This is a genomic window from Moraxella bovis, from assembly GCF_002014975.1.
Classification (GTDB): domain Bacteria; phylum Pseudomonadota; class Gammaproteobacteria; order Pseudomonadales; family Moraxellaceae; genus Moraxella; species Moraxella bovis.
This window is the reverse complement of the sequence record NZ_MUXV01000015.1, coordinates 1-56,631: the sequence shown is the minus strand read 5'-3', so window position 1 is coordinate 56,631 and position 56,631 is coordinate 1. Positions and strand designations below refer to the sequence as shown.

The following is a 56,631-nucleotide window of genomic DNA, read 5'->3' as shown; positions in this document are numbered from 1 at the left end:
AAGAATTTTAGGGGGGTCATAGACATAATCCAAGTAAGAATTTATCCCACTAAATATTAAACAAGTCTCTTATTGCGTTAGCAATAACGACTAGTGTTAATACTTGTAGGATAAATTCAGAGTTTATCATGATGAACCTATTTTGTAGCTACAGATGAATTAAAACGCAGTCTTAACCCATTTGAATACCTTGGCAGTGGCATAAACGGTAAGTACCGCCATGCCGATAGAGCCTACAACCGCCGATAAACCTGTAATCATTGTCACGATTGGGGTCATGTCGGGTGCTGTTGGTGTATTGGCATTCGCAACACCAGCAGTCATAGCAACCCCAGTAACAAGAGCATAGCGACCAAATTTGTCTTTGTAGACATCTAATTTACTTTCTGGCTGAGTAATAACAGCTTTTTTATCGTCTGACATAATTCCTCCTGTACAGACTAAAAAAACGAACGCTTGACGGCTTTCACGGCAAATACAGTAGCGTAAATTAAAGCGACCGCAAAAATAAATTGCCCCATTTGTTCGTAACTAAGTTTAAAGCTACTGTAATCTACTGTTTGAACATAATTTAAGCATTCAAAACCTGATGAGGTTTCCCTAATTTTTGTGCATACGTAAATTATGTTCATAATATTAAACCTTAGGCGTGGTTACTGCTTTTGAGTAATCCTATTTAAAACAATTTTCGGTGACTTCTTGACGAATTTTTAAAATATCGGGGTAGGTTAAATTTTCCGTCTCATGAAGAAGTAAAAAACAATTAACTTCTGCGGTTAAATCATCTTTTTTAAAATGAAAAACAAAAAAAGGGAAAACAAGTAAAAAAGCTAAGATAAATGATTTTAATGTATGATAATCCATAAAAATGCCCCGATATTTTTAAAATTAAACCTTAGGCGTGGTTACTGCTTTTGGGGTGCGTTGGCGTGGCACAATTTCCATTTCTTTAGCATTGTCAAGGTCGGCAAAGATGACAACTTGAATTTGGTTGCCTTTTCTGTCTGTTGCAGTAACCATTTTTGTTCTAAGATAATATGGGTATTGGTGTTCGTGGAACTTCTTTAATTCGTCCAGATTGTTGTAGCGGTATTGGGCTTGTGCTTGTCCGCCTGCGTCAGGTTTTCTGTTGGTGTGCATGGCGATAATGTTTACATAGCGATAATCTTCGTAATCAGTGGGCTCAACGCCAAAGACAAGCAAATTACGCTCGTAAACTTCATCGGGGTGGTATTCGACGCCATCAACAACAATGGGCTTATTTTCAAAGTCAGTCATGGTTAATTCCTGTTTGGGTTTTGGGTTTTGGGGTGTTTAAGTCTTTGGGTATGGTAAGCACATCTAACTTTTCGGGGCGTGACTTGTTTGGTATGTCTGTTAAGATATCCAGTAGAATCTTATCATCACCAAAACACTGCCTAAAAAAGTGTATGTACCTGCCATATTGTCTTTGGACTAGCTTAATTGCTTGAGCAAAAGTGATTAACTCATTTTTGTCTCTTACTTCGTATTTGTCTAACGGTGTATCTTCTTCAATCAAATAAAAGCAGGGGTAAGCAGCGACCATATAATCAGTTGGATGTAAAAGCACGGATAAGGGAATATAAATATCACGGCTCTTAAACTCTACTTCGATTCTAAGCCAAATTGAATCTTGGTCGCCCAACTGTTTACCCTTTTCGTAAATTCGGCAGAATTTGGACGATTGGCGGGAGCCTATGTATAACGTCCTACCCTTGCCATTGGGCTTTTTCCAGTTGCCACGGTATTCAATTTCGGGGTTTCTACCGCCCTTGTTAAATCCGCCTTTTGAATGTATCTGGTCGAACAAATCGACGGTTAGGAACGTCTTTTCTAAGCTGTCATAAGCCAAATCAATGCGGGTAATGTTTGCTACTTTGAGAGAGTCTAGCCAGTCGAACAAATCAAATTCAAAATCAATGTTGGCATAATTGCACCCAGTGCCATTTATCATGATGAGTACAGTGTTTTTTTGTCCACCAATACAAACAAAACCTGCATTGTGTTCAAGAGTAAAACTTCGTCTATAAAAATTCCTGCCAGTTTGGTTTTCGGTATCAATAGCAAAGCCTATGATTTTTAACAATTTTCGGCTTATCTGATTGATAACATAATCTTCTAGGGCGGTATCTGACAACTCATGCTTACCTTGCGGTATAAAGTCATCCATTGAGATGACCACGTTTAACCAATCAATAGTACATTTTTGCCCCTGCAGGGGTTTGCGGACTAAGACGGTTTTTACTTCGCCGTTAAATATGACGGCATCGGTGTCATCGAGTGGCGTTTTGGCGTACAGTCTGCGAGTCGCCCTATCAGTTGCTATCTTGTCTCTTATCGCTTGCAGATAATCAGAGTCTTGCCCCCTTGCGCCTTTGGGCGGGCTAAGCTTGCCCCCTGCAACATGGTTCACGATTGGTCGGGGTAGCGTCATGGTTTCCTTCCTTGTCTTGCGCCTTTGGGCGGGCTAAGCTTGCCCCCTGCGGTGTTGGTTTGCACCCTTTACCCCCGTATTACTTTGGGGGGAAGTTTGCCCCTTTGGGGTTTTTGGGGCGTCTGTCCTAGGATTGGGCTTTTGGGATTGAACGGATGCGGGTTTATCCACAATCGAGCTGATCACTTACCCACAATTATTGCCCACAGGGTGTATCCACAATCGCCCGCCGTTGGTGTGTCCGCTGAACTATCATTTGGGGCTAGGCGGGCTCATGTGGATAACCCTGCAAGCCCCTGACGGGGTGGACAAAATTGGTGGATAAGTGGCTCTCATGTGGATAATTCCCTATCCGTTCAATCCGTTGTTATTGGTTTTTTAAATTTTTTTACTGGGCGGAGCCAGTAGCACGCATTGGGATTGATTGGGGTTTTGGGTATGCGACCCCTGCCGAGTCTTATCGGTGTTTCGCTGTTGTCAATCATTAATCATTAATCATTTTTTCACTTCGTTACAAAATGATTAATGATTAATAATTGCAACGCTCACACCTCCAACGGAGAGCCAGAGCCCGATTCGGGCAAGTTATCCCCCAAAGGTCAAGAGCAGTTAAACTCTATCGCTTTGGATTCTCCCGAGCTTCCAACGGTGTCGCCGTCGCCTGTCATCGGGCATGGGGCATTGGCATAAACCCCCACACGCGTGAATTACGGGTATACGCCCGCCTTTGCACCGTTCACGCCATCACGCCCCAACGCATTGTAAAGCCACTTAACGGCAAGGGTTGCCCCAATATACCGAACCGACATACAACAACGCATCGTAAAGCGTAATAATCCCTACGGTTGCCCACTCCGCAAAGTTCCCCCAGTCGTGGGCTTTATAATCCGCTCCCCTGTCGTCACTTATCCTACCACCAAGAGCGGATGCAAACTAGCTAAGCGACGCTATAACGCTCATTGTTAGCGTCATAGCACAGCTTTTTACACAGCTTTAAATGCCTTTTAATGCCGATTGGATAGCCGTAAAAAGCCCTACAATCGTCATCAATCTTTTTAATCTTATAATAGACGTCTATGGGTAAATGATAGGTGTACTTGTCCCCATATAGCTCAATAACAGCAGTTACCGAGCCACGAGCCTTTAAATATTTTATGGAATTATTTTTTATTTTTACGGAGTGTAATAGGTTGCCCCCTGCGGTGGTAGGATTGGACAACACATGGGGCGGGGGAGGGTTGCCCCCATCTTGCACAAGACAAGAAACGGAATGGGGGCAAAAGGGTTTGAAATGGGTTTTGGATTGTTTCATAGTTTGCTCCGTTTAAGCGTTAATGATAAAATTAAGCCCTTATGGGCGTTTAGGCGGTATAGCACTACCCCTAAACTTGTTTATATCCCTAGCAGAGATACAAAACATGAATGATACTGTTACCACTGACAAAGAATTTATAGAACTGTCAAATAGCACTATTGTTAGTGAAAATAACCCAGAACACATACTTAATGAAATGGGTAAATCATTTGAACAACAAGCGGCACAAGCCAAAATCCAAAATGAGCAAGCCATATAGCAAGTATCACAACAAATTAATAATGATGTTAATAACAGTATCTTGCCTATGTTTTACAGTCTGTCAGGATTCTTTGTAGTGCTTATCTTGGTTGCGGTCTTTGTCAAGGTATTTTCTTCTGATGAAAATAAAAAATAAATCAATAACCTTATCAAGCTGTATTGCCAAATAAATAGTTACCATGCCACCAAGAAAAGAAACCATCATAATTAGCGTAAAATAATTAGCTAAGTCTGTAATTTGATACATGATTGCCTTTTTGGTTGGTTGTGGTATAATCTTGGATTGACACCATAAAATGATGTAAATACACCATTTTATGGTGTAAAGCAGGTTAAAAAAATAACCTATCTACGTGAACATAATATTACACCATATTATGGTGTAAATCAAGAGGAATTTTTCATGATTAAGCAAATTTTTGAAAAAGCCATAGAAAAAGCAGGTAACCAAGAAAAGTTAGCCCAAAGACTGGGTATTACCCAACAAAGAGTAAGTACATTCAAAAATTACAAAGGAAAAGGCATAAAGCCCAGTGATACCATGATTGCTGAACTGGCAATTTATGTGGGCATGAACCCATTAGAGGCGATTTTGTTGTGCAAAGCAGAAACGGAGGGTAAAGAAAAAGCCATGCTTTGGGAAACATGGCTTTCTGAATATTGGCACTCCATAGGGGATTCGAACCCCTGTTACCGCCGTGAAAGGGCGGTGTCCTAGGCCTCTAGACGAATGGAGCACAAGAACGTAAAACTGATTACTTGCTAATTTAGCGATAATCGCTTTACCAACTTTTGAACGCTTTCACCGTGTCTCTCAAAAGTGAGGCTATTATAGCAGATTATTTTTGTCCGTCAAGCAAGATTTTTAAAAATTTTAATAAAGTTTATAACTTAATGAATTTTAATAAATTTTTAAAATTATCAATCTTTAAAATTGTTAAATTGCAGTGGCACGCCAAACGATTTTTCTTTTAAAAATGCCATACACGCTTGCAAATTATCCTTTTTCTTGTCGGACACACGGATTTTATCGCCTTGAATGCTTGCCGAGACTTTCAAATCGCTCTCTTTGATTGCCTTGCTGATTTTTTTGGCAGTGTCGCTGTCTAATCCGTCTTTTAGGTTGATGACTTGCTTGGTGTGTTTGCCTGATTGGGCTTTGCCCTGTGGGTCTAGGCTTTGCAAATCCACGCCACGCTTGATGAGCTGTTTTTCAAAAATGGCATAGACGTTGTCGGCTTGCAGTTCGTTGTCGCAGGTGATGGTTACGGTTTTGGCTTTGTCGTTTAGCTCTACCGTGATGTCGCTACCTTTAAAGTCAAAACGTGTGGCAATTTCTTTGTCGGTGTTGCCGATGGCGTTACGCACTTCTTGGACGTTTAATTCTGAAACGATGTCAAATGACGGCATGGTTTTTCCTTATTAAAGTTAAAAATATTAAATTGGTAAGGTTTTGATTTTAAATAAATTTCACTCGCCCTTAATGTCAAGCATGCCCATTTCATTAAAAATCTGACAAAACAGTTCGGCGGTTTTTTGGGTGTCATAAAGTGCCGAATGGGCGTGGCTATTATCAAACTCAATCCCCGCCATCAGGCAAGTTTTGGCAAGCACCGTATGCCCGTAGGCTAGGGCGGACAGGCTTGCCGTGTCTAGCACGCTAAACGCATGAAAAGGCGACTGATTTTTTGAATTGGTGCGGGCGATGACGGCATTTAAAAAACCCAAATCAAAATGAGCATTATGCCCCACCAAAATACATTGGCGACAGCCGTGAGCGTTTTTGGTGTCTTTTAGGGATTTAAAAATCTGGCGGATTGCCTTTTTTTCGTCTTGGGCGATGGCCTTGCGAAAGGGGCTGTCGGGGTTGATGCCTGTAAATTCTAGGGCGGATGGTTCCAAATTTGCCCCGACAAACGGCTCAATGTGGGCGTTTAACGCCTCGCCTTGATAGAGTTTGCCGTCATCATTCATCAAAATGGGAATACAGGCGATTTCAAGCAAAGCGTCCGTTTGGGCGTTAAATCCTGCCGTCTCCACGTCCACAACGACAGGCATAAAGCCCCGAAAGCGTTTGGCAAGGGGGGATTTTTCTTTGTCGCTCATTGTACTGACCACGCTAAGGGTTGCCTCGCCAAAAGTGGGGTTAGGCTTTTGTCGTCAAGGTAGGGGTAATTGTCGGGAATGACTTGCTCTTTTTTGACCAAAGTAATGGTGCTTTGATTGACAGGCAAGCCGTAGAATCTTGCCCCAAAGCGACTTGCAAAATTTTCTAATTTATCCAACGCTCCCACGCTCTCAAAAGCGGTGGCATACAGGGGCAAGGCGTGGGGGGCGGAGTAGCACCCTGCACAACCGCAAGCGGACTCTTTGGTGTGGGTGGCGTGGGGGGCGGAGTCCGTGCCTAAGAAAAATTTGGGATTGCCAGAGGTGGCGACTTCTAGCAGGCGTTGTTGGTGGTTGGCACGTTTTAGGATTGGTAGGCAATAAAAGTGCGGTTTGACTCCGCCCACCAGCATATGATTGCGGTTGAATAATAGGTGCTGTGGCGTGATGGTTGCCCCCACGTTGTCCTTTTGGGCAAGGCAAAAATCGGCAGCGTCTCTTGTAGTGATATGCTCCATGACGATGCGAAGTTCGGGGAAATTTTGGATAATCACAGACAAAATCTCATCCAAAAACCGCTTTTCACGGTCAAAAATATCCACGTCATGATGCGTAACTTCACCGTGAACAAGCAGGGGAATGCCGTGTTTTTGCATACTTTCAAACACGTCCGACCGCCCCAAAATGTCGGTAACGCCGTCTGACGAATTGGTGGTCGCCCCCGCAGGATAGAGCTTGACGGCTTGTACGATGCCTGAGGCTTTGGCACGGGCAATCTCATCGGCGGTGGTGTGGTCGGTCAAGTATAAGACCATGCGTGGGTCAAACGCATTTTTACGCTGGCTTGGAATATCGGCTTTGTCAAGGGCGGTCAAAATCCGCTCACGGTAGAGGGTCGCTTGTTCGGTCGTTTTGACGGGCGGGACTAGGTTTGGCATACAGATGACACGGTTAAAACTCTTGGCTGCGTGCGGTACAGTCGTGGCAAGAGCGTCATTATCACGCAGATGAATGTGCCAGTCGTCTGGCTGGATAAGGGTGAGAGTTTGGGGGGTGTTGGTCATGGCGGTTGGCTGGTTGTGGTAAAACTACTATTTTAAGGGTTGGGGGGATTTTGTCAAGTTTTATGGGAAAAAGCTGAAAAATAAACCCAAAAAAGCGATAATGGGAAAGGGTGTTTTAAAGGGGTTGTAGAAAATTTGGATGAATAAGCATTTTTAAAAATGGCAAAAAATAAGGGCAAACCTGAATTTACCCTTATTGATAAATATTTTGATATAGTTTAATCAATTGAACCCAACTGTACCACAAGCAAATCAGCGTCCACATCGGGCAAAATGCTGTCGGCGGTTGCTCCTGCCAACCATGCTGATAGCCCTGTACGCTTGTGGCGACCGATGACGACTAAGTCAATGGCGTGGGTGTTGCAGTAATCCACGATGCCTTTACGTCCTGAGATGGCGGTTTTGATTTTAGCGTTGTGGGCGTGTAGGTTGTTGCGTGCCAACACCTCGGCAAGACGAGTGCGAGCCACTTGGCAACGCTCATCATCTATCTCTTCGTGCAGAGCGGAGGCAGGGATTAGCTCATAACCGAAGCCGAGCATGGTCTCTTCGACCACATGTAACACAGACAGCTGAGCAGATGGCGATGAATCCAGAATCCATTTGGCTTTACTGGCGACAATGTCGGTGTCGTCATTTAAGTCGGTAACAAGTAACACGTGCTGATACATGGCAAACTCCTTAATAAAGGTGTGAAAAGGATACCGCTTAGTTGATAAATAACAGTATAGCAAAATCCCCCATGAATGCAAGGGATATTTTGGGTAGATTTTGGGATAATTTTGCTAAAATGATGAAAAAATTTGATAAAATAGAAATAAGCCCTTTTTGATGTTCCTGCTATGAAAAACCCAACCAGTCGCACTGCCAACAGAGTGATAGATGTGATTTTTGTTCACCCTAAACACCGCAGTTATGTCATTTGGCATGATGGCGTGTTTTATCAGCTCACACGCATGAACCTGACCCAAAAAGCGTGGGATAGGCGAACGGTGTATGATGGCTTGTTAGATGAGATTTTTGTGGCCAAGGAATCGTGCGAGCAGGGTGAGACGGATGAGCGCGCTTGGCAAGAGCTGGGCTTGAACGTAGTAAAACTGCCCGATGAGCTACACAGCATTACCGCCAGTAAGTTTTTGGCTTGGTGGACGGTCAATCGTTACAGCTTTTGGCATGTCAAAGATGCCAGAGATGTTAGTGACAAGGACGTGCAAAATCAGCCTGAGCCAATAGCAGGGCAAACGCCACAGCAAAAAATACAGCAAGAGGTGGGGGCGAAGCCACAGGTAAGCACTAACACCGTCCAACAATCTGCTATGGATAGCAAGGCTAGTAAAAATGGCGACGTGATGGATATGCCGTGCAGACCAACCAAGCCAATCAAGCATTGACAGAACAGACACAAATGCAGGTACCGCCAAAATCCACTCATAAGCCCCATAAACCATTAGAACAGCTGTCAGGCGATGATATTTTTGATGCCCTGCTTGATGATTTGGTGAATGAAGTCAGTCATTTAAGATAAGTGGTAAAAGACAGGTGCGACCAAAGAGCTTTTAAAGTTGTCATAAATTTAATAATATGTAGATGTAGGAACGTGCTGAGCACGTCCTTTTTAGTAATGAACTTCGCACATTGATTATAAACTATTGATTTTAAATAATTTATTTTTTAATTAAGTTTTCAATACCAACAATAATACCAACAAAATCAAAAGTAACCCCCATTTTGTATATTTTTCAATCAATTTTTTGGGGTGGTGGGGCGGTGTTTTAGGTGGTGGATTGTAACTTTATGTAACTTTGTTACTATGGAGAAAAACGGACATTTTTTCAGAAAAAGAAATTTTTTTATACATGAGATGGGGCGTGGTGTCCGTTGGCTGTCCCTGCCTAAACTTTTGACCCGCCCCCGATGGGGTGGGGTCTGATTGGTTGGGGTGGGTGGTGGCTGGGTTAATAATGAATGGTTATTGAATAAATGGCGGACGGTATGGCTCTTTTAATGGGCGTTGCGTACTTATTTTATCTTGGTGGGCTTGTTGTTTTTAAAATCACCACCCCAAAACCTTACCAAATTATCTAAGTTATTCAAAAATCACCCTGTAAGCCTTACACCACAAGGGTTTAAAATTTGGTAGGGTGTTTCTAAGTTATTCTAAGTTATTACCAAATTAACGCCATTACCACCATATATCCACCGCATACCAATCCACAAAAATAATAAAAACAATATAAATCAATCACTTATGTTTATATCAAGGGGGCTAGGTGTCTGCCAATAACTTAGAAAGACTTAGAATAACTTAGATGACGGGGCAATAACTTAGAAAGTAGATGGGATAACAATATGACAAAGGGACAACCGTTTGATGATTGCCCCTTGTGGCGTGACTATTGGCTGGGAAGTAGTGCAGGGTTTAGCTCTATGGTTCGCTTGGGTCTGCGGTTGGTGGTCTCGGTGTCCAAATAAATGTAGTTGCCATCACTCAACAGCTCTAAGGCGTTATTAAGTGTCTCTTTGTCTGTCAAATGTTTGGGGGCATTGGTTTGCAAGTAAGAGTAATAAAACTTGTCTTTGCCTGTGGCGTGGGCTTTTTTAATCAGCCATTGTAATAGCTTTTCGGCATCGGTGATGTCGGTGGTAATGTCGTCATAGCGTCTACGCTCGTTGGCGGAGTAATTGACGATTTTGATAGCTCCTTCAATGTCGCTCGTATCAATGCCGTGCTTGTCATTGAACCATGCAAATAAAGCCCCTAAGCGTGTGGCATTCTCCACCATACGGCTGGCATAGGCTTTGGCGTTGTGGTTTGTACCACCTTTTTGCTGGCTTTTTTCTACATCACACCAATAGTCTTGCGTGATTTTTAGGGCTGGTGCTGTCCATGCTAGGCGTTTTCGTTTGCCGTCTTTGGGCGGTGTTTCCAAAAATTTTAGACATCTTTTCCAGTACCGTTGTAATGTCTCATCCATCATAAAATTATCCGTGATAAGCTGGCGATTACCACGATTATCAGGCGGAAAAGCAAATAAACAGCGTGGTAGTAGCCCTTGTTGGGTCAAACGTGGGTTGTTTAGTGCTGGCTTGATTGCCACATCTTGCCCACTTAAAAACAGCGTCAAACGCACATTATAAGCCACTTGATTGCCTGTGTTGTTTATCGTTACTCGTTCGGCGATGCCCTTGCTATAAATATCACAAATCGCCCCAATGCTTGACCCTGCGGTTTCGGCTTTTAGGCTTGCACCTTCTAGCAGGTTTGCCCCTTCGTCTGCGGTGTAGCTGGCGTTTTGGTAGTTGCCATCGGTAAAGCCTTGCATGACTTTTTGAATGCTCCCACTACCAAACATACTGCGTGGGTCGGTGGGTTTGTTGTTTCGTTCATGAAATGATTTGATTTCTTTTTTGGTCTTGCTGGATAATTCGTTATCATACGAACGCTTTTCATCTTTGTAAAGCTCATATTCTGCCTTTTCGTGGTCTATGATGGCTTTATGGGTGATTTTAATGGTTTGGGTTTTACCGCTCCCACTTTCGCCCTGCACCACCAAAAATAAGCTCGCTGGGTTATAATCGCTGTTGATGTAGGGTGCATCAATAAATCCCTGTCCAATGTGGCTAATCGCTCCCAATACGCCAAATCCTGCCATAGACAACGGCACTTGCTGATAGTAGGCTACTTTTTGCACCACTTTGGCAAGCAGAGGCGGAAAAGCGTCCACAGGGAAGGGGGTTTCTATGTTTTTGACTTCATCAAATGGCACAATCTCGCCCCATTTGTCGCCTTCGTTGCCACCATTGCTATTTTGGGTGGTCGGTGGTATCATGGTGGCGTTTTGTGTTTGTTTGCTTTTAAAATCCTGCTGGCTCATGGTCGGCAGGGTTTTTATTTGGGCTTGGGCATTGCTGGCGTTCACGCCTGCCATGTACCATCTTTGTAATACATCAAAAGCGTCATCAGACCGGTCTAATGGTTCAGCCTGTGCCATCTTATCCACATCTACCACATCATAAGCGATATTAAGCCCGTCTAGGGCGACTTCTGCCCTGCCGTATCATAATCACGCCACAAACGCACCTGATAGCCCTGTAAGGGGGTCAAATCGGTGTTGTTTGTACTGCTAGACGCACCAGCAGTAACGGCAAAAATACCAATGCTCATGAGTGCGTTGGCACATTTTTCCCCTTCCACAAAATACACCATTTCGCCCTGTGGTAGGGTGGCAAGTTGTGGCAGGTTGTAAAGCGGTTTGGCTTTGGGGTTGTATCGGGCGTTTGCCCCTGTCGGTTCGCCCAAATAAAAGCGATTGCCGTCATACCAGCAAGGTTTTATCCATTTCTTGCCGTCCTTGTCAAATCTCGGCTTAAAGTACAGTAAACTGCCGTCTTTATCACAATAGGGATAAATGGCGGTTAAATGGCTCATGGTAAAGCCTTGTTTGTGCAGGTCTTTATCCGTACTCAATAGCTGATTAACCAATGATTGTAGCAATTGGCTATTGGTACAATCAAAATGGGGGTATCGGGCGGTTGGTGTATGTGGGTTCATGGTGTTTTCCTTATTTTTGTGTGATGTTTAGGTCTTGGCAGGCGGTAACAAAATCGCACCTATGATAACGCTGGTAAAAGTCGATGACATCGCCACCGCTCACCCCACACCCGAAACAGTAAAAAGCCCCTGTATCTTTATTAATGCTTAGGCTGGGCGTTTTGTCGCCATGAAAACAGCATTTCACATTGGTTTGCTTGCCTTTTAGGGTAATGCCATAACGGGCGTAAAAGCTCACGGGGTCGGGCTTGTGATTGGTGTTAAATTGGGCGTATGGCTCAAAGGGTGCTTGGTTGGCTTTGCCTTGCCCCTGTGTGCTTGTGTTGCCCTGTGCGGTGGTGGGCTGGGTGTTCACGCCTGCGGTGTGTGAATGATTGCCAAAGGCTTTTTGGCTAAAAAACGCATTAGGGGCGAACAATGGGCGGTTAAATGGTAAATGGGTCTTGGTCATGATAATGCCTTGTTGTATCCTGTGAATGATGACGATGTGCCACCAAACAAAAAACCATTTACCCCAAATGTGGTGTAAATGGTCTTTGGGGGCGTTGCCTTGTAGGGGGCTACGGGCGGTGTTCGGTGGTGGCTAGTAGGGTGTTACTGCTGTCTTTGGTGTTATTTGCCATGTTGTAGCATGCTTGCTGGATTAGCTGGCATAGCGTGGCAAACCCCGTAACATCGTCCTTATGCTGTTTTAGTAGCTCTACTGCCTCTGAGAGTAGATAAAAGTTTTGCTCTGCCATCACAAATTCATCGGCATGGCATTCCATATCATGCTTGGATACGCCGATACGGTCGTTTGGGTGGGTGGTGTGCTTAGCCATGACTTGCCCCCTGTAAGTGGTTGGGTAGGTATTGGCTGGCTTTATCCAGCAGGCATTCGGCAAGATATTCCAAATCAGTAGCACTATATAGGGCGTTACCTGCAATGCTTTTAATGTGCCATTCGCTTAGGTTGGCATAGTGCAGGGCGGAAAAAGCACCAGCAAGATTGTGTAGCGTAACTTTAATGGTCTCTATCTCGTCCAAAATGTCCGTATGATAGACATCTATGGGAATGTTAACGCTGGTGGCAGGCGTGGCGGTGGTGCGTGGGTTGTAGCCCTGTGTGATGTTTGCCATAGCGGTGCTTTGGCGGTTGCAGGGTGGACAGGTAGGCACGGCAGGGGCGGTGATGTCGGTGGTGTTTGGGGTGGCATGGTATGTACTATGTGGGGCATGTGTATTCATGGGGAATACTCCTGTTAGTTTAGTGGATTTCGCTACCCCACATAAAGGGTGGCAGGTCTCAACTACCGCTAACATACGGCTGGGGTTATTTCCTGTAACAGGTGTTGTATTTGCCCCTATCAACCCGCCATAAACTTGTGATAATTCTTGATTATCCAGTAATGACGATTGCTCTACGCCTGTGGTGCTGTCATGGCAAACAGCAGGCGTAAAAATAGCCAATGTATGACGGCTTGGCTTTGCCGATGTTAGTTTAGTAGTGGCGGTATTGTCGCCCACGCTTGGGGTTTTTTCAAGTGAAATATTTTCACTATTTAAGTTAATAAGATTAAAAATATTCATGTATTACCTGTTTTTGTGTGGATTATATGGGTTTGAGGGCAGGCGTGGCGGTTTGGCTCACGCCTGCGGTGTGGGGCGATTAAAAAGGGTGGTCGCCATTCTCTGGTAAATCACAATAAGGCTCTAAGGTGTTCATTACTTCATGGATATGCCTATTAAAAAATATTGCATTGTTAAACGCCCATTCTTGAAGTCTGGGCAAAAGTTTTGCACTAGGTTCATCAAGTTTAAAAATGGTTTTCATTTCATCAAATCTAAATCGTGCGTCTGTATCCAATTTTTCCAATAATCTGTAACACTTGGTCGCCTGCTCTGTTGTCATGGCTGAGGTCTGGTCTGTCATGGGTTCATTTTCCTATGGGTTTGCCATTATTTTGGCGTTTGAGTTTGGGTTTGGTGGTTTTATTGGTCGCTTTGCCTGTGATTGCCTTGTCTTTTGGGGTTTTGGCAGGCGTGGCGGTCTTTTGGGGGCTGTTGCCCGTGATGATGTCGTGATATAGGGTTTTTGCTTTCTCCTTGTCTTTGATGAAATATATCTTATAGCGTGAATTGGGGGTAATCTCCCACCGCCAATCAATGATAAAGCCCATTTTTCTAAGCTCAGCAATGCGAGAAGTTAGACTAATGATGTTTAGGGTGTTCACGGCATATTTAACATGGACATCTATACCGTCCAATAAACAGGCTAAAACTCGCCAATTTTGGCGGTTTTTGTGGGCGTGGGTAATGGGTAGCATACGATAGCTCCGATTGGTTTAATGCTTGGTGGTGCTGTGGTAGGGCGTTTTGGTTAGGTCGTCCGCCTGTTCTAGGCTGTCTATCCAGTCTAGGACATCGCTGTTACGCCATGCGGTTACGCTCGGGGATAGCTTGACGGGTGGGGGAAATTTACCCACTTTGACCCATGCGTAAATCGTGGTTTTGGATAGTCCTGTCATCATGCACACCGTTTTAAGTCGGCTAATGCCTTGACGGGGGAAAATGTCGCCCTTTGCGTTGGTGTGTGGGGTGGTAGGTGGTTTGGTTTTTGGGGTCATGATATACGCCTTTTTTCCGTGATTGAACCATAACGGTTGTTTGAGTTTGTGGGCGTATTGTAGGCGTTGTGATTGGTAGGGGCAACAAAACACCCCCATACGACATCAGTAAGGGGGTGATTAGGGGTGATAGGGGGGTCCTACATTTTCTGTGTTCACTCAATTTGGGTGGTTAGGCGTTCTTTACGGTCTTTTTCTGCTTGTTTTAATGCACTTTCTATCCATTCATAGGTTTTATTTTCTCGGTTGTCATGCTTAAAAATATGCCTAACGGTTTGGGCGTAAGTTTTAAATCCATGTTCTTGCATGATGTGTAAATACTTTTCGCCTAATGCTTTTCGCTCCTGTCTTTGGGGATCGGTGGCTTTTAGGGCGTGTTGTTTGCCTTGCTCTTGCTGGATTTGCTTGTGAATGCTGGCTTTGTCATTATCGGATAATAAGCCAAATTTTAATATCCTATTTTGTGATAAACCATACAAATGCTTTGCACCGCCTAGCACTTCCAGCGATTTATTGGCAAGGCATAGGGCATAAAAGGGCTGTTTTTGCTCATAAAATCTACTGGAAAAATATTTCATGGCAAGGTGTAATGATAGAAGTTCAAGCGTTCTTTGGCGTACGGCAGGCGTGGGCAAGGGCTGGGGGTTGGCTTGGGCGATGTTGGCAAATAAATCATCAAGGGCAGGGCTAAATAGCGTGGTATGCGATAAATAGCCAAACAGCTCAACCATGTTTAAATCATCGCTATCAGGGTTTAGCTGGTGGGCGATGTCTGCACAAATGGCAGTAATGTCGGATATACAATAGTTGATTTGTACTTGGTAATCCTTTGGTAGGGATACATTGATAAAAAAGTCCAGTATCATGCCAACAATGTAAACGACATTCATGCCATCACAATGATAATCCATGAGCGTTTTATCATCATACGGGTTAAATTCTTGGGCGATGTTTTCCCATTCGGTGTGGTTCATGTCATGCCTTACCATGCCTTAGCGGATAAATGAGTGGTGGGCGGTGCGTTTTAAGGCATGAAAAATAAACGCTTTTCGGTAGCTACTCCTAGCCCACTTTTGCCATATTAGCCATAATATGCCCGTTTGTCAATATCGGACGGTATGGGAATGATTGGCGGTGGTGGGTAGGGCGGTTAATGGTGTGGGTGGCAGGCGTGGCGGTGTGCTGTGATGTAACGAATGGTTACACCACATCAAATGGCGTGGGTGGCAGGTATGGCGGTGGGCTTTGGCAATTTTCTAAGTTATTGGCGGTTTTCTAAGTTATTCCACATGAATAAAAGCCATGTAAAACACCTGATAAAATCTGCTCATCGCTTGATGTGGCAAGGGTTTGGGTGGTGGTGGCGTGGCTGGTAGGTGGGGGCTGGTTTGAGTGGGTTGGGCGGTGATTTGCAAAAACTTAGAATAACTTAGAAAGTGCCTACCAAATTTTAAACCCTTATGGTATAAGGCTTACAGGGTGATTTTTGAATAACTTAGATAATTTGGTAAGGTTTTGGGGGTGCATTTTAAAAAATACTGGTGGGCTGGTGCGTTGATTTTCTCCGTCTTGTTCGTGTAAATCCGTGTCATGCTGGGTGATTTTCTCCAAAAGTGTGCTTAAAATGGCGATTTTCTCCATAAAAAAAGTAAGTACGCAAGGCTGGCTTAAATATGGGCGGTGGGCAGTTGATTGGGAAAGGGGGTCGGCTGTGAGTGAGTGGGGCGGTTAAATGGTGTGTCGGTCGCTCTGTGGGGCAGGCGTGGCGGTGGGTGGGTAAAAACCTTTAAATATAAAAATAAATAAAAAATATTCTTTCTTTCTTTTTATAGGTTCTCTGGTGTTTTTTTGGGCTTTTCCCCATGCCTTTAATTAGTTTTGCACGGGGGCAATTTTTTTTAACTATGTTATATTATAACATTACATATGCTTTATCAATAAATATATATTGTTTGATTTGTATTTTTAATCATTTATACCGCTCATCGTATTTTTAATGCCATTAGGGTTATCTGCCACCCTTGATGTGGTGTGGGTGGCAGGCGTGTTGCTCATTGCATGGCTCTGATTTCTAGCAATTCGGCTTGGTGGGTGGCAATCTCGGCATGAATGTCCGCTCCTTTTTTGCTCAGCCGTTCTAGGAATATGGCAAATTGGTCGGTAGTGCCATCAGCCGTTAAGCGGTTTTGGTAGGTTTTGAAATTACCTTGTTTGACTTCGTCAATGATGTTTGCCCATTCTCTCATCATCTGTATGCGTTTGGGTAGCATTTCAGCATCATTATAAGCCCGTTCGGTTTTGTCTTTACTGACGTGGGCGAGTTGTAGCTCAATGGCTTTGGGGTTGTATTGCATTTCATAAAGCGATGTACTGGCAAGCCCACGAAAGCCATGCCCTGTCATTCGTCCAGCGTATCCCATGCGTTTTAGGGGCGTGGTTAGGGCGTTGGGTGATAGGGTGTTACGCTGTTTACTGCGGTTACTAAAAAACACATATTCATCAGACAATCCCCATTCTTTGATGGTTTGTAGTATCTCTATCACTTGTGGGGCAAGCGGTACGATGTGGGGGTTACGGCATTTCATGCGTTCGGCTGGTATCCGCCAAAGGCAGGTATAAAAATCCAGCTCCGCCCATCTCATGCCAAACAGCTCATTAGTACGAACAAAAGTATAAGCCATGACATAGAAGGCGTAACGGGTCATCGGTTCTAAATTGGCGGTATCAATGTCGTGCAGTAATTGGGGTAATTCTGTGATTTTGATGCGTGGGTAATTGGTTTGTTTGTGTTCAATGAGTGATTTATGAATGCCACGAGGAATGGGGTTTAATAGGTTGGGGGCTAACCCTTTGATGATGGTGTATTCAAAGATGGCACTTATCCAGCTCACCGCCTTATGTGCCATGTTTGCCTTACCTGCGATGGCTAAACGGTCATGCACCGCCAAAATGTCGGATAATTTGATTTGGTAAATGTCCATATTGCCCAAAATGGGCTTGATGTGGTTGTGATAGGCGTTAGCGTCCCTTTTGTAGGTTTGGGGCGTTATTCGTGCTTGCTGGTAGTCTAGCCATAAACTAGCAAAGTGATGGAAGTCTAATTTTTGTTGTTGTTTGGATTTTTGGCGTTCGTCTTTGGGGTTGATGCCTTGTGATAGGTCGGTTTTGATTTTGGCAAGCTCACTTCTTGCATCTGCTAGGCTTACAAATGGGTACAGCCCAATACTGATATTTTGCTGTTTGCCATGATAGCGATAAGCCACCACCCATGATTTTACGCCCGTATGTCTTACCCATAATTGCAAACCGCCCATGTCGCTGTATTTGTCTGGGCGTGTGGGAGTGCATTTGTCACTAGGTTTTAATTTTTTTAATAGCGGTATCGGTTAAAACCATAATCTACAAGCCTTTGGAGTGAAATTGTTGGTATTATAGGAAAATGAACTGTAATACCAACAAAATAAGCGGATTGCAATGGATTTTAACGAACTGATACGAACGATAAAATTGTTTAAAGCTAGAAAAATAATAGGGTTCTATGACTTCATAGAACCCTATCGGACAATAATATGGGGTGAGTAATGGGACTTGAACCCACGACAACCGGAATCACAATCCGGGGCTCTACCAACTGAGCTATACCCACCATAATGAGATGTGCCATTCATAATCAGGCAAATGGCGCGCCTGGCAGGATTCGAACCTGCGACCACCCGCTTAGAAGGCGGATGCTCTATCCAACTGAGCTACAGGCGCTCAACTTACGATACTAACAAAAAAAGCCCAAACAGGCTTTAAATGGTCGGGGCGGAGGGATTTGAACCCCCGACCCTCTGCTCCCAAAGCAGATGCGCTACCAAGCTGCGCTACGCCCCGATTTACCAATTTGCGATGTGTCATCGCTGTTAGTGGTGCGTATTATAGCGTAATTTTGGGCGGTGTCAATCATTTATTTTAAAAAATTTTAAAAATTTTTGTAAGATATTGATTTTGAATATTTTTTAATAAATCAATTTTCAATGAGTGTCCAGCCTAATGCTTTCGCCCCACGAGTGCCACCTGTCAGATGGATATAGGTACGGCTCGGGTCAAGGCTCTCTAATAGCTCACACGCACGCCCTGCCTTGGTGCCACCGCCACACAACACATAAATGTCGCCTGTGGTCTGGGCGAGTGTCTCGGCATTGATATGCTCAATCGGTATATTGATGGCATGGGCGATATGCCCTGTCTGATAACTGTCAGTATCTCGTACGTCCCAAATGGTCAATTTTTCATCAGGGGTGAAATCAGCGATGGCTTGGGTTTTTATCATGATAATTTTCCAAATAAAATAAATGCAAGTTTAGCAAATTTGGGGTATGATAGCAACATCTCGTTTTTATTATCATCTCAATAACACCGCTTAATTTTACTATTTGCCACAGCCATTTTATAAAAAATGTTAAGGACAAACCATGACCAAACTTTTTATGTTATATGCTTTTATGATTATTTTGTTGGCGATATGGACGTGTTTGGCATTGTGGGTGCATATGCCTTTGGGCAAATTAACGTATATTATCATTGGCTTTATTTTATTATTATCCATCATTGCAATTTTACCTGATGGTTATATTGAAAAATTTGCCAATCAGTTTATTGTTGATAAATTAAGTTATTATTCTATACGCATTTTTGGATTGGTTGTTGGTATTGTGTTTGCTTGGTTTTTTAGCATGAAGCCTAGCAATCACAGAGTGTGGCAAGATGAATTTCGTCATCAATTTACTTATACTCAAAATAATAACATCATTACCATAAATAACGTGCGTGATTTTGATTGGCATGGCGACACTTATACCGAGCTTTGGGATACTCGCACTTATGACCTAAATCACCTATCAAGCCTTGATATGATTAGCACGACATGGGGTAATGACAATATTGCCCATATTATGGTGTCGTTTGGCTTTGATGATGGGGCAGGTAATACCGACAGGCTTGTTTTTTCGGTGGAGACAAGAAAAGAGATTGGCGAGGAATTTTCAACGATTGGCGGATTTTTTAGAATGTATGATTTGTCCATCATTGCAGGCGATGAGCGGGATTTGATTTATACCCGCACCAATATCAGAAATGAGCAGGTTTCTCTTTATCCTATTTTATATGATAAAGAGAAAATAAAAAATCTGTTTTTGACTTATTTGGATTATGGTCATCGTTTAAATGACACGCCTAAATTTTATCACTCGTTATTTAGTAACTGTACCACGGTTATTTATAAAATGGCAAGTCAGATTGATGATGTGCCGATGGATTATCGCATTATCGTTTCGGGCAGATTGGCGGATTATTTGTATGATAAAGGAGTGATTGATAATAAGCATGAGTTGACTGTTTGGAAAAAGAGTGCCTTTGCCAATCCCAAAGTGGCTCATCTGGGTAATCATGGTAATATTTCATCGCAAGAATATTCGGCGTTGATTAGAAAAGAGTTGCCACATTAATTACAAAAAACGATTTGTCAAATCAAAAAGAAAATGGGCAAGTGTTTATCTTACCCATTTTTACAAAAACAGTCTTATAATTCAGGCTCGACTCGTTCGCCTTTTTTATTGATAAAATAAATCTCATCATCGGCAATGACCATCGCAGAGCCTTCGGTAAAACTGCTGGCATAATCGTATTTGATGGGTAGGGCGATTTTGCCTTTGGTGTCGATGTAGCCATATTGCCAAATGGGGTCGCCATCACTGTCAGTTTTGCCCGTGTCTTTGGCAACCAGAGCTAATTGCTCGCTAAAATCTTCGACATAGTCATAGGTGGGGGCGATTTTGGTTTGACCGTTTTTGTCCATAAAGCCCCATTTGTCATTGATTTTGACTGACACTAAGCCCTGTTCAAACCAGTTGCCTGTCTCATCAAAGCTGGGTTTGATGACGATGTTGCCTTTTTTGTCAATAAAGCCATATTTGCCGTTTTGGGTGATTTTGGCACGTCCTTCCCAAAAACTCCATGCGTCTTCAAAGGTAGGGCGAATGACGATGTTGCCTTTGGGATTGATGTAGCCGTATTTGCCTTGCTGTTTGACCAAGGCAAGCCCTTCATCAAAGTCGTGAGCGTCTTCAAAGGTGGGGCGGATGATGACCTTGCCATCTTTGTTGGCAAAGCCATACACCGTACCATCGGTGATGACGGTCATGTTTTCGTTATACTGACAGTCGCTGGTGTACTCTTTGTAGCTAAAACCTGTCGGCAGTTTGGTGTCATCTTCGCAGGCGTCGATGTCTTCTGATAAGTCGAAGAGAGCGTAATCGTCCGAATCGACGTTGTCTTCTGCGTTGACGGCTGTCGTGGCAAAAACGGATAGGGCAAGGCATAGAGCAAGCTTTGGGCGAGAGATGGACGGGGTAAAAAAAGAAGTGTTCATGAATGATTCCAAATGAGAAAAAGCAATGAATGGAAAAACGGATTTATTGTACTTGACTTATTGTAAAATTTCAATCAAAGCCACTTTGAGTGACTCAATTTTATCATCATCAAGCAAACTGCCGTCTTTGTCAGACAGATAAAAGATGTCCTCGGCACGCTCGCCTAGGGTGGTGATTCTCGCCCCATGTACCGCCACGCCGAGCTTTGAGAAAACTTGCCCGATTTTGGCAAGTAGGGCAGGACGGTCTTTGGTGATGAGTGATAGGGCGTGATGATCTTGATGGGCAAAGGGGGTGGCACGCTCGATGTGTACCTGCGTGGGGACGTTAAAGTGTTTTAAAGTCAAGTTAAAACCAAAACTGGCACCGGCTATCTGACACTTAGGAGCATCTCCTGTGAGTGCTTGGCTAAGCTCGCTCACAAGCTCGTCCCGTCTGTCACTGGCGGTCAGAAAATCACTCATGAGCGTGCCATGCTCATCTCGTTTGGCAAAGCGGTCAATGAGTACATAGCTGTCTAGGGCAGACGGCACGCCATCGATGGTGGCACTGACGATAGTCGCATCCAGCACTGACAAGCCAAAGCGGTCAAGCACGCACACGCTGATGGCGAACAAATCATCACGGTCGGGGGTGCAGATAAATAGCTGAATGGCGTCCAGTGCCAAATCGGTGTGGGAGCGAATGGCGATGATGGGGCGAGCGTCTTGGATGGCGGATTTTTGTTCTAAGATGACACGGCTTTGCCATGCGATGTCGAGTTTTTTGTGTTTTAAAAAATACTCATCACCCAGCTCGTCCCATAGGGCGTGCAAGGTGGTAGGGTCGATGTCGGTCAGTAGGGCTTGGGCTTTGCTCTTGCGACCGGTGATATAGACGTCTTTGTCCACGACGCCCATGCCAAGGTTTAGCACTCGTCTGGTGCTGATGTAAAGCTGTTTTAACAGACTGGCTCGCCATGAGTTCCACAGCTCGCTGTTGGTGGCGTTCATGTCGGCAACGGTCAGTGCATACAGGTGGTTTAGCCTGCTGACACTGCCGACAAAATGGGCAAAGCGAGCAATGACATCAGGGTCGGAGATATCCTGCTTTTGGGCGGTGAGCGACATGGTCAGATGTTCACGCACCAGCCATGACGCAAACTGACTGTCGCTCTCGGTCATGCCGTGCGATGTACAAAATTCATACACATTAATCGCCCCGAGTTCGCTGTGGTCGCCCCCACGTCCTTTGGCGATGTCATGAAATAAGGCGACGATGACCAGTATGTCTTTGCGGTGGATTTGTTTATAAATCTGACTGACTAGGTCAAATTTTTGCTGATAAATCTCATTATCCACATCCGTCAAGCGGTGCAAAATGCGAATGAGTAGCAGGGTATGAGCGTCCACGGTGTAGCGGTGAAACAAATCATACTGCATAAGCCCCATGATTTGACCGAAGGCAGGCAGGTATGAGCCTAGCACGCCAAAGCGTTTCATCAGGCGTAGGCGATGAAATAGGTAGTTGGGTTCTTGTAGGTTTGCCAAAAATAGGGCTTGATGGGCAGGGTGCTGGCGGTAGTCATCATCAATGAGTGGCGTGGCAAGGTGGATGGCACGCAGGGTGTTGGCACTGATTTTTTTAATGCCTTGTTGTCCCATGACCAAAAAGATACGAAGTAGTAGGGCGGGATTCTTGTCAAAGGCGTGTAGGTCATGCACGGCAATCTTGGGGTCGTGGCTTGGTAGTTTGCCTTGCTTGATGAATACGTCCTTTGCCAGTCCGTCTTGGTGTAGGGATGAGTCAATGGGGGTTGCCTGTTCGGTGATGGCATAAAAATACTCATCAATGGGCGTGGTGATAAACTCAGGGTTTAGATAGTTTTCATTAAAATACGCGCACAAAAGCTCGGAGAGGCTGGCGGTGGTCATCGCATGGCGATAGTAGGTTCGCATGAGTCGCTCTAAGGCGTGCGTGATTTGGCGGTTGTCATCATCGGCATGTGCTAATCCCATGCTAACAGCGATGACACGCTGACGGTCAAAGAGCAGGCGGTCGTCATGGCGTGCGACATGGGTGTGTAGATGATGACGTAGGCACCATAAAAAGCGTTTGGCAGACTCTAAGGTGGCGTATTTCTCAGGGCTTAAAAATCCCACTTCAACCAAATCATGAAAATCCCGCACCCCGTCAAAATAAAACTTACCAAGCCACAAAATAATGTGCAAATCTCTTAGTGTACCAGGGGCGGTCTTGATGTTCGGCTCTAAGTTGTATTCGGTGGCGTTATGGGCAAGATAGCGGGCTTTGGATTCGCTCATCTTGGCACTAAAAAAGGCTTTGGTAGTCCACGCCTCTTTGACGGCAAGGGTTGGTACGTCGGTCAGTGTGTCATTACCGACCAAAAAACGGGCTTCTAAGAGGGCGGTTGCCACGGTATGCTCGGTGACGGCAGTCATCGTGTCGCTCACTGTCCGCACCGAGATGGCAGGCTCTATGCCGATGTCCCACAGGTTTGCCACGAACGTTTCTATCTGGGTTTGATGGCTGTCCGTGTCATCGCCTAGTATCAAAATATCCACATCTGATGCTGGGAACAGCTCACCCCGCCCATACCCACCAATGGCAAATAACCCAAGCTTGCTGTCCGTCTCAAATAATGCTTCAAATATGCTTACAAGCATGTCATCCACCGCCTGCGTTCGCCTAGCGATATGGCTGTCTATCGTCTGTGTGGCGTGTATGCCCTGCTTGCAAATCTGCCTATCAATATCGGCATTTAGTTCATTTAGATAAGCCTTATAAGCGGTGGGAGTGTAGGGGGGTAAGTTGGTTTGGGTCATGGCAATCAGTGGCTAAATATTTGTCAAATTTGTCGTAAATTTATCTTTATTTTTGTAAGCAATTTTGTCAAAACAAGCAAAAACCCCTTGAAATATAGGCATTTCAAGGGGTCTGGATATGGTAGGCGTAAACGGACTCGAACCATCGACCCCCACCATGTCAAGGTGGTGCTCTAACCAACTGAGCTATACGCCTAAAAGTGGTACTATTATAACAGATAAATTTTAAATGGCAAGCACTTTTTACACTTTGTACATATTTAAATACCAACTCATGATGTCGTTGCCCCATAATAGGGCGATGATACCTGCAATGGCGATATAAGGACCAAAGGCAAAGGCACGGCTTTCGCCACGCAGTCTCATCAACACCACGCCCACGATAGAGCCCAACACAGCAGATACAAGAATCAAAAAGGGTAACATGCTCACGCCAAGCCACGCTCCAATCGCCCCTAAGAGTTTAAAATCACCTGCCCCCATGCCGTCTTTTTTGGTGATGAGTGCATAGAGTTTGGCAACCGACCAAAAGGATAAAAAACCAAGCAGCCCGCCCCATACCGCAGAGCCAAGCGAAGTAAAGATATTTTGGGTGTTTGCCATAAGACCTATCATGCCTAGCGGAAACACCAAACGGTCGGGCAGTAGCTGAGTATCAAAATCAATGCCAGTTAAAGTAATAAGTATCCACAAGTAGATAAGTCCCAATGCACCTGCGATATTTGCCCCAAGTGTATAAATCACCAAAACGGACAGTAAGGCGGTAATGAGTTCCACCGATGGATAACGCATGCTAATGGGATTACCACAGCCAGAGCATTTACCACGCAATAGAATGAGCCAGCTTAATACAGGAATGTTTTCATAAGCACGGATTTGGTGGTTGCATTTGGGACAACGAGAGGGCGGAAAGGATAGGCTAATGGGTATGTCATTGGCGATAACATCTTGAATGGGGTTGACATGCTTGGGGTTAAGGTCGGATTGAGTGCCTAAAAACCATGCCGTATCTTTACGCCATTCACGATTCATAATAAGTGGCGTACGGTGAATCACCACATTTAAGAATGAACCAACACAAAGCCCCAGCAGTCCAGCTAGGGCAAGTGCTATATATAAATTTTCTGATAAAAAAGTAAAGCAATTCATCATCCGATAACATCGCCCATCATGAAGATTGGTAGATACATGGCGATAACTAAACCACCAATAACCACGCCTAAAAATGCCATAATCATGGGTTCCATCAAACTGGTTAAGCCATCAACAGCATTGTCCACCTCATTCTCATAGAAAGTGGCAGCCTTATCAAGCATTTCTTCCAAACTACCTGCCTCTTCGCCAATGCCGACCATTTGAAGTACCATGCTGGGAAATAGGTTAGTGTTACGCATGGCAAACTGCATTTGCTGACCGGTGGCGACATCTTCTTTGACACGCTGTGTGGCTTCATAAAATACAATATTATTGGTTGCCCCTGCGGTAGAATCTAGGGCGTCAATCAAAGGTACGCCAGCAGCAAAAGTGGTGGAGAGGGTGCGACAAAAACGGGCGATGATGGCTTGATAAACAATATTACCAAATATGGGTAGTTTAAGAGCCAATCTATCTAAGAAATTTCTAAATTTTTGGCTACGCAACTTAGCTTGGGTAAAAGACACAACAAGGATTGCTAGTGCAATAAAAAATACCAAATAATATTTAACCATCCAGTTAGACATATTAACGACCATCTGGGTAAAGGCAGGTAATTCAGCACCAAAACCAGCAAACATATCAGCAAAGACTGGAACTACCTTAACCAATAGAATGGCAGTAACAATAATAGCAACAATGATAACCGCAATCGGATATTTCATTGCTTTTTTAATTTTGGCTTTGAGCATTTCGCTTTTTTCTTTATAGGTAGCGACACGTTCAAGCATGGTCTCTAACGCACCTGACTGCTCACCAGACTCGACTAATGAACAAAACAGGTCATCAAAGTATTTGGGGTGCTTACGCAGAGCAGTGGCAAAGTTACTTCCCGCTTCGATGTCAGCCTTAACTTTTAATACAATCTCTTTCATGCTGGGATTGTCAAGCGAATCAGCCACAATCTCAAAGGCTTGGGTCAGTGGCACACCGGCTTTCATCATCGTGGCAAGCTGACGCACAAAAATAGCAATATCAATCGCTTTGATGGATTTTTTGATTTGAAAAAGGGGCTTGGATTTTTGTCTAACGTCTTGGACAACAATGCCCTGCTTTCTAAGCTGAGCACGAGCTAGTTCAAGACTTTTGGCGGTTAGCTCGCCTTTGACGTTCTGCCCACGTCTATTGGTGCCAGAGTATTTAAAATCAATTAACTGTTCAGTTGCTACTTTTGCCATGTGTCTCTCTTCATGCTTTGCCAATGCTGGCGATGTTGCAAGTTATGTGCCGTATTGTATTTTTAAATGAACCCCAAATAGGGTAATGCTAATGACATTTTACACCAAAAGTCATCAAATTGTAAATAATGTATCACAAAACTTGCACAACATTCGTGGTTTTTGGTAGGGTATAAACTGCCGTTTATGCCATAAAAAAATAAACGGTTTATTTTTTTGGTTAAATGGCGTAAAAATGTGATTAGGTGAGTAATTGTTTTACTAAAATTTATCATTTCAAAAGATAAATTCTTGTCAATTTATGCCATAAGCCTTAAAATGACAAAAAATATTTGATCAAATGCCCATGACAACCCTTGCCCCCACCCAATATCCCATTACCGCCCTTGCAGGCGTGGGTCAGCCATTGGCAAAAAAACTTGCCGAGCTTGACATTCATCGTATTTTTGATTTGCTCATGCACCTGCCCCGCAATTATGAAGACCGTAGCCGTACCGTGCCGATGAATACGGTAGAAAATGGGCAAGTGTGCATGATTGCAGGGGTTATCACGGACGTGGCGAGCAATAAAGGACGGCTGTCGGTGTGCCTAGAAGACAGCACTGGCATGGTTGTGTTGCAGTTTTTTAAAACCTATCCGACTCTGTTGCAAACCATGACCGTGGGGGCGAACATCACCGCATTTGGCGAGATAAAGGTCAGTCGCTATGGCGTGCAAATGGCTCACCCAGAGTACCACATCACAGGGACAAAGACCTTTGAAAGTGGGCTTTTGCCCATTTATCCGACCGTCAAAGGACTTCACCAAAACAAACTGCGTCAGCTTGTCCGCATGGCGATTAACGCTGTTCGTGAGACGCCTTTAACTTGCCTGTCTGATGATGATTTTAACAGCGTGGGCGTAAGCGTGCAGGGCGATTTGTTGTCCGCCTTGACCGCCATACACCTGCCTGACCCACAGGCGGATATTTTTAGCCAAACGGCACTTTTGACAGGATTAAAAGACCGTACCCACCCTGCTTGTCAAAGACTCATCATTGAAGAGCTTACCGCTCATCAGCTTGTGTTTTTGTACCGCAAGCAAAACCTACACGCCCACAAAGCCCCTTTTTGCCAGCGTGTCAGTCCGCTTGCCGATAGGCTTGTGGCGAGCCTGCCCTTTCACCCAACCAACGCCCAACAGCGTGTTGTTAGCGAGATAGTTGCCGACCTTGCCACCAGCACGCCCATGCTCCGCCTTGTGCAAGGGGACGTGGGGGCGGGCAAAACGCTTGTGGCAGGTCTGTCAGCGTGCCATGCCATTGACAGCGGTTGGCAAGTGGCAATCATGGCACCGACCGAGATTTTGGCAGAACAGCACCTGATTAATTTTAAAAAATGGTTTGAACCTATGGGCGTTGGCGTGGGCTGGCTTGCCGGCAAACAGACTGCCAAAGAACGTAATACCAGTTTAGGTGCCATTATCAATAATGATGTGCAAATCGTGGTTGGTACGCACGCCCTGTTCCAAGACGGTGTGGCATTTGCCAAATTGGGGCTTGTTATCATTGACGAACAGCACCGTTTTGGCGTGGAGCAACGATTGAAGCTCGTCAGTAAAGGCGTGGCAAACAGCACCCCACATCAGCTTGCCATGACCGCCACCCCCATTCCACGCACGCTGGCGATGAGTATGTATGGCGACATGGACGTGTCGGTGATAGATGAGCTACCGCCCAACCGCACGCCCATTACCACTGTTACCATTAACCGAGACCGCCGTGATGAAGTGATTGAGCGGATACGCATCAACTGCAAAAACGGCAAACAAGCCTACTGGGTGTGCCCGCTCGTGGAAGAGTCCACTGCCCTAGACGCACAGTCGGCAGAGCTGTTATATGAAGATTTGTGCGAGCGGTTGGACATACGGATAGGACTGGTACATGGCAAAATGAAAGCGGGTGATAAGCAAGCGGTGATGAATGATTTTAAACAAGGCGACATTGACCTACTGGTCGCCACCACCGTGATAGAAGTGGGCGTGGACGTGCCAAATGCGTCTCTTATGGTGATAGAAAATGCCGAACGGCTCGGCTTATCTCAGCTCCACCAACTGCGTGGGCGTGTGGGGCGTGGCTTAGAAAAGTCCTTTTGTGTGCTACTCTACCAAATGCCCCTATCGCCCACAGGCATCGAGAGGCTCAATATCCTAAGGGATAGCACGGACGGCTTTGTCATCGCCCAAAAGGACTTAGAACTGCGTGGGGCAGGCGAGCTACTGGGCAAACGCCAAACGGGTGACATGGGCTACTATCTGGCGGACATCGTGCGAGATGAGAGCCTGCTCCACATCGCCCAAAACCTTGCCAATCATCTCATCAATCAACCCAACAAAACCGCCCTAACCCAAGCGATGATAGGGCTATGGCTAAAAGAGAGTGGGGAGTTTGTGGGGGCGTAAGTATTATGCTAAAATCACCCTTTTAAAAAGGAAAAATCATGTCAAACCTAATTCCAAGCCAAACAGGACTGACCCTACGCCGTACCGATACGCTGATAAGTCTTACCAATAAACTCCTTGCCAAAACAGGGGTAAAGGGCATTAGTGAGATGAGTGATGATGAGCTGTGGGAATGGTGGCTTGGGATTGATGATGAATGGAGGTTTTTATTGATAAGGCGCGGATTGAAATTGAAGTTATGGCACAATAAGGATTGGAAATTTAACAGAGCGTATCATTATCAAACAGAGTTTGATTGGTTTAATCGTGAATTGGTGTTTGATTATTTAAAAAAATTGCAACAATTAACTAAGCTTAATTTTAGTAGAAACCAACTCCAAGATATTACACCCCCTTGCCAGTTTGACGCAATTAAAAGGCTTTATTTGCAATATAATCCAATTAACCGCCAAGCCATTGACTGGCTACGACAAAAGCACCCAAATTGACTTTTAAAAAATAACCCCCACAAAACCACAAACTTCAAAACAAGGTAAACGCAATGCACGCACAAACACCCACAACAGCCCCAAACACACCAAGCCCAGAATGCACAAATGCCCCATACGATGTCATAATTGTTGGCGGTAGTTATGCAGGACTTTCGGCAGGTCTGCCATTGGCACGAGCCTATCGGCGTGTACTAGTCATTGACGACAACCAAAGACGCAATCGCTTTGGCACGCATTCGCACGGTTTTTTGACCCAAGACGGCACGCTTGCCAGTGACATTGCCAAAATTGGTAAAGAACAGCTTTTAAAATACCGCACGGTGGATTGGGTTGATGGGCGTGCTCTCAATGCCAAAAAAAGCGACGATGGCTTTGTGGTAACGCTTGAAAATGGCGAGTGCAAAACCGCACGCCGTCTGATTTTGGCGACAGGGGTCAAGGATATTTTGCCTGCCATTCACGGCATTAGTGAGCGGTGGGGGCAGTCGGTCTTTGCCTGCCCCTATTGCCACGGCTATGAACTCAATCAAGGCAACATCGGCGTGATTGCCACAGGCGAGCTGTCGGTGCATAGTGCGTTGATGTTGCCCGACTGGGGACACACCACGCTTTTGACCAACGGGCTTACCCTAAGCGACAACGACATCGCCCGCCTAACGGCACGCAAGGTATCGCTTGAACATCGTGCCATTGCTTGCATTGAAAACCACGCCGATATCCGCCTAGCGGACGGCACGCTGTTGTCTTTTGCAGGGATTGTGGTCGCCCCCAATTTTGAGCAAGCAAGCACTCTTGGCGAAAGCTTAGGCTGTCAAATGGACGACACACCGCTTGGCAAAATCCTACAAGTGTCGCCTTTGCGTGCCACCAGCATAGACGGCGTGTTTGCCTGTGGCGATAGCACACGGCTTGGCGGTTCGGTAACGCTTGCGGTCGCTGACGGCACGCTGGCAGGCACATCGGCACATCAATCGCTGATTGGTCTGACCAATAAACCGCTTATATAGTACAAAAATTCAGGGCATTAGCCAGATGAACGATGATGAATTGTGGGCGTGGTGGCTATCGCTTGATGATGAGTGGAAGTTTTTATTGTTAAGGAAAGGATTGGATTTGGATTTTTGGCAAGATAATAATCGGCAATTTAATAAAGCGTATGATTACCAAGCGGATTTTGATTGGTTAAATAGAAACCTAAGTTTGCACTATGTAAAACAGTTGCAAGGATTAACAGAGCTTGATTTGAGCCGCAACCAAATCCAAAACATCTCAGCTCTTGCTAATTTAACGCAATTAACATATCTTTGGCTGGACGAAAACCAAATCCAAGACATTGCACCGCTTGCTAACTTGAAACAATTGGAACATCTTGTTTTATCAAAGAACCAAATCCAAGATATCACACCGCTTACTAATTTAACGCAATTAACATATCTTTGGCTGAGCGACAACCAAGTCCAAAACATTACATCACTTGCTAATTTAAAAAATCTAACAACTTACTTTGAAACATAACCCAATCCACCCCCAAAATATTAAATGGCTACAACAGCAACTCCCAAATTGCGAAATCATATTTTAAGGACAAAAATGCACACCTAAGCCCTATTTGACAATATCCCACAGCATATTATCGCAGAATGAAATAAAGCCAAGCACAGCATTGTGATTGCGGTGGCGTGGTTTACTCGTGCCGATATTTTTGCCGTATTATTACAAAAAGCCCGTGCAGGCATTAGCATTCAGCTTGCCTTATCCAATGACCGTATCAATAAAAATGATAAAATCGCTATTAACCAAGATGAATTAAATCATTTTGCAAATTGTCAAACTTATTGGATTGGCGATGGCAATCAAGCTCTAATGCACCATAAATTTTGTATAAATTTTGTGTGATTGATAAAATGACTGTGATTACAGGGTTATTTAATTGGAGTAAAAAAGCCGAAAAGAATAATTTTGAAAACATTACCATTAGCCAAGATACAATGTTGGCAAAGGCATTTTATGGGCAGTTTTATAAAATTATTGGTAAGCCCATTCCCAATGATAACCTTGTTTTGCCCATCGCTCAAATCATCAAACGCTTAGAAATTTTAAAAAACTATGTGATATTAGAAGATTTGGACGACATTACCAAAGAAAATCAAAAACTCAAACAATTTGACAGTGAACAAGATATTGCAAGTATTTATGGGGCGATTAAGTCTTTGCAATTTAGTCAAGCGATTGGCTTAATTGATGACTTTATCAAAAAATATCACAGCGTTGTCATTTATCAAGATGTGGATATAATGGCATTAAAATTAGAAATTCGCCTATTGGAACATGAAATCAATTTATACGACAGCGAAAAGGCGGAATTAGAAAAATTGCTTGCCGATTTTAATCATCAGCACAGCATGAATTTGGGTGATTTAATCAGTGAAATTTTATCTTTACGAAAACAACTTGCCAAACAGCAAGGCGACCAAAATGCCTACGATGAAGCCAAACAAGACGAGTAAACATTTAATGAGCAGTTGGACAAAGAAAAAGCCAAAACGCATTATGAACTAAATACCGATGAACAAAAACGCCTAAAACAAGCCTACCGCAAAGCCAGTCAAATATGCCACCCCGACCGTGTCAATGACGAGCAAAAGGATGTGGCAATGGCGGTGTTTAATGAGTTGCGACAAGCCTATGAACAAAATGACCTAAAAACGGTGGAGCGAATACTTGATGATTTGCAAAAAGGGATATTTAAGGCTCGCTCAGAGACCGTCAGCCAAAGCGACAAATTAAAACTCATCAAAAGTCAATTATCCTAAAAGCTGGATAATCTTAAACTTATCATTGATGAGATTAAGGCAAGTCAAAGTTATCAAGTGGTCAGTAGCATTGATGATTGGCAAGAGTATTTTGATAATCAAAAAATGGAGCTGATAGGGCAGAAAGATAGGCTAAGGGAGCTGATAAAAACACGGACGTGAAGTAGCACAAATACCCTTGACAATCCCCCCGACCTTGCTACAATGCTGTTTTTATCACTCATAAAATCACCATGAACAAGCCGACTTTTAATCCCAAAAATGCCTTATTGTGGGCGATGTGTGCCATTGCCCTTGTGGTGTTTGGTGTGCTAATAGGGCGACTGACCGCCAAGCCGTCAGAGACCGAACGTGCCACGTCCATTGACGCACCCGATAACACCAAAATAGCCATGACCGTACAGGCGACCACACCAAGCCCCATGCTTGTATCAGATAGCTTGTCCGCCAGTGGCGTGATGAGTGCCAAAGAGACTGCCGAAGTCAGTGCCAAAATCACAGGGGCGACCATTGAGCAGGTACTCGTTGAAGTGGGTGATTATGTCAAGGCAGGGCAGGTGCTTGCCGTGCTAGATAAAGACACCATGAGTGAGAATGCGGTGCAGGCACAGGCGGATTATGAGCAGGCAAGGGCGAGCCGTGAGCAGGCACAGGCGGATTTGGCACGCGTGGAGCCACTACTTGCCATTGATGCGGTCAGCCGTCAGCAAGTGGATAGCTATCGCACCGCCCTAAAACAAGCCCAAGCGACCGAAAAGGCGAGTTTGGCACGCCTTAGCACCGCCAAAAGCAACCTAAATAACACCCAAATCATTGCCCCTGTGGCAGGGATTATCAGTGCCAAAAACGCACAGGTGGGCGTACTGGTCAGTGGCACGCCATTATTTAGTATCATCAAAGGCGGACGGCTCGAATGGCAAGCGACACTCTCGCCTGCCGATGCCGAGCGTATCCATGTCGGACAGCAGGCACAGGTTATGGTGGGCGATGAGAGCGTGGCAGGGACGGTTACTCATCTGTCGCCAACCGCCAATGCAGGGCGTGAGATAGTCGTGCATGTCGCCATGCCCGCCCACTTCGCCCTAAGAGCAGGGACATATCAGCGTGGACAGTTCGTGCTAGGCAGTCAAAGTCATCACGCCATACCCAGCTCGGCAGTCATGAGTACGGACGGCTATGACTATGTGTGGCAACTTGCCAAAACTGACCAGACGGACATTTACCAAACCCGACGCCAAAAAATCACCGTTTTGGCTCGTGAGCAGGATAAAGTGGCGACCGATTTACCGTCTGATACGCTCATTGTGGCAAATGGGGTGAGTTTTTTAAATGAAAATGACTTGGTAAATATCGTCATGACCCAAGACATGGCAGGGGATAAGGCAGGGCAACCATGAATTTTTCAGCCTATTCTATCAAAAATCCCTTGGTGGCGATTTTGTTATTTACCTTATTTACACTCGGTGGATTGCTTGCTTTTAACAACATGAAAATTCAGCAGTTCCCCGACATTGATGTGCCTGCCGTCATCGTTACGGTGGTGTATTCGGGGGCAAGTCCTGCCCAGCTAGAAACAGACGTCGCCAAAAAAATAGAAAACAAAATCACGTCCATATCAGGGGTCAAGCATATTCGCTCAACCTTGCAGACAGGCGTGGCAACGGTACATACCGAATTTGCCCTAGAAAAAGACCTATCAGAGGCGGTTGATGACGTGCGTTCGGCACTAGATGAGATTAGCAGTGATTTGCCGGCTGCTGCCGAAGAGCCGATTATTACCAAGGTCTCCACCGCAGGCTTTCCTGTGGCAGGCTATTCGGTGGCGTCTGATAACATGAGCGAGGCGGAGCTGTCGTGGTTTGTTGATGATACATTAAACAAACGTCTGTCCAATGTCGCAGGCGTGGGGACGATGAGTCGTGTGGGCGGTATCGAACGCCAAATCATCGTTGCTCCTGATGTGGCAAAGCTAAATGGGTGGGGGCTACCCATTGGTAATTTGTCCAACCAAATCAGTGCTTCACAGACAGATGCCACAGGTGGCACCGCCAAAATCGGTGGCGGTATGCAGACCATTCGAGTGCTAGGGGCGGCACGCAGTGTCGAGGAGCTGGCTCATATCCAAGTTGTTACCCCAGCAGGGGGCGTGCCATTAGGTCAGCTTGCCAGTATTGATGACGCTCATGCCGACCGAAGTAGCGTGGCAAAGCTGGACGGACAGACGGTGGTCGCGGTCAATTTTACTCGCTCACGTGGGGCAAGTGAAGTGGATATGGTAAAGGGCATTGATGATGAGCTTGCCAAATTTGCCCAAGAGATGCCGCATATCCGTGTCCAAAAAATCTATGACAACGCCCAGCCCGTGTTTGAAGATTATAATGCCAGCATGAAAATGCTCATCGAGGGCTGTATCTTGGCGGTGGTCGTGGTGTGGCTGTTTTTGCGAAACTGGCGAGCGACTTTGGTGGCAGCAGCGGCACTGCCGTTGTCTATCATACCGACCTTTTTGGCGATGTATGTGTTTGATTTTAGTTTAAATATCATCTCACTACTTGCCTTGTCGCTCGTCATCGGTGTGTTGGTTGATGATGCCATTGTTGAAGTGGAAAACATCATGCGACACCTACACATGGGTAAGACCCCATACGAGGCGGCGATGGAGGCGGCAGATGAGATTGGGCTTGCGGTGGTGGCGACCACGTTTACGCTCATTGCCGTGTTTTTGCCGACCGCCTTTATGAGTGGGGTGGTGGGGCAGTTTTTTAAGCAGTTTGGGTGGACGGCAGCGATTTCGGTGTTTATCTCGTTATTGGTGGCACGTCTGGTTACGCCCATGATGGCGGCATACATCCTAAAACCTGAACAGCCTAAAACCGAAACGACAAGCAAAACCATGACCGCCTATCTCAAACTGGTGTCATGGACATTAAAGCACCGCTTTATCACGCTTGGGGCGACCATTGTGCTGTTCATCGGTTCGTTGGCGATGGCAAGGCTACTCTCGGGTGAGTTCGTGCCAGCAGATGACAGCGACCAGACCCAGCTCACCTTAGAGCTAACCCCTGATGCGGTGCTAAAAGACACGACCGTCATCGCAGACATGACTGCCGAGCGTATCCGCCACATTGATGGCGTGCAGTCGGTATTCGTGTCGGTGGGGACGACAGGCGGTGGGGCGGACAGTCGCAATGCGTCTGCAGGGGCGGAAAATAACGCTACACTCAATGTCGTGCTTGCCCCACGTGGCAAGCGTCCCACAAAGGCAGAGATAGAACACGCCATATCAGACGTCATCAAAGGCGTGCCGTCTGCTCGCTTTACGGTGGGTATGTCGGCAGGGGGCGATACGGGCTATGGGTTCTCGCTACGTTCGGATAACCCCAGACTGCTAGAAGAGATGGTGGATAAGGTCATGGCGGAGATTCGTGGACTGCCGAGCGTCTCATCGGTGAGCAGTAATAAGCCGTTGCCTAAGCCTGAGCTTGCCGTTATCCCTGACCCCATGCGTATGGCGGATAAGGGCGTTACCACGCAGTCGCTTGCTGATACCTTGCGTATCGCCACACAGGGCGACTATGAGCAGGCACTCTCTAAGCTGAGCCTTGACACACGCCAAATCCCCATTGTAGTGCGACTGCCTGACAGCGTGCGTGCCGACCCTGTGGCGTTGTCTAGCCTGTATGTGCCAAGCAGTACGGGCAATGCGGTCAAGCTCTCGGAAGTGGCGGATATTGACTTTACCACAGGCGAGGCGGAGATTCGCCGTCTCAATCGTGAACGCAGTATCAAAATCACGGTACAGTCCGAGCAGGAGTTAGGCGAGGTGGTCAGTGCCGTTAGGGACTTGCCAAGCCTAACCAACCTGCCTGATGGTGTGAGTGCGATGGACGAGGGGCAAGCCGATAGTATGGCGCAGCTGTTTACAGGCTTTGTCATTGCGATGGGTGTGGGGATATTTTGTATTTTTGGCGTGTTGGTGCTACTGTTTCACAAGGTGTTACAGCCCTTTACTATTCTCATGGCGTTGCCGTTATCTATCGGTGGGGCGTTGATTGGTTTGGTGGTAACAGGGTCTAGCCTGTCCATTTCGTCCATGATTGGCTTTATTATGCTCATGGGTATCGCCACCAAGAACTCTATCCTGCTCGTGGATTATGCCATCATTGCCGAGCAACAGGGCAAATCTCGCCTAGATGCGATACTAGATGCGTGCCGTAAGCGGGCTCGCCCTATCATCATGACAACCATTGCGATGGGGGCAGGTATGTTGCCACTAGTGTTCGGCTGGGGTGGGGTGGATTCGACCTTTCGCCGTCCGATGGCGGTGGCGGTGCTGGGCGGTCTTATCACGTCCACGTTTTTGAGCCTTGTGGTGATACCGGTGGTTTATACACTGATGGACGATGTGGGACGGTGGTTTAAAAAGTCTAAGACGACTTAATCTAAGACGGTTTAATGGGTCAAAACCACGTCAAAGGGCGTGGTTTTGTTTTTGGGGTTGGATTTCCCAAATGATTTCCGTCTAATATTCCACCATCATGCCCTTATCCAATAGTATCCGCCCCTTTGGTGTTCGCTGAATATAACCTTGCTGAATAAGATATGGTTCTATCACGTCTTCAAGCGTCCCTCTATCCTCCGCCATCGCCGCCGCAATCGCCTCCACGCCCGCAGGTCGCCCATCAAAACGCTCTTTTAGCATGGACAGATAACGCCTATCTAAGTGGTCAAGCCCTTGTTTATCCACCGAAAGCATGTCTAGGGCAAGGCTTGCCATCTGCCCTGTTACCACGCCATTGCCCTTGACCTCAGCATAATCACGCACACGCCGTAACAGACGGTTGGCGATACGGGGCGTACCACGAGAGCGTCTGGCGACCTCGACCGCCCCCATCTCCTCCATGTCAATCCCCAGTAGGCGTGCCGAACGTCTCACAATGGTCGTCAAATCCGCCACATCATAAAATTCAAGGCGTTGGACAATGCCAAATCTATCACGTAAGGGCGATGTCAAAAGCCCTGCCCGAGTGGTCGCTGCCACGAGCGTAAAAGGGGGTAGGTCAAGTTTGATGGAGCGGGCGGCAGGGCCTTCGCCGATCATGATGTCAAGCTGAAAATCCTCCATCGCAGGGTAGAGTATCTCCTCGATGACAGGCGATAGGCGGTGAATTTCATCGATAAACAGCACGTCCCCTTCTTCTAAGTTGGTGAGCATGGCAGCCAAATCACCCGCCCTCTCTAACACAGGGCCACTGGTGGAGCGTAGATTTCCGCCCATCTCACGGGCGATGATGTTGGCAAGGGTGGTCTTGCCGAGTCCAGGGGGGCCAAAAATGAGCGTGTGATCTAACGCTTCGCTCCGTTGTCTGGCGGCAGTGATAAACACTTCCATCTGCTCACGCACTTTGGGTTGTCCGATGTAGTCAGATAGGGTAGTGGGGCGAATGGCACGGTCGAGATTGTCGTCTTTTTTGGTGTTGGGGTCGATTAGGCGGTTATGATTCATGATGATGTTATTAAATTAAAAAGGACTATTATAAAGAAAAATGCAGGCAATGTGATGATTTTATGAATTAATTTTTCAAAAAGTACAGGTAGAATCCCATGCCAAATCAAGTTTAGCAATGAAACACAACTGTTGCTGTATCATTGCTAAACTTGATTTTTAAACACAATTATTCTACATTTTTGGTCAAATTTGAGATATTGTTTTAAAGATTTATGGGTATGATAGTGCCGTTAATTTGGTCAATAAGTCGGTTATCGCCCATGCTTATGTCAGTATCCCCCAAAAGTCTTGCCAAGTCCGCTGTTGGCACTGTCCGCCGTGAGCTGATGGTGCGTTGCCATGGCGTTGATGTGGCAGATGTCGCTAAGTTATTAAAAACTTTTATCATTATTTTGGTAACTTGTGTTACCGTAAGCCTGCCCATGCAGACCCATGCCAAAAGCACCAAAACCGCCAAAGCCTACACCATCAGTGCCAATGACGTGGCAGACATTCGGGTAACCAAATACGAGCTGGCATTGGTGCAAGTCATGGCAGAGATATGCCCACAGATGTTAATCGGACGACAAAAGAGCCAGTTTTATGAAGCCTATAACAATCAGCTTCGGGCATTCATTCCCAGTGCTGACGACCCCGAAGAGATATTGGATTATCTGTCTACACAGCGAGATTACCGAGCGGTACTCCAAAGCGTGCGTTCATGGACAAAAAGTTTCCCCCAAAACGAAAACCGAGAATTATGTGCCGATTTTGCTAATGTGAGCCGAGCATTTTAAAGCAGTTTGGACTGGATGACCAAAAGGAATTTTGTCAAAACGACAAAAACAGCAAAAACAATTTTATATTTTTAGTAAAGTTTGGTATAGTTAGCACTTTTTATGCATAAATTTGAGTGAATTTGCGGTATGATGACTTTTTTTAAGAAAACTTCCCTAGTCTTGGCATTTTTGACAGTCTCTGTCACCGCCCTTGCCAATAACGGCATTAATCCCCCCAAGCAAGACAATGCTGCCTATGTACTCATGGATTATGACACAGGCACAATACTTGCCCAAAATAACGCCAACGAACCACTGCCCCCAGCGTCATTGACCAAGATGATGACCGGTTATATCTTAGAGCAAAAACTGCTCTCAGGCGAGCTGTCTGAGACCACGCCCATCAAGGTCAGCGAGAAGGCATGGTGCCGTGGATCAAGCAGTCAGTCATGCATGTATGTGCCACTGGGTGAGAGTGCTACCGCCATTGACATGCTACGGGGTATCATCATACAGTCGGGTAATGATGCGTCTATTGCCGTGGCGGAGCATATCTCAGGGTCAGAATCTGCCTTTGCGGTGATTATGAATGATGAAGCCGCCAAGCTGGGCATGACCAATACTCACTTTGCCAACGCCACAGGCATGCCTGCCGAAGGACATCGCTCATCGGCTCAGGATTTGGCAGTATTGGCACGCACGGTCATCAAGAACTCAGCACAGTACTACCCCATTTATAGCGAAAAAGAATTTACCTATAACAACATCAAACAAGGCAACCGTAACGCCTTATTGTTCACGGACGCCACCGTCGATGGTCTAAAAACAGGACACACCGCCGAGTCGGGCTATTCATTGGCGGCGTCAAGTCACAAAGATAACATGCGTCTGATTGCCATCGTGCTTGGGGCAAAGAGCATGCAAGCCCGTGCCGACCAAGCTCGTGAACTACTGGACTTCGGCTTTGGGCATTTTACCAATGTGATGGTTGCCCCCCAAGGCACAGACGCAGGGGCGATACCTGTGAAGTTTGGAAAGGCAGATACGGTAACTGCCAGCACGCTAAGCGACCTAAAAGTACTCACCACCAAAAACCAAACGGGCAATTTCACCACAGCCATCAAGCTCAATGACAGCATTACCGCCCCCATCAAAAAAGGGCAAGAGCTTGGTCAGATGATGGCAGTCATGGATGGCAAGACCGTTGCCAGTACGCCCATCACCGCAGGTGATGACGTGGAGCAGGCGGGCTTTGTCAGTCGTATGTGGGAGAGTTTGGTGGATTGGATAAAAGGGTTGTTTTAAAATTTTAAAACTGCTTTAAAGGTTTGCAAAAATCATCTTAAAACACCATTTAAAAAACCATTTGTTATTATAAATCGGGGCATGTCCCCGATTTTTTTGGACTTAAATTGTCAAGATGATGGTATTTTAAATCATTTTTTAAAAATAACAGTATCAATAAATGCTACCGCCGATAAATATCTGTCGTGATAGTCTTTATTGTTAATAATATGTGGGGTAATTTGATGTTTGTCAAATAATCTCATGAGCGTCTTTGAAAAAGCACTGCGTTCATCATCCGAGCCTAATGACCGCATTCCGTCTGCGACCCATTTGACATTATTGTCAAGCATAATGGTATAATCCATTTTGACATTTTCACAAAATGCCGTTAATAAAGGATGAGTGCGATTTTCATACGTTTCACAAAAGGCTTGTGTGGTAATAAAATCGGTATCAATAATGGTAATGGGGCTAATCGCGTTTTTTAGGGCGTTTTGAATTGCCAAATAATGCTGATTGGCGATAACAGGATAATCGCTGTACTGTAATCCAACCTCTGTGCCGCCCAAATCGCTGTGTGTGTAGAGTCGCCCCATTTCTAAGACAAAATTTGCCCCATAATGATTGGCAAGTTTATGCACAAGCGTGGTTTTGCCCGAGCTTTCACCGCCCACGATACAGACGGTTTTAGTGTAGTTTTGTTTGGCGGACGGGGCAATGGCGTGAAAATGGGCAATGGGATTTTGATAAATGGCGGTGCTATTATAATGATTATCGGGTAATAGGGCGGTTTGATAGGTTTGGTTATTTAAAAGATTATTTTTGGCAAATGATTTGATAAATAGCGTGGGTGTGTCATTGGTTTGTAAGGCGGTAATAATCACATCAATCAGCGATGTATCAGAGTTTGGCTCATCATAAGCCCAAGTTTGCCTATTTAAATCAGTCAAATTTAAACCATCAGCCGTATGCACTTTAATAAACCCAAAAAACTCACACGCTACTTGCACGGCTCGGGCTTTGTCTTGCAAAGTGGGCTTAAAGGGACTGCCACCATCTTTGGGCAATACCACGATGTGCAAGGCATCCACTTGCCCTGAGGCGTGATTGATGTCTGCCAAATGCCCCAAATGCAAAGGCTCAAAATGTCCGATGAGAATGCCTGTGTTCATTATGTCACCTTTTTGTAATGTTAAGTGAAAATCGTAAGATTGAGTAAAATTGCTTGAAAATCATGGTGTTGGCTGTTATCTTAAACATTCTTTTCAACCAATTTTATTTATATTATACGCAAATTTGTGAAGGTAATAGTAAATAAAAGTAACAAATAAGGTTTTATCATGGCACAAGCAAAATTATATAAATTACATCGTTCACGTCATCACCGCATGATAGCAGGCGTGATGGGCGGTATCGCAGAGTACTTGGGTTGGTCGCCCACGATGGTGCGACTTCTGTTTGTCGTCATCTCGGTCGCCAGTGCTGCCGTGCCAGGGGTGCTTATCTACTTTATCCTGTGGATAGTCATGCCAAAGGCGACGGCAAGTTCGTATGTGCCAGAGGCTGATTATCAGCAGGTGCGATAAATCCCCTTGAAAAATCCGCCCCCTATCCCTATTTTTATCCTGTTAATGAGGGCGTGCCAAACCTTGATTACATTTGTTCTGGTGCGTCCAGTTTTAAGATTTTGCGTGTATTTTTGTGCAAAAAATGGCTAAATCTTGTGGCTCGAAGTCAAATCCATTGTTGATATGATTATATCAACTGCGGGCTTTTCCTAGAAAAACTTGCGATTTTTCTCATTTTTTGCAACAAAAACCAAGATTTGGCACGCCCTTGACAGGATATTTTTATGACCATCAAAAACCATACCTTTGAAACCGAAGTTAATCAGCTTCTGCACCTTGTTACCCATTCTTTGTACTCAAATCCTGATATTTTTGTCCGTGAGCTGGTGTCTAACGCCTCTGACGCTTGCGACAAATTACGCTTTTTGGCAACCAGTGATGACAGTCTTTATGAAAATGACGGCGAACTTGCCATTAAAATTGAGATTGACAAAGATGCCAAGACTTTGACCATCAGTGATAATGGCATTGGCATGAACGAAGCGGACGTGATTGACAACTTAGGCACGATTGCCAAATCAGGCACCAAAGCCTTTTTGGATAAACTCTCAGACGCTGACAAAAAAGACGGCAACCTTATCGGACAGTTTGGCGTGGGCTTTTACTCAGGCTTTATCGTGGCGGACAAAATCACGGTAGAAACTCGTAAAGCTGGCGAGCCAAGTAGTCAAGGTGTACGCTGGGTATCGGACGGTACAGGTTCATTTACGACCGAAACCATTGACAAGCCTACCCGTGGCACTTCCATTACTTTGCACCTAAAAGATGAATTTGTGGAGCGTGAAGACGGCGAATACAGCTACCTTGACCGCTACAAAATCAAGTCGCTCGTAAGCAAATATTCTGACCACATCAGTCTGCCCATTCAAATGCGTAAAGAAGTGTGGCAAGAAGATGCCGAGCAGGACGAGAACGCCCCTGTGCCAAATGGCGAGATGATTTTGACGGACGAATGGGAAACCATTAACAAAGCGTCCGCCCTATGGACACGCACGCCAAGCGAGATTGGCGATGATGAGTACAGCGAGTTTTATAAAACCGTAAGCTATGATTTTGATGAGCCACTGACTTGGACGCACAACCGAGTGGAAGGGCGTGTGCAGTACACTCAGCTCCTATATATCCCCAAAAAAGCCCCATTTGACCTATACGCCCGTGAACAGCAACGTGGGCTAAAACTCTATGTCAAGCGTGTGTTTATCATAGACGATGCCGAACAGCTTCTCCCCATGTACCTGCGTTTTGTCAAGGGTGTGATTGACAGTGCTGATTTACCGCTCAATGTCAGCCGTGAGATTTTGCAAGAGTCTCGTGATGTCAAATCTATTCGTGAAGGCAACGCCCGCCGTGTGCTGACCCTGTTGGCAAGCCTAGCTAATAGCGAAGATGAAGCCAAACAAGCCAAATTTGCCGACTTTTACAAAGAGTTTGGCGATGTCATCAAAGAAGGCTTGGGCGAAGATAAAGCCAACCAAGAGCGTATCGCCAAACTGCTCCGCTATGCCACAAGCACAAATGACAGCGTTGAGACTGGCTTTGCTGACTACAAGGCACGCATGAAAGACGGTCAAAAGGCAATTTATTATCTGACAGCCGAAAACCTAGTCTCTGCCAAAAACAGCCCACAGTTAGAGCTGTTTAATAAAAAAGGCATTGAAGTTATCTTGATGACTTCAAAAGTGGACGAATGGGCGATGAACTTCTTGACCGAATTTGACGGCACGCCCCTACAAAATATCGCCAAAGGGGCGGTGGATTTGGGCGATTTGACCGATGACGCTGAAAAAGAAGAAGTCAAAAAACAAGAAGAAGCCTTCAAACCTGTAGTAGAACGCCTAAAAGGGGTGCTTGGCGGACGAGCCAAAGACGTGCGAGTAACGAGTCGTTTGGTGGATTCTCCTGCCTGCCTTGTCGTGGGCGATGGCGAGCTGACCCCACAAATGGCTCAAATGCTAAAAGCCATGGGACAGCCTGTGCCTGACGTCAAGCCAACTCTGGAAATTAACCCCACGCACCCGCTGATTGCACGTTTAGAGAGCAGTGGCGATTTTGATGACCTAGCCGAAGTTATCTTTGACCAAGCCTTGATAGCAGATGGCGGACAGCCTGATGACCCTGCGGGGTATTTAAAGCGGATTAACAAATTGCTTTTGAAGTAATCGCTTTAATACTTTTTTATAAAATACCCTGTTTTTTGACGGGGTATTTTTGTGGGTACAAAGTAAATACCTTTATATGGCAAAACTATGGTATAATGACTGTTCATCTTTTTAAGCAAGTTGTTGCTTAGGGCGTGCCTGCCTTTGGTATTTGCAATGAAAAACAAGATTTAGCCATTTTCATGCAAAAACATCATTTTATCTTTACAATATTTCTAAATTTTAAAAGTGTTGTAAGGGCAGGTGCGCCCTAACATATTAATAACATTGTGAAATGTTAAACTCCCCATACAGGAACACATCATGAATACCCTCCACACCACCGAATTATCCGCAGACACCCATACAGATACCGCCAAACCCCAAGGTGAAAAACTGCAAAAACTCCTAGCACGCATGGGCTTGGGTTCACGTCGTCAGTTAGAAGAAATCATCAAAACAGGACGAATCTCCATCAACGGCAAAACTGCAACGCTGGGTGATAGAGCCAGAGTGAGTGATGAGATTCGTATCGACGGGCGACTGGTACGTCTTAAAGCCGAACGTGAGAAACGTCGCCGTGTCATCGCCTACTATAAGCCCGAAGGCGAGATTTGCTCCATGTCCGACCCCGAGGGTCGCCCCACGGTGTTTGACCGTCTGCCCAAGCTGACAGGCGACAGATGGGTGATGGTCGGCAGGCTAGATATTAACTCATCAGGTCTGCTACTGTTTACCAATGATGGCGAGCTGGCTCATCGTCTCATGCACCCATCTAGCGAAGTGGTGCGTGAATACGCCGTACGTGTGCTTGGCGAAGTTACCCCAGAGATTGCCCAAAATCTGACCCGTGGCGTTGAGTTGGAAGACGGCATGGCACGCTTTGATGACATCAAAGAAGGCGGTGGCATGGGCGTGAATAAATGGTATCACGTCACCATCAAAGAAGGTCGCAAGCGTGAAGTTCGCCGTATGTTTGAGTCCCAAGAGCTTAAAGTCTCACGCCTGATTCGCACCCGTTATAGCACCATGATATTGCCCAAAGAGCTAAAAACAGGGCGGTTTATTGAGCTTGATGCCAAAGCCATTGATGCCCTTGTCTCATCGGTAGGTCTGCGTTCTCGCCAAGGTACGGGACTAAACACATCTGCCAAAGAAAAACAAGCCCGCATCCATAAAAAACCCTTGCCTGCTCGTGAAGTTCGCCAAAAACGCACCCAAAAAGGCAAAAGCGAGCGAAAAAGAGCCGATGACAGACAAGGCAGAAGCGAACGTAAAGGAGGGCAAGCCCCTGCGTTTGGCAAGGCGAAGTTTTATAAAGTGTAAATTATTATGCCTTTATCGCCGAACCGCCCGAATACTTTTTATGGTATTCGGGCGGTTTTTATGAGCGATAATTTACAAGGTTATCATCTGCAAGTCGCTAAAATCACGCTTCTTCTACCCAGCGTTTTTGGCTTTCTTTAATCACTTCTTTGGCGGTGGCGACATCAAAAAAGCCTTCTACTTTGGTGGTGCCAGCTTTTTTCAAATCCTTGTAGTGATTGAAGTGAAATTCTAGCTGTTTGAGAAGCTGTGGTGGCAAATCATCAAGGCTGTTGTAGGCGTTGCCGTTATTGCGGTCATCGGCAGGCACGACGATGACTTTGTCATCCACTTCGCCGTCATCGACGAATTTCATCACGCCAATCACTTTGGCTTTTAGGAAAATACCCGTGGTCAATGGCTGTTCGGTTAGGATAAGTGCGTCTAGCTCATCGCCGTCTTCGTCTAGCGTTTGGGGAATAAAGCCATAGTTGCAAGGTTTGGCAAAGGTGGTAGGCTCAACACGGTCAAGCTCAAAGCACGCCAATTTGCGGTTCCATTCGATTTTGTGGTTTGAGCCAGTAGGGATTTCCACGACCACATTAATCTCGCCTGCGTCCACGTCGCCTGCATCTAGGATTTTGTTAAAATCTACCATAAAATTCTCCGATGGGGATTAAAAAAGGTGTGCCATTGTAATATTAAATCCGCCCAAGTGCAATCATCAATTTATGATGTTTTTGCATATTGCTTGTGGATAATGGCATATTATCAAGGCTTATCTGATGTATCAGGCAGGCAAATGGGGGTACTGATACAGCTTGGAGTGTCCACTTTTGTTTTGTCTAAGGCGGTCATGAGTTGTAAGGTTGCCCGCTCCCAATCTTCAATTTGACTTGGGTCATCAAGGTGGCGTTTGTCAAGATTGGCAGGATTTATGGGATATTTATCGTCTCGCTCATCTGTTGGTGTGGCGATAAATGCCAGAAAGGCTTGGGCTTTTTTGCCAAGTTCGCTGTCATGTTTGCCAAGTTTGACAAAGCTTGCTTCGTCTGTGAATGTCTCATCATTTTCATTGATGTAGGTGATAAATTTGGTTTTATCATCGTTTAGCCAACGTGTATTGTCTGAGCCAAAAAATAACAAATATTCATAAAATAACGATAACCGTTTGGCATCATCAATAAATACACTCTGCGGATACATCTTTTGATAATCTTGCCAAAATAACGCCCGCTCGATAAGCTCATCTAATGAAATGCTAAGACCTGCATCGCACCATAGTGGCTCTTGGTTGTCGCTGGCAAGTCGCTCAATCATGACTGCTTGGTCTTTTGGCAAATGGGGCGTAAACAGCTTGGCAAATGCTTGATAATCATTGACAAAGTCAAATTCCCCTTCGCAGTAGTCTGCTATTTTTAGCTTATTTTGTTTGACTTGCTTGATGAAATATTGGGCTTTTGGGTGTAGTGTGGCGATGTCGGATTCGTTGTACTTTTTGTTATAATGAATGTCGTACATGACCTGATTTAACTGGTCAAATTCTGTATCATCAAGCAAAAATGTATCGCCTTGCCAAAAGGATAAAAAACGCTGATAAGCAAGCTGATACTGTATCGCCCACTTGATTTGGGTGGTGTTGTCGGCAGTCGGTAGGCAGTGATTTAATAGTTTATCTGCCTGATCAAAGTCATCTATTTGACTATTGATGTCAATGGCATTTAGTGTGTTGGTAATGGCTTGGCAATCAATCGCTTGGGGGTTGGTGCTTTGGGCGACTGGCGTGGGCGATGTAGGGGTGGCGTCCACAAAGGTCTGTTCGGCTTGGTGTGGCTTGGTGTTTGGGGTAGGTGGGCTGTTGGGTTTGTTGTCGCAAGCGGTCAAGGACAATAGGGTGATTGTGATAATTGTTAATGGGTATTTCATGTTTATTTGCTCGGTATTGGCTCATTTATGGGTCTTAGGGCGATTTGTCCGCTGTGTCTTTTTTGAATATTACTGATAAATTTATGAATAAATTCGTGTGTTTGGCTCTCATCAAATTTGCCAAATTGCGACAATTTCACCATTGCCATGCCTGCATAGCCACAAGGGTTAATGGCGTTAAAGGCGGTCAAATCATTGACAAGGTTAATGGCAATGCCGTGATAACTATGCCCTTGTTTGATTTTAAAGCCTAGACTTGCAATTTTGCCAAGCATATCGCCATTTGTGTTATAAATATACACCCCAGGGGCATCACGGCGAGCCTTAGCGGTCAAATCGGGCGGTAGGTATTCGCCAACCACGTCTTCTATGGCTTGCTCGGCGTGGCTGACTAGGTCTCGCACGCCCATGCCAAGTCGGTGCAAATCCCACAGCCAGTACACCACAAGTTGCCCCACGCCATGCCACGTTACCTGTCCGCCCCTGTCGGTTTTGATGATTGGGGTGTCGGTTTTGTAGAGAATATGTTCTTCTTTGCCCGCTTGTCCTAGCGTATAGACGTCTTGGTGTTCCACAATCCACAGCTCATCAGGGCAGGCTTTGTCAGCCTTTTTGTCGTCAATGCGAGACAAAATGCGAGCAAGCATATCATCATGCGTGGCGTTATATTCGGCATGGGGGTGGGTGGTGGTGTGTAAGTTGTCCCATTGTAAGGGGGTAAGGTCTAGGTGGGGTAGGTTTAGGGTCATGGCTTTTAAATGGTCAAAATAAGGACTATTTTACGCCATTTTGTTAAAAATAAAAACCATTTTAACCATTTTAACCATTTTTAACTGCTTGCACACCCTTTACCCTTTTGTTATAATCTTGCTTATCAATCGGGGTGCTATTTATGGCTGAGATGATACCCGTGAACCTGATACAGTTAAAACTGGCGTAGGAAATTGATAAAAATTGACGAGCAACACACTTTTTTGGTGTGGGTTTTGACTGTGCTTTTTTAATCTTAAAAAGGAAAAACCCATGACCAAAGTTACCAAAAATCCACTCTTCCCAGACCAAATTCCCCTAGACTTAATCGACGAAGTCCGCAAGCAAAACCCCCTAATTCACAACATTACAAATCTGGTCTCCGCCAATTTTACTGCCAATGGACTGCTTGCTGTTGGTGCATCCCCCATGATGGCAGAGTCGCCTTTGGAGATGGCGGAGCTTGCCAAAATCAGCAGTGCCGTTGTGCTAAATATCGGTACGCCGTCCGACCCCAAAACGTCCGCCATGATTATTGCAGGGCAAACCGCCAACGCCCATGGCATTCCTGTGGTGCTAGATCCTGTGGCGGTGTCGGCAAGCACTTTACGCCAATCTACCATTTGTCAGATTAGCCAAGTCGTGCAATTTGATGCCATTCGTGGCAACGCAGGCGAGCTTGCGTTTTTGGCAGGGGCGAACTGGCAAGCCAAAGGTGTGGATGCTGGGCGTGGCGATGCGGATTTGGCGAGTATTTGCCAAGCGGTTGCGAGCAAATATCGCACCATTGCCATTTTGACAGGCGAGATCGACTACATCTCAGACGGCACGCAGGTGGTCGCCCTTGCCAATGGTACGCCACTACTCCCCAAAGTTACCGCCACAGGGTGTCTGCTAAGTGCCGTGGTTGGGGCGTTTTTGGCGGTGGCAGGCCGTGAGCGGTATTTGGTGGGGGCGGTCAATGCCTGTGCCACGTTTGCCATTGCAGGCGAGCTTGCCTGTGAAGGCTTATTGTCAAGCCAAAGCGGTATGTTTATGTATCAATTCTTGGACAAATTAGGCGGTATTAGCCCCGATGAGATTGCAAATCGTATCAAATTTGTGGGAGAAAAGGCATGAGATATGTCCACACCCACCCACGCACCAATCGCCCCGCCCAAGCTCTTAGTATTGCAGGGTCGGACTCTGGCGGTGGGGCAGGCATGCAGGCGGATTTAAAGACCTTTGCCATAAGGTGTGTATTTGGTACAAGTGTACTGACCGCCACAACCGCTCAAAACACCCAAGGCGTATGGGGCATTCATCATCTGCCGACCGACCATATTAGAGCCCAGCTTGTCGCCATTCGGGACGATTTTGAGATTGGGGCGTGCAAAATCGGTATGCTTGGCACGTCCGACATCATTGATACGGTGGGGCGGTTTCTACAAAATCGTCCGTTTAGGCAAGTGGTGCTTGACCCTGTGATGATTGCCAAAGGCGGACACGCCTTGCTTGATGACAACGCAACGGACAGTCTAAAACGGCTTATTCCCCTAACCGACATCATCACGCCCAACCTACCAGAAGCCGAAGTGCTAACAGGCATGACGATAGCGTGTGATGATGATATAAGGCAAGCCCTGTACGCCTTACAAGGCATGGGGGCAAAGACAGTCATCATCAAGGGCGGACACAGCCAAAACTTCCAAAGTACCATATGCATAGATTATGTGCTTGATGAGACGGGCGACATTTGGCAAGTACAAAGCGTGCGCACCAACAGCAAAAACACGCACGGCACAGGGTGTACGTTCTCGGCGTGTATCACGGCAGAGCTTGCCAAGGGGGCGAGCGTGGCAGATGCGATTCATACCGCCAAACGCTTAATCAGTCAGGCAATTAGCACCGCCCCCAACATCGGACACGGACATGGGGCGGTCAATCATTGGGCATTTTGGGAAGGCGGGGTATAGATAAAATGATTGGTAAATTTTAAAATCGCAAGGTGCGTACCATACACCGATAATCATTTATTTCAATTTAAAATGATAACTTATTGATTATCTGATAATTATTTTTGGGTTGTAGGGGCGTGTTGCACACGCCCTTGACGATACAAAGATTTTACAGGGCGTGCTCAGCATGCCCCTACACCGATACATCATTGAATTTGTGGTAATTTCAGTATAAAAAAGTGCATATTACACACTTACAATCATCACATTAACCCCCAAAAAAAGACCCCCTCATGTTTGATAAATCAATCCTATCCGTCTATTTTGTCGCAGGCACACAAGACTGCACGCACCGAGACGAACCCACACCCCAACAGCGATTGCTTGCGGTGCTAAAATCCGCTCTTGATGCAGGAATTACTTGCTATCAATTTCGTGAAAAAGGCGACAACGCCCTAACTTGCCCTGATGAGATTAAACAGCTTGCACAAGATTGCCAAGCGTTATGCCGTCAATATGGCGTGCCGTTTGTGATTAACAATGACGTTCATCTGTGCCTTGACATTGGGGCGGACGGCGTTCATGTGGGGCAGACGGACATGGATATTTTTGACGTGGCAAGGCTCTGCCGTGGACGTGCGTTTGTGGGTTTGTCGCACAGCTCGCTTGATGAGATAAGGGTCAGCGTGGGGTATGATTTGGCGGATTATTTGGCGATTGGGGCGGTGTTTGACACATGCTCAAAGGCGGACGCTGGGCGTGCGGTGGGCGTGGATATGGTGGGGCAGGTGCGAGCGATGATTGGCAATCGTCCACTTGTCGCCATTGGTGGGATTGACACGACCAACGCAAGCCCTGCGCGTGCCAATGGGGCGGACGGTGTGGCGTGTGTGTCGGTGATTGCCCGTGCGGACGATATGGGGGCGGTGGTAGGGACGTTAAAGGGGGTGTGATCAATCGTATGGCGTTTGTCATTGCAAATTGGGGCGTATTGCTTTATGACAAAATATCAATCTTAACTTGAAATTAACTTATTGATTGTTTGCGATTTTATAATCATTTAACTTCAAAATACACCGATGACAGTAAGGTGCGTATTACGCACCAATAAGAGCTTCTATTTAAAAGGTGCGTGGTACGCACCTTACCATTCAACTTATTGATTTATTTAATATTTTAAATCGTAGGGGTGAATTACATTCGCCCAAAACGACAATATTTCACAGGGCAAATGTAATTTACTCCTACAAATTAATCCAAAAATATGGTTAATTAAAATCACCAAAATCAATTGTATAACAAAATAAATCCCGCCAATTTCCCCCATTCCCTCAAAAATTTGCTATCATACCCCAAACTTCTTTTTGGAAAACTCATGACCCACACGCCAATCATCACGTCATTACTGGATAATGACTTATACAAATTTACCATGCTCCAAGCCATGCTTCATCAATTCCCCCAAACGCATGGCGTGTACCGCTTTCGCTGTCGCAACAACGACAAATTGGCGTTCCCCTTGGGCGAGATTAAGGATGATTTGGAGCATCAGCTTGACCTGCTTTGTACCCTAAAATTTAAGCAAGATGAGCTGGATTATCTGAGACATTTGCGGTTTATTAAGCCTGATTTTGTGGATTATTTAGAATTATTTGCCTTAAAACGCCGATTTATCAAGGTCTGGACGGACGATGAAAACCGCCTAAATATTGAGATTGAAGGGGCGATGATTCAGGCGATGTTTTTTGAAATTTTTGTGTTATCCATTGTCAATCAGCTCTATTACGAACGCCTAGCCGACCCCAACGCCTTAACAGACGGGCAAAAACGCCTTGATGAAAAGGTGCAAATTTTAAAACATTATGAAATGCTAGAACGCTCAGACGTGCACAATCCCGCCTTTGCCGTGGCGGATTTTGGCACACGTCGCCGTTATAGCCGAGACTGGCATTATCATGTGGTGCGGACGCTTGCCAAGGCATCGCCCAGTATTTTTCGGGGGACGAGCAACGTCTATCTTGCCAAAGAGCTGGGTCTGACCCCAATCGGCACAATGGCTCATGAGTTTATGCAAGCCTTTCAAGCTCTAGATGTACGCCTAAGAGACAGCCAAAAGGCGGCGTTGGAGGCGTGGGTGCGTGAATATCGGGGTGATTTGGGCATTGCCTTGACGGACGTTGTGGGCATGGACGCATTTTTAAGAGATTTTGATTTGTATTTTGCTAAGCTCTTTGACGGACTTCGCCACGATTCAGGCGATCCGTACGAGTGGGGCGACAAGGCGATTGCCCATTATGAGAAGCTACGCATTGACCCCAAAACCAAAAGCCTGACGTTTAGCGACGGCTTGACACTCCAAAAGGCGTGGGATTTGCATGAATATTTTAAAACCCGTATCAAAACAGGCTTTGGTATCGGCACCAATCTCACCAACGACATGGGACTCACCCAGCTTAATATCGTGCTAAAACTTGTGGAATGCAACGGGCAACCTGTCGCCAAACTCTCCGATAGCCCTGGTAAGACGATGATTGATGATGATACGTATCTGGCATATTTAAAGCAGGTGTTTGAGGTAAAAGAGTGATAAAAAAGGGGTGTTATGCCCCTTTTGTTTTTAAAATATAAATCGTAAATGGTTGGGGTTGATGTTTGCCATTTCCTTTTTATCACGCCACCGCCCCAAGTTTGCAGGATTATGCTATACTAACGCACTATCAATGGGTGTGTATGGCACACCAATCATTTTAGCATTAAACTTAACAGGAAAATCATGACCACCCTAGACCCCAACTGGCAATCCGATGCCCTAGACCCGACTTTGGGATTTTTTGAAGAGACCTTGGCAATCCGTGGCGGTTATCATCGCACGGACGAGGGCGAGCATGGCGAGGCGATTTTTACCACCAGTAGTTATGTTTACAAGTCCGCCAAAGACGCCGCCGACCATTTTGACGGCACAAAAAAAGGCAATGTCTATTCACGCCACACCAACCCCACCGTGCGAGCCTTTGAAAGACGGCTTGCCCTGCTAGAAGGGGGCGAACGCTGTGTCGCTACCGCAAGTGGGATGGGGGCGATTTTGACCATGTGTTTGGCGTACCTAAAAGCAGGCGACCACCTACTTTGTGCTAAGCAGTTATTTGGTTCATCGGTTGCACTGTTTGATACCTACTTTCGCTCATTTGGTGTGGAGGTGAGCTATGTGGACTGCTTTGATAATGACGCATGGCAAAACGCCATTCAGGACAACACCAAAATTCTGTACTGCGAAAGTCCGTCCAATCCGCTGGCTCAAATTGCCGATTTGCGATTTTTGGCAAATCTTGCCCATGATAATGGGGCGATGCTTATCGTGGATAACTGCTTTGCCACCCCTGTCATTCAAAAGCCGTTGGAGCTTGGGGCGGACGTGGTGATTCATTCGGCGTCCAAGTATATTGACGGGCAAGGGCGTGTGCTTGGCGGGGCGCTTGTTGGCTCAAACGAGCTTATGGAAAAAGCCTTTACTGTCATTCGCACAGGGGGCATTAGCCTGTCGCCCTTTAATGCGTGGGTGCTGTTAAAGGGGCTTGAAACCCTATCAATCCGCATGAAAGCCCATTGCGACAATGCCAATCGGGTTGCCGAATTTTTATCAAGCCACCCCAATGTCCAAAAAGTGCATTTTTCAGGATTGCCCACGCACCCAAGCCACGAGCTTGCCAAATCCCAGTACACGCACCTAGACGTACAAGGCGGAGCATTTGGGGCGATTATCGGCTTTGAAGTGGCGGACAAGGACAAGGCGTGGCATGTCATTGACAGTACACAAGTCATCAGCATTACCAACAACTTAGGTGATGCCAAATCCACCATTACCCACCCTGCCAGCACCACCCATTTTCGCATGACCCCCGAGCAACGAGTAGAAGCAGGCGTGAATGACGGTCTCATTCGCTTATCGGTCGGACTTGAAAATGTCAATGACATCATCAATGATTTAAAGCGTGGTCTTGATGAGTTATAAAAAACATGGGTCAGCCACGCCTTTTGCCAAAATTGCAACAAAATATTACAAACTAGCCATGTTTGCTTAGGGCAGGGCTGTTATCTTATGCTAAATTTATTTTTTAAAGTTAATTTATGAAAAAAATTCTTAAAGTGGTTGCTGTCGGTGGGCTGATGATGACCCTATGGCACAAAAAAGGGCAGGGCAAATCGCAGAGCGATACCACCACGCCCATCAGTCATGCTCGCCGTAGCCGTGGATGGCTTCCTGTTATTGGTTCGGCACTGTTGGTGGGGACAGCGGTCATGACTGCCCCTGCATACGCCATGAGCGAATCGGCAGTACAAAGTTTTGCCAATAGTCTAAATACCGCCGCCAATGCCCAAAATATCGGCATGGTCTCACGGCTTATCGATGATAATGCCGTCATCAGCTTGACCCGCAAAGGCAATACCACCACCCTTGATAAAAATGGATATTTACAACTACTCCAAAAGTCATGGGCAGGGGCGAGCGATTATCGTTATAGTATTAATGCGACAGATGTAGTCGTCACGGGCAATCAAGCCCGAGCCAATGTCATCACCACAGAAAGCTGGACAAAAGATGGTCGTCGCACGACATTTAGAACGCATTCTAAGGCAACTTTGTCCTATATCGGCGGTAATGCCATGCTACTTAGAGCGGTGTCGCAAGTTACTGTGGAGTAGATTATATGGTTTTTAAAATGACATGTTTTTGAAAATAAAAAAGAGATGTGGCAATGCCATGCCTTTTCATTAACATATTTGGGTTTGATTGATGGGGCTTGATATATTATAATACGGGCATATTTCACATCATTAATAGGATTTTATCATGGCGTTTTTTAACATAGGCTCTAAAGCAGGCATGGCAGGTCTTAAACCCTTGACCATCGCTGTCTCATCAACATTATTGTTTGCTTGTGCCAGTACCAATAACACCAACGTAAACACAGGTAATGCACCCATTGTCAGCACGCCAAGCACGCCAAATGCCCCTGCCGATGTCTATACAGGTGTGCTTGACCAAGCAACCTTAGATGAGTTAGAAGACCTACTTCAAGCCACGGACATGACCATGGTAGAAGGCGATGCCTTGACCGTGCAGCGTTATGGCGATCTGTGGGACAGAGTGCGTCGTGGCTATCGCATGAGCGAGATAAATAATGGACGCATTGAAGCCCAAAAATCATGGTTTTATAGCCGTCAAGACTACATCAATCGCCTAACCGCCCGTACATCCCGTTACTTACATCATACCGTAACCGAAGCGGAGCGTCGTGGCATTCCAACCGAACTTGCCCTACTGCCCATCATTGAAAGCTCCTACGACCCATCAGCAACATCCAATGCGGCAGCAGCAGGTTTGTGGCAGTTTATCCCTAGTACTGGGCGTATTTATGGTCTCAACCAAAGCACCACTTATGATGGTCGTCGTGACATCATCGAATCGACCCGAGCGGCGTATGACTTTTTGACCAGTTTGTATAACCAGTTCGGTTCGTGGGAGCTTGCTTTGGGGGCTTATAATGCAGGACCAGGGCGTATTCAAAGAGCCATTGATGCTAACCGCAATGCAGGTCTGCCAACCGATTATTGGTCGCTACGCCTACCCACTGAGACGATGAACTACGTGCCACGCTTTATGGCGGTTGCTCAAATTGTTAAAAATCCCCAAAGCTATGGCGTGTACCTGCCTGCCATCGCCAACCACAGCCATTTTAGAGCTGTGCCTGCCAACTTCGGTGTCAGCCTGTATGATGTGTCAAATGTGACAGGCGTACCAGTGGATGAGTTAAGACTGCTTAACCCATCGCTTATTAATTATAGCGTGGATGCCAGTGGGCCGGGACGTGTGATTATCCCTAATAGCGTGCCAAGCAGTGCCGATACAAAGCTAAAAGCCTTGCAAGGCATGGGCTATGGTGCTTCCACCTACGTGGCAAGTAGCTACGTACAGCCGAATATGGGTGTGCAGAATCCTAGCTCACGTCAAGAGTTGGCTTCTGCCAATGCCCTACCAGCCACGGGTGCAGGCGTGACTGTGAATAACAGCATCATCCAAGAGCCATCACTTACCCAAGAAGAGCGTGACTTTATTGCCGCTCAGATTCAAGCCAATAGCACAGAGAACATTCAGCCGATTGCCCGTGATGGTAACATCGAACTAAATGCCATCCAAACCCAGCAATCTGTATTAGAAGCTCGTGGCGAGACAAAAAGCCTAAGCTATAACGCTCCAGCAGGTGCAGGCACACCTGCGGTAGCACCATCAAATAACACATATATCCCACCTGTCTCAACAGCTCCTACCATAACCGCCAAGGCGGAGCGTTATAAAGTCGTGGCAGGTGATACATTGACAGGCATTGCGGTAGCTCACGGGCTAAGTGTCAGCCAGTTGGCAAGCTATAATGGCATTCCTGCGAACACGCAAGTGAAGACAGGACAACGCCTATGGCTTATCCCTGGTAAAGTCAGCACGGTTGCCAAAGATACTGCCAAGCCGACAGTGAAAACCAGTACGCACACCGTCCAGTCAGGTGAGAGCCTTACTTCTGTGGCAAGAAAATACAACATGAGCGTGCAGGACTTAGCAGTACTCAATGGCTTATCAGTCACCGATGGAATTTTGATTAATCAAAAGCTAAAAGTATCAGGTACGCCAGTCAAATCAAGCGGTAGTACAAGCTCATCAAGTGGCAACACCAGTTCATCAAACAGTGCCAATACCAGTACTTATAAAGTCCAGTCGGGCGATACACTGACTGCCATCGCCAAAAAACTGGGCGTGAGTAATGCCGACATCGCTGCGTTAAACAGCTTTAATGCCAACTCGCCACTTATCGCAGGGCAGACGATAAAAGTACCTGCCACCAATGCCCAAGTGGAACGCAAGCTAAACAACCAATCGGTGAAATACACCGTCCAATCAGGCGACAGCCTAACATCGGTGGCAAATAAATACGGCATTAGCGTTGTTGAGCTTGCCACTGCCAATAACTTATCAAGAACAGCAGGGCTCATTCGTGGCAGAACTATCACAATCCCTGCGGCAGGTACAGTAAAGGTTGCTCGTCAGACAACTAAGAATGATGATAAAGCCAGTCGCAATGACAACTCCGACAACACCGCTCGTGGCAACGTCATCAAATCTACCGAAAATTATACGGTAAAAGCAGGCGAGAGTTTAAATGCCCTTGCCAGTAGATATGGTGTGTCAGCACGGGATTTGGCAGCGACCAATAAACTGCCTGCCAATGCTCAGCTACAACGGGGGCAGACCATTAAAGTGCCAAAATTGACTGATACTTATAAAGTCAAGTCGGGCGACAGTCTTAACTCTGTGGCGAAAAAATTTGGCATCAGTGTGGCAGAGCTTGCCAAGATGAACGGTCTAGGCACTGACGCACAGCTAAAAATCAATCAAACCTTGACAGTGCCAAATAAATAATCAGTCCAAACAAAACCCCATCTTAAAATTAAGATGGGGTTTTATGTTGCCAAAGGAGTTGCAGCTAACAAAATTAGGGTGTGCTTGCCTTTTGTATTTGCAATGAAAAATGAGAGAAATCACAAGTTTTTGACGAAGAAAAACATTCGACCACTTAATCTGATAAATCTTAAGATTTTAACTTAATTTTAAAAATAGGTAGTAATCCAAAA

Annotated in this window: 56 protein-coding genes, 5 tRNA genes, 1 pseudogene and 1 riboswitch; of the genes and pseudogenes, 27 read left to right on the top strand and 35 right to left on the bottom strand. The window is 45.7% G+C overall.

What is annotated here, in order from left to right:
• Positions 1–159: 159 nt before the first annotated feature.
• From B0182_RS04145 to B0182_RS04130, 4 genes are all read right to left on the bottom strand, one after another.
• Positions 160–423, bottom strand: coding sequence for a major capsid protein (locus B0182_RS04145; RefSeq protein WP_078273726.1), 264 nt, complete (start codon positions 421–423; stop codon positions 160–162).
• A 249-nt stretch (positions 424–672) separates the two neighbouring features.
• Positions 673–864, bottom strand: coding sequence for a hypothetical protein (locus tag B0182_RS04140; protein WP_078273725.1), 192 nt, complete (start codon positions 862–864; stop codon positions 673–675).
• 24 nt (positions 865–888) lie between these two features.
• Positions 889–1,278 (bottom strand): hypothetical protein, encoded by a 390-nt coding sequence (locus B0182_RS04135; RefSeq protein ID WP_078273724.1) that lies wholly within the window; start codon positions 1,276–1,278, stop codon positions 889–891.
• The gene (locus tag B0182_RS04130; RefSeq protein WP_078273723.1) at positions 1,271–2,455 is read right to left on the bottom strand and encodes a replication initiation factor domain-containing protein; all 1,185 of its coding nucleotides are present in this window, start codon (positions 2,453–2,455) and stop codon (positions 1,271–1,273) included. The genes B0182_RS04135 and B0182_RS04130 overlap by 8 nt, the downstream gene beginning before the upstream one ends.
• 525 nt (positions 2,456–2,980) lie before the next feature.
• Between B0182_RS04130 and B0182_RS14230 the strand changes: the two genes are divergently transcribed.
• Positions 2,981–3,145, top strand: coding sequence for a hypothetical protein (locus B0182_RS14230; RefSeq protein WP_158079621.1), 165 nt, complete (start codon positions 2,981–2,983; stop codon positions 3,143–3,145).
• Positions 3,146–3,392: 247 nt separating this feature from the next.
• Here the strand turns inward: B0182_RS14230 and B0182_RS04125 are convergent, their stop codons facing one another.
• Positions 3,393–3,767: a hypothetical protein gene (locus B0182_RS04125; protein WP_078273722.1), complete on the bottom strand. Its 375-nt coding sequence runs from the start codon at positions 3,765–3,767 to the stop codon at positions 3,393–3,395.
• A gap of 22 nt (positions 3,768–3,789) precedes the next feature.
• On the opposite strand from B0182_RS04125, the gene B0182_RS14225 reads away from it, so the two are divergent.
• Complete coding sequence (locus tag B0182_RS14225) at positions 3,790–4,029, top strand: hypothetical protein (protein WP_078273721.1); 240 nt, start codon at positions 3,790–3,792, stop codon at positions 4,027–4,029.
• A gap of 63 nt (positions 4,030–4,092) precedes the next feature.
• On the opposite strand, the gene B0182_RS14220 is transcribed toward B0182_RS14225, so the two are convergent.
• From B0182_RS14220 to B0182_RS04090, 6 genes are all read right to left on the bottom strand, one after another.
• On the bottom strand, positions 4,093–4,236 hold the full coding sequence (locus B0182_RS14220) for a hypothetical protein (RefSeq protein ID WP_158079619.1): 144 nt from the start codon (positions 4,234–4,236) through the stop codon (positions 4,093–4,095).
• Positions 4,237–4,692: 456 nt separating this feature from the next.
• A tRNA-Glu gene (locus B0182_RS04110) sits at positions 4,693–4,768 on the bottom strand.
• A gap of 184 nt (positions 4,769–4,952) precedes the next feature.
• Positions 4,953–5,441 carry a YajQ family cyclic di-GMP-binding protein gene (locus B0182_RS04105; RefSeq protein ID WP_078273719.1) on the bottom strand — a complete coding sequence of 163 codons (489 nt, stop codon included), beginning with the start codon at positions 5,439–5,441 and terminating at the stop codon, positions 4,953–4,955.
• A 60-nt stretch (positions 5,442–5,501) separates the two neighbouring features.
• Positions 5,502–6,137, bottom strand: a complete 636-nt coding sequence (rnt, locus tag B0182_RS04100) for a ribonuclease T (RefSeq protein WP_078273718.1) — start codon at positions 6,135–6,137, stop codon at positions 5,502–5,504.
• Positions 6,134–7,201 carry a dihydroorotase gene (pyrC, locus tag B0182_RS04095; RefSeq protein ID WP_078273717.1) on the bottom strand — a complete coding sequence of 356 codons (1,068 nt, stop codon included), beginning with the start codon at positions 7,199–7,201 and terminating at the stop codon, positions 6,134–6,136. The genes rnt and pyrC overlap by 4 nt, the downstream gene beginning before the upstream one ends.
• A 218-nt stretch (positions 7,202–7,419) precedes the next feature.
• A complete protein-coding gene (locus B0182_RS04090) occupies positions 7,420–7,872 on the bottom strand; it encodes a universal stress protein (RefSeq protein ID WP_029103381.1) in 453 nt (150 codons plus the stop codon).
• Positions 7,873–8,043: 171 nt separating this feature from the next.
• On the opposite strand from B0182_RS04090, the gene B0182_RS04085 reads away from it, so the two are divergent.
• Positions 8,044–8,592 (top strand): hypothetical protein, encoded by a 549-nt coding sequence (locus B0182_RS04085; RefSeq protein WP_078273716.1) that lies wholly within the window; start codon positions 8,044–8,046, stop codon positions 8,590–8,592.
• Positions 8,562–8,726, top strand: coding sequence for a hypothetical protein (locus tag B0182_RS14215; protein WP_158079618.1), 165 nt, complete (start codon positions 8,562–8,564; stop codon positions 8,724–8,726). The genes B0182_RS04085 and B0182_RS14215 overlap by 31 nt, the downstream gene beginning before the upstream one ends.
• 868 nt (positions 8,727–9,594) lie before the next feature.
• Here B0182_RS14215 and B0182_RS04080 read toward each other — a convergent pair.
• From B0182_RS04080 to B0182_RS04040, 9 genes are all read right to left on the bottom strand, one after another.
• Entirely contained in the window at positions 9,595–11,193 is a 1,599-nt protein-coding gene (locus tag B0182_RS04080; protein WP_078273715.1) for a DUF3987 domain-containing protein, read from the bottom strand.
• A gap of 41 nt (positions 11,194–11,234) precedes the next feature.
• Positions 11,235–11,753 (bottom strand): hypothetical protein, encoded by a 519-nt coding sequence (locus B0182_RS04075; RefSeq protein ID WP_078273714.1) that lies wholly within the window; start codon positions 11,751–11,753, stop codon positions 11,235–11,237.
• A 10-nt stretch (positions 11,754–11,763) separates the two neighbouring features.
• Positions 11,764–12,204, bottom strand: coding sequence for a CHC2 zinc finger domain-containing protein (locus B0182_RS04070; protein WP_078273713.1), 441 nt, complete (start codon positions 12,202–12,204; stop codon positions 11,764–11,766).
• A gap of 109 nt (positions 12,205–12,313) precedes the next feature.
• Positions 12,314–12,574, bottom strand: a complete 261-nt coding sequence (locus B0182_RS04065; protein ID WP_078273712.1) for a hypothetical protein — start codon at positions 12,572–12,574, stop codon at positions 12,314–12,316.
• On the bottom strand, positions 12,567–13,322 hold the full coding sequence (locus B0182_RS04060) for a hypothetical protein (protein ID WP_078273711.1): 756 nt from the start codon (positions 13,320–13,322) through the stop codon (positions 12,567–12,569). Before B0182_RS04060 ends, B0182_RS04065 begins: the two co-directional genes overlap by 8 nt.
• Before the next feature lie 79 nt (positions 13,323–13,401).
• Positions 13,402–13,665 carry a hypothetical protein gene (locus B0182_RS04055; protein WP_078273710.1) on the bottom strand — a complete coding sequence of 88 codons (264 nt, stop codon included), beginning with the start codon at positions 13,663–13,665 and terminating at the stop codon, positions 13,402–13,404.
• A gap of 4 nt (positions 13,666–13,669) precedes the next feature.
• Positions 13,670–14,059, bottom strand: coding sequence for a helix-turn-helix domain-containing protein (locus B0182_RS04050; protein ID WP_078273709.1), 390 nt, complete (start codon positions 14,057–14,059; stop codon positions 13,670–13,672).
• 18 nt (positions 14,060–14,077) lie between these two features.
• Positions 14,078–14,359: a helix-turn-helix transcriptional regulator gene (locus B0182_RS04045; RefSeq protein ID WP_078273708.1), complete on the bottom strand. Its 282-nt coding sequence runs from the start codon at positions 14,357–14,359 to the stop codon at positions 14,078–14,080.
• Between the two features lie 155 nt (positions 14,360–14,514).
• Positions 14,515–15,333: a hypothetical protein gene (locus B0182_RS04040; protein ID WP_078273707.1), complete on the bottom strand. Its 819-nt coding sequence runs from the start codon at positions 15,331–15,333 to the stop codon at positions 14,515–14,517.
• 240 nt (positions 15,334–15,573) lie between these two features.
• On the opposite strand from B0182_RS04040, the gene B0182_RS14210 reads away from it, so the two are divergent.
• Positions 15,574–15,735, top strand: coding sequence for a hypothetical protein (locus tag B0182_RS14210; protein ID WP_158079617.1), 162 nt, complete (start codon positions 15,574–15,576; stop codon positions 15,733–15,735).
• Positions 15,736–16,410: 675 nt separating this feature from the next.
• Here the strand turns inward: B0182_RS14210 and B0182_RS04025 are convergent.
• From B0182_RS04025 to B0182_RS04005, 5 genes are all read right to left on the bottom strand, one after another.
• Positions 16,411–17,673, bottom strand: a complete 1,263-nt coding sequence (locus B0182_RS04025) for a tyrosine-type recombinase/integrase (RefSeq protein WP_244893644.1) — start codon at positions 17,671–17,673, stop codon at positions 16,411–16,413.
• Positions 17,674–17,929: 256 nt separating this feature from the next.
• Positions 17,930–18,005, bottom strand: a tRNA-His gene (locus B0182_RS04020).
• Positions 18,006–18,038: 33 nt separating this feature from the next.
• Positions 18,039–18,115 (bottom strand) — tRNA-Arg (locus B0182_RS04015).
• Positions 18,116–18,158: 43 nt separating this feature from the next.
• Positions 18,159–18,235: transfer RNA gene (locus B0182_RS04010), tRNA-Pro, on the bottom strand.
• Positions 18,236–18,368: 133 nt separating this feature from the next.
• Positions 18,369–18,674 (bottom strand): rhodanese-like domain-containing protein, encoded by a 306-nt coding sequence (locus B0182_RS04005; RefSeq protein ID WP_078273703.1) that lies wholly within the window; start codon positions 18,672–18,674, stop codon positions 18,369–18,371.
• A 142-nt stretch (positions 18,675–18,816) separates the two neighbouring features.
• On the opposite strand from B0182_RS04005, the gene B0182_RS04000 reads away from it, so the two are divergent.
• Positions 18,817–19,848: an Lnb N-terminal periplasmic domain-containing protein gene (locus B0182_RS04000; RefSeq protein WP_078273702.1), complete on the top strand. Its 1,032-nt coding sequence runs from the start codon at positions 18,817–18,819 to the stop codon at positions 19,846–19,848.
• A gap of 74 nt (positions 19,849–19,922) precedes the next feature.
• On the opposite strand, the gene B0182_RS03995 is transcribed toward B0182_RS04000, so the two are convergent.
• From B0182_RS03995 to B0182_RS03975, 5 genes are all read right to left on the bottom strand, one after another.
• Positions 19,923–20,771: a WG repeat-containing protein gene (locus tag B0182_RS03995; protein ID WP_078273701.1), complete on the bottom strand. Its 849-nt coding sequence runs from the start codon at positions 20,769–20,771 to the stop codon at positions 19,923–19,925.
• 57 nt (positions 20,772–20,828) lie between these two features.
• Positions 20,829–23,597, bottom strand: a complete 2,769-nt coding sequence (gene glnD / locus B0182_RS03990) for a [protein-PII] uridylyltransferase (RefSeq protein WP_112742508.1) — start codon at positions 23,595–23,597, stop codon at positions 20,829–20,831.
• A gap of 119 nt (positions 23,598–23,716) precedes the next feature.
• Positions 23,717–23,793 (bottom strand) — tRNA-Val (locus tag B0182_RS03985).
• Between the two features lie 47 nt (positions 23,794–23,840).
• Positions 23,841–24,746 (bottom strand): prepilin peptidase, encoded by a 906-nt coding sequence (locus B0182_RS03980; RefSeq protein ID WP_078273729.1) that lies wholly within the window; start codon positions 24,744–24,746, stop codon positions 23,841–23,843.
• A complete protein-coding gene (locus tag B0182_RS03975; RefSeq protein ID WP_078273700.1) occupies positions 24,746–25,969 on the bottom strand; it encodes a type II secretion system F family protein in 1,224 nt (407 codons plus the stop codon). The genes B0182_RS03980 and B0182_RS03975 overlap by 1 nt, the downstream gene beginning before the upstream one ends.
• Before the next feature lie 346 nt (positions 25,970–26,315).
• Here B0182_RS03975 and recG point away from each other — a divergent pair, with 346 nt between their 5' ends.
• From recG to B0182_RS03925, 9 genes and pseudogenes are all read left to right on the top strand, one after another.
• Positions 26,316–28,409 carry an ATP-dependent DNA helicase RecG gene (recG, locus tag B0182_RS03965; RefSeq protein WP_078273698.1) on the top strand — a complete coding sequence of 698 codons (2,094 nt, stop codon included), beginning with the start codon at positions 26,316–26,318 and terminating at the stop codon, positions 28,407–28,409.
• A gap of 38 nt (positions 28,410–28,447) precedes the next feature.
• Positions 28,448–28,897: a hypothetical protein gene (locus B0182_RS03960; protein WP_078273697.1), complete on the top strand. Its 450-nt coding sequence runs from the start codon at positions 28,448–28,450 to the stop codon at positions 28,895–28,897.
• 53 nt (positions 28,898–28,950) lie between these two features.
• On the top strand, positions 28,951–29,907 hold the full coding sequence (locus B0182_RS03955; protein WP_078273696.1) for an NAD(P)/FAD-dependent oxidoreductase: 957 nt from the start codon (positions 28,951–28,953) through the stop codon (positions 29,905–29,907).
• A gap of 25 nt (positions 29,908–29,932) precedes the next feature.
• Positions 29,933–30,415: a leucine-rich repeat domain-containing protein gene (locus B0182_RS03950; RefSeq protein ID WP_078273695.1), complete on the top strand. Its 483-nt coding sequence runs from the start codon at positions 29,933–29,935 to the stop codon at positions 30,413–30,415.
• A gap of 141 nt (positions 30,416–30,556) precedes the next feature.
• A pseudogene (locus B0182_RS03945) lies at positions 30,557–30,796 on the top strand (phospholipase D-like domain-containing protein); the annotation flags it as partial.
• Between the two features lie 8 nt (positions 30,797–30,804).
• On the top strand, positions 30,805–31,407 hold the full coding sequence (locus B0182_RS03940; protein WP_143821658.1) for a phospholipase D-like domain-containing protein: 603 nt from the start codon (positions 30,805–30,807) through the stop codon (positions 31,405–31,407).
• 15 nt (positions 31,408–31,422) lie between these two features.
• Positions 31,423–31,713 carry a J domain-containing protein gene (locus tag B0182_RS03935; protein WP_078273692.1) on the top strand — a complete coding sequence of 97 codons (291 nt, stop codon included), beginning with the start codon at positions 31,423–31,425 and terminating at the stop codon, positions 31,711–31,713.
• Positions 31,714–31,946: 233 nt separating this feature from the next.
• A complete protein-coding gene (locus B0182_RS03930) occupies positions 31,947–33,110 on the top strand; it encodes an efflux RND transporter periplasmic adaptor subunit (protein WP_078273691.1) in 1,164 nt (387 codons plus the stop codon).
• On the top strand, positions 33,107–36,154 hold the full coding sequence (locus tag B0182_RS03925; RefSeq protein WP_112742504.1) for an efflux RND transporter permease subunit: 3,048 nt from the start codon (positions 33,107–33,109) through the stop codon (positions 36,152–36,154). The genes B0182_RS03930 and B0182_RS03925 overlap by 4 nt, the downstream gene beginning before the upstream one ends.
• 81 nt (positions 36,155–36,235) lie before the next feature.
• Here the strand turns inward: B0182_RS03925 and ruvB are convergent, their stop codons facing one another.
• Positions 36,236–37,219, bottom strand: coding sequence for a Holliday junction branch migration DNA helicase RuvB (gene ruvB, locus B0182_RS03920; protein WP_078273690.1), 984 nt, complete (start codon positions 37,217–37,219; stop codon positions 36,236–36,238).
• A gap of 269 nt (positions 37,220–37,488) precedes the next feature.
• Between ruvB and B0182_RS03915 the strand changes: the two genes are divergently transcribed.
• Together B0182_RS03915 and B0182_RS03910 are read left to right on the top strand one after the other, a co-directional pair.
• Entirely contained in the window at positions 37,489–37,998 is a 510-nt protein-coding gene (locus tag B0182_RS03915; protein ID WP_143821657.1) for an MCR_0457 family protein, read from the top strand.
• Positions 37,999–38,127: 129 nt separating this feature from the next.
• Positions 38,128–39,285 carry a D-alanyl-D-alanine carboxypeptidase family protein gene (locus tag B0182_RS03910; protein WP_228157703.1) on the top strand — a complete coding sequence of 386 codons (1,158 nt, stop codon included), beginning with the start codon at positions 38,128–38,130 and terminating at the stop codon, positions 39,283–39,285.
• A gap of 131 nt (positions 39,286–39,416) precedes the next feature.
• On the opposite strand, the gene nadR is transcribed toward B0182_RS03910, so the two are convergent.
• Positions 39,417–40,439, bottom strand: coding sequence for a multifunctional transcriptional regulator/nicotinamide-nucleotide adenylyltransferase/ribosylnicotinamide kinase NadR (gene nadR / locus B0182_RS03905; RefSeq protein WP_078273688.1), 1,023 nt, complete (start codon positions 40,437–40,439; stop codon positions 39,417–39,419).
• 168 nt (positions 40,440–40,607) lie between these two features.
• Here nadR and B0182_RS03900 point away from each other — a divergent pair, with 168 nt between their 5' ends.
• The 3 genes from B0182_RS03900 (at position 40,608) to rluB (ending at position 44,359) form a co-directional block, all read left to right on the top strand.
• Positions 40,608–40,853 carry a PspC domain-containing protein gene (locus B0182_RS03900; protein ID WP_078273687.1) on the top strand — a complete coding sequence of 82 codons (246 nt, stop codon included), beginning with the start codon at positions 40,608–40,610 and terminating at the stop codon, positions 40,851–40,853.
• 266 nt (positions 40,854–41,119) lie between these two features.
• Positions 41,120–43,054, top strand: coding sequence for a molecular chaperone HtpG (gene htpG / locus B0182_RS03895; RefSeq protein ID WP_078273686.1), 1,935 nt, complete (start codon positions 41,120–41,122; stop codon positions 43,052–43,054).
• A 396-nt stretch (positions 43,055–43,450) separates the two neighbouring features.
• Positions 43,451–44,359 (top strand): 23S rRNA pseudouridine(2605) synthase RluB, encoded by a 909-nt coding sequence (gene rluB / locus B0182_RS03890; RefSeq protein WP_244893645.1) that lies wholly within the window; start codon positions 43,451–43,453, stop codon positions 44,357–44,359.
• Between the two features lie 103 nt (positions 44,360–44,462).
• Here the strand turns inward: rluB and B0182_RS03885 are convergent, their stop codons facing one another.
• The 3 genes from B0182_RS03885 to lipB form a co-directional block, all read right to left on the bottom strand.
• On the bottom strand, positions 44,463–44,996 hold the full coding sequence (locus tag B0182_RS03885; protein WP_078273684.1) for an inorganic diphosphatase: 534 nt from the start codon (positions 44,994–44,996) through the stop codon (positions 44,463–44,465).
• A gap of 113 nt (positions 44,997–45,109) precedes the next feature.
• On the bottom strand, positions 45,110–46,264 hold the full coding sequence (locus B0182_RS03880) for a hypothetical protein (RefSeq protein ID WP_078273683.1): 1,155 nt from the start codon (positions 46,262–46,264) through the stop codon (positions 45,110–45,112).
• A gap of 2 nt (positions 46,265–46,266) precedes the next feature.
• On the bottom strand, positions 46,267–47,013 hold the full coding sequence (gene lipB, locus B0182_RS03875; RefSeq protein WP_078273682.1) for a lipoyl(octanoyl) transferase LipB: 747 nt from the start codon (positions 47,011–47,013) through the stop codon (positions 46,267–46,269).
• 120 nt (positions 47,014–47,133) lie between these two features.
• A riboswitch (TPP riboswitch) is annotated at positions 47,134–47,224 on the top strand.
• 63 nt (positions 47,225–47,287) lie between these two features.
• On the opposite strand from lipB, the gene thiM reads away from it, so the two are divergent.
• The 7 genes from thiM to B0182_RS03840 all read left to right on the top strand — a co-directional run bounded on the left by thiM (position 47,288) and on the right by B0182_RS03840 (position 56,419).
• Positions 47,288–48,133 carry a hydroxyethylthiazole kinase gene (gene thiM / locus B0182_RS03870; RefSeq protein ID WP_078273681.1) on the top strand — a complete coding sequence of 282 codons (846 nt, stop codon included), beginning with the start codon at positions 47,288–47,290 and terminating at the stop codon, positions 48,131–48,133.
• Positions 48,130–48,969 (top strand): bifunctional hydroxymethylpyrimidine kinase/phosphomethylpyrimidine kinase, encoded by an 840-nt coding sequence (thiD, locus tag B0182_RS03865; protein WP_078273680.1) that lies wholly within the window; start codon positions 48,130–48,132, stop codon positions 48,967–48,969. The genes thiM and thiD overlap by 4 nt, the downstream gene beginning before the upstream one ends.
• Positions 48,970–49,244: 275 nt before the next feature.
• Positions 49,245–49,904, top strand: a complete 660-nt coding sequence (thiE, locus tag B0182_RS03860) for a thiamine phosphate synthase (RefSeq protein WP_078273679.1) — start codon at positions 49,245–49,247, stop codon at positions 49,902–49,904.
• 422 nt (positions 49,905–50,326) lie between these two features.
• Positions 50,327–51,538 (top strand): nicotinate phosphoribosyltransferase, encoded by a 1,212-nt coding sequence (gene pncB, locus B0182_RS03855; protein ID WP_078273678.1) that lies wholly within the window; start codon positions 50,327–50,329, stop codon positions 51,536–51,538.
• A gap of 186 nt (positions 51,539–51,724) precedes the next feature.
• The gene (locus B0182_RS03850) at positions 51,725–52,960 is read left to right on the top strand and encodes an O-succinylhomoserine sulfhydrylase (protein ID WP_078273677.1); all 1,236 of its coding nucleotides are present in this window, start codon (positions 51,725–51,727) and stop codon (positions 52,958–52,960) included.
• A gap of 116 nt (positions 52,961–53,076) precedes the next feature.
• The gene (locus tag B0182_RS03845; RefSeq protein WP_112742497.1) at positions 53,077–53,652 is read left to right on the top strand and encodes a nuclear transport factor 2 family protein; all 576 of its coding nucleotides are present in this window, start codon (positions 53,077–53,079) and stop codon (positions 53,650–53,652) included.
• A 148-nt stretch (positions 53,653–53,800) separates the two neighbouring features.
• Entirely contained in the window at positions 53,801–56,419 is a 2,619-nt protein-coding gene (locus B0182_RS03840; RefSeq protein WP_078273676.1) for a LysM peptidoglycan-binding domain-containing protein, read from the top strand.
• The last annotated feature ends 212 nt before the right edge of the window (positions 56,420–56,631 follow it).

Bases quoted from the DNA above. Each gene is read 5' to 3' on its own strand.
- B0182_RS04045 (WP_078273708.1), bottom strand. From the start codon at position 14,359: ATGACCCCAAAAACCAAACCACCTACCACCCCACACACCAACGCAAAG.
- B0182_RS03940 (WP_143821658.1), top strand. From the start codon at position 30,805: ATGACTGTGATTACAGGGTTATTTAATTGGAGTAAAAAAGCCGAAAAG.
- B0182_RS03915 (WP_143821657.1), top strand. From the start codon at position 37,489: ATGTCAGTATCCCCCAAAAGTCTTGCCAAGTCCGCTGTTGGCACTGTC.
- B0182_RS04065 (WP_078273712.1), bottom strand. From the start codon at position 12,574: ATGGCTAAGCACACCACCCACCCAAACGACCGTATCGGCGTATCCAAG.
- B0182_RS04125 (WP_078273722.1), bottom strand. From the start codon at position 3,767: ATGAAACAATCCAAAACCCATTTCAAACCCTTTTGCCCCCATTCCGTT.
- B0182_RS04130 (WP_078273723.1), bottom strand. From the start codon at position 2,455: ATGACGCTACCCCGACCAATCGTGAACCATGTTGCAGGGGGCAAGCTT.
- B0182_RS04080 (WP_078273715.1), bottom strand. From the start codon at position 11,193: ATGGCACAGGCTGAACCATTAGACCGGTCTGATGACGCTTTTGATGTA.
- B0182_RS03845 (WP_112742497.1), top strand. From the start codon at position 53,077: ATGAAAAAAATTCTTAAAGTGGTTGCTGTCGGTGGGCTGATGATGACC.
- htpG (WP_078273686.1), top strand. From the start codon at position 41,120: ATGACCATCAAAAACCATACCTTTGAAACCGAAGTTAATCAGCTTCTG.
- B0182_RS04105 (WP_078273719.1), bottom strand. From the start codon at position 5,441: ATGCCGTCATTTGACATCGTTTCAGAATTAAACGTCCAAGAAGTGCGT.
- B0182_RS14230 (WP_158079621.1), top strand. From the start codon at position 2,981: ATGATTAATAATTGCAACGCTCACACCTCCAACGGAGAGCCAGAGCCC.
- B0182_RS03955 (WP_078273696.1), top strand. From the start codon at position 28,951: ATGCACGCACAAACACCCACAACAGCCCCAAACACACCAAGCCCAGAA.
- B0182_RS03995 (WP_078273701.1), bottom strand. From the start codon at position 20,771: ATGAACACTTCTTTTTTTACCCCGTCCATCTCTCGCCCAAAGCTTGCT.
- B0182_RS03950 (WP_078273695.1), top strand. From the start codon at position 29,933: ATGAACGATGATGAATTGTGGGCGTGGTGGCTATCGCTTGATGATGAG.
- B0182_RS03925 (WP_112742504.1), top strand. From the start codon at position 33,107: ATGAATTTTTCAGCCTATTCTATCAAAAATCCCTTGGTGGCGATTTTG.
- B0182_RS04070 (WP_078273713.1), bottom strand. From the start codon at position 12,204: ATGACCAAGACCCATTTACCATTTAACCGCCCATTGTTCGCCCCTAAT.
- B0182_RS14220 (WP_158079619.1), bottom strand. From the start codon at position 4,236: ATGATGGTTTCTTTTCTTGGTGGCATGGTAACTATTTATTTGGCAATA.
- B0182_RS04000 (WP_078273702.1), top strand. From the start codon at position 18,817: ATGACCAAACTTTTTATGTTATATGCTTTTATGATTATTTTGTTGGCG.
- ruvB (WP_078273690.1), bottom strand. From the start codon at position 37,219: ATGAATCATAACCGCCTAATCGACCCCAACACCAAAAAAGACGACAAT.
- rnt (WP_078273718.1), bottom strand. From the start codon at position 6,137: ATGAGCGACAAAGAAAAATCCCCCCTTGCCAAACGCTTTCGGGGCTTT.
- B0182_RS03910 (WP_228157703.1), top strand. From the start codon at position 38,128: ATGATGACTTTTTTTAAGAAAACTTCCCTAGTCTTGGCATTTTTGACA.
- thiM (WP_078273681.1), top strand. From the start codon at position 47,288: ATGACCAAAGTTACCAAAAATCCACTCTTCCCAGACCAAATTCCCCTA.
- B0182_RS03960 (WP_078273697.1), top strand. From the start codon at position 28,448: ATGTCAAACCTAATTCCAAGCCAAACAGGACTGACCCTACGCCGTACC.
- B0182_RS03885 (WP_078273684.1), bottom strand. From the start codon at position 44,996: ATGGTAGATTTTAACAAAATCCTAGATGCAGGCGACGTGGACGCAGGC.
- rluB (WP_244893645.1), top strand. From the start codon at position 43,451: ATGGGCTTGGGTTCACGTCGTCAGTTAGAAGAAATCATCAAAACAGGA.
- recG (WP_078273698.1), top strand. From the start codon at position 26,316: ATGACAACCCTTGCCCCCACCCAATATCCCATTACCGCCCTTGCAGGC.
- B0182_RS04055 (WP_078273710.1), bottom strand. From the start codon at position 13,665: ATGACAGACCAGACCTCAGCCATGACAACAGAGCAGGCGACCAAGTGT.
- B0182_RS03930 (WP_078273691.1), top strand. From the start codon at position 31,947: ATGAACAAGCCGACTTTTAATCCCAAAAATGCCTTATTGTGGGCGATG.
- B0182_RS04075 (WP_078273714.1), bottom strand. From the start codon at position 11,753: ATGAACCCACATACACCAACCGCCCGATACCCCCATTTTGATTGTACC.
- pyrC (WP_078273717.1), bottom strand. From the start codon at position 7,201: ATGACCAACACCCCCCAAACTCTCACCCTTATCCAGCCAGACGACTGG.
- thiD (WP_078273680.1), top strand. From the start codon at position 48,130: ATGAGATATGTCCACACCCACCCACGCACCAATCGCCCCGCCCAAGCT.
- glnD (WP_112742508.1), bottom strand. From the start codon at position 23,597: ATGACCCAAACCAACTTACCCCCCTACACTCCCACCGCTTATAAGGCT.
- B0182_RS03840 (WP_078273676.1), top strand. From the start codon at position 53,801: ATGGCGTTTTTTAACATAGGCTCTAAAGCAGGCATGGCAGGTCTTAAA.
- B0182_RS03980 (WP_078273729.1), bottom strand. From the start codon at position 24,746: ATGAATTGCTTTACTTTTTTATCAGAAAATTTATATATAGCACTTGCC.
- B0182_RS14225 (WP_078273721.1), top strand. From the start codon at position 3,790: ATGATAAAATTAAGCCCTTATGGGCGTTTAGGCGGTATAGCACTACCC.
- B0182_RS14210 (WP_158079617.1), top strand. From the start codon at position 15,574: ATGGCGTGGGTGGCAGGTATGGCGGTGGGCTTTGGCAATTTTCTAAGT.
- B0182_RS04140 (WP_078273725.1), bottom strand. From the start codon at position 864: ATGGATTATCATACATTAAAATCATTTATCTTAGCTTTTTTACTTGTT.
- B0182_RS03880 (WP_078273683.1), bottom strand. From the start codon at position 46,264: ATGAAATACCCATTAACAATTATCACAATCACCCTATTGTCCTTGACC.
- B0182_RS03975 (WP_078273700.1), bottom strand. From the start codon at position 25,969: ATGGCAAAAGTAGCAACTGAACAGTTAATTGATTTTAAATACTCTGGC.
- B0182_RS04145 (WP_078273726.1), bottom strand. From the start codon at position 423: ATGTCAGACGATAAAAAAGCTGTTATTACTCAGCCAGAAAGTAAATTA.
- B0182_RS04135 (WP_078273724.1), bottom strand. From the start codon at position 1,278: ATGACTGACTTTGAAAATAAGCCCATTGTTGTTGATGGCGTCGAATAC.
- lipB (WP_078273682.1), bottom strand. From the start codon at position 47,013: ATGACCCTAAACCTACCCCACCTAGACCTTACCCCCTTACAATGGGAC.
- B0182_RS03900 (WP_078273687.1), top strand. From the start codon at position 40,608: ATGGCACAAGCAAAATTATATAAATTACATCGTTCACGTCATCACCGC.
- B0182_RS04005 (WP_078273703.1), bottom strand. From the start codon at position 18,674: ATGATAAAAACCCAAGCCATCGCTGATTTCACCCCTGATGAAAAATTG.
- B0182_RS04050 (WP_078273709.1), bottom strand. From the start codon at position 14,059: ATGCTACCCATTACCCACGCCCACAAAAACCGCCAAAATTGGCGAGTT.
- B0182_RS04090 (WP_029103381.1), bottom strand. From the start codon at position 7,872: ATGTATCAGCACGTGTTACTTGTTACCGACTTAAATGACGACACCGAC.
- B0182_RS03850 (WP_078273677.1), top strand. From the start codon at position 51,725: ATGACCACCCTAGACCCCAACTGGCAATCCGATGCCCTAGACCCGACT.
- nadR (WP_078273688.1), bottom strand. From the start codon at position 40,439: ATGAACACAGGCATTCTCATCGGACATTTTGAGCCTTTGCATTTGGGG.
- thiE (WP_078273679.1), top strand. From the start codon at position 49,245: ATGTTTGATAAATCAATCCTATCCGTCTATTTTGTCGCAGGCACACAA.
- pncB (WP_078273678.1), top strand. From the start codon at position 50,327: ATGACCCACACGCCAATCATCACGTCATTACTGGATAATGACTTATAC.
- B0182_RS04060 (WP_078273711.1), bottom strand. From the start codon at position 13,322: ATGAATATTTTTAATCTTATTAACTTAAATAGTGAAAATATTTCACTT.
- B0182_RS04085 (WP_078273716.1), top strand. From the start codon at position 8,044: ATGAAAAACCCAACCAGTCGCACTGCCAACAGAGTGATAGATGTGATT.
- B0182_RS04040 (WP_078273707.1), bottom strand. From the start codon at position 15,333: ATGAACCACACCGAATGGGAAAACATCGCCCAAGAATTTAACCCGTAT.
- B0182_RS04025 (WP_244893644.1), bottom strand. From the start codon at position 17,673: ATGGGCGGTTTGCAATTATGGGTAAGACATACGGGCGTAAAATCATGG.